Origin of the sequence: Actinocrispum sp. NPDC049592 (assembly GCF_040675465.1) — a bacterium.
GTDB lineage: Bacteria > Actinomycetota > Actinomycetes > Mycobacteriales > Pseudonocardiaceae > Kibdelosporangium.
The window spans coordinates 57,672-113,984 of record NZ_JBFAPA010000008.1; the positions used below are offsets into that span (position 1 = coordinate 57,672).

Genomic DNA, 56,313 nt, shown 5'->3' on the forward strand with positions numbered 1-56,313 from the left:
GGCGTACCAAACCCTGGGCTCGTGCTCCTCGATGCAGATGTTCCAGCCGTTCTTGCTTCCGCAGTACTGGGCGGCGCTCGCCGGTGCGGCGACCGCCACCGAGACAGTGGCCACAACGCCCACCATGGCCGCGAGTTTGGCAACCTTCACCTGAAACTCCGTTCTGGTCTATGCGTTCTGTTCGTGGCCCACTCAACCAAAACGGTCTTTCATCTATATTTCACCGCAGATCAGAGTGGGTGCTGCCCAGTCGGCGCGGTCGTAGCTGTTGGTGTCGCCGCCGTCCGTCTCCACCAGGCGCAGGAACCGGGCTCCGGTGAGGTCCGCCGACAACGCCACGGGGTCGTCCCGCGAAGTGCGCAACCCGTTGTCCGCCTTCGGCACTCCGTCGGCCCAGAGCTGGAAAGTGGCTGAGGCCGCCTGCTTCTCGTCGCGTTCGTCGTCGATGCCCACGAACACCGACACGTGTGAGCACTGCTCGCCGATGTAGTAGATGATCTCGGTCGGCGCGTGCCCGCCCATGCTCTTGGCGTAGTGGACACCGTTGATGGTCAGCGGTTTCCCGTCGTTGCCTTGGGTTCGCCGTTGGACATGTCCCGCTCGATCGGCCGCCGCCGGACACGAGACGCCGGACACCGCCTACACCGCGCTGCGCGACGCGATCGCACTGCGGACACCACCACCGGGATGCGTCATCCACAGCGACCGCGGCTATCAATTCACCTCCGAAGCCTGGCTCACCATCGCCCGACAAGCAGGAATGCGCTGTGCCGACCAAGCACTGGACCACCGCTCACTCACGAGACCGCGGACGAGCAGGACCAACCACCGGAAAGTCCACAATAGACATTCGACTTCCGAGTCGTACCGCACTGCGTCCGTAACCCGACTCGGCTCGCAATGGCCTATGAGCGGTCGGCTGCAGCTGACCGGGGGAGGTGGTTTGCTGCAACAGCTTACGAAACGGCTGCTGGAGTCCGTGCTGGACGGGGAGATCACCGATCACCTCGGCTATGACGAACACGATCCGACTGGTCGCAACACCCGCGACTCCCGCAACGGTACCCGCGCCAAGACAGATGATTCCCACGATCACCGACAAGGCCAGCGCCGGAACAACCCGTACACCGTCTGCGACGGCCCATACGCCGGCAGGACATCCCGCCAGGGCACACCAATCCGGATCCGCCACCGGATCCCGTCGATCAACTGGCGTTTGGTCCACTTCGGAGGGCGGCCCGGCTTACGGCCGACCGGCAGCAACGGTTGCAGTACCGCCCACTGCGCGCCGGTCAGGTCGGCCGCCCGGTCACCGCTAAGGTGCTCACGCAAGGTCTCCGGGGTTCAGGTCTTCTTGGTCGTTGACCGACCCACCGGAGACCTCGTCTATTCGATCAACGGTACGCCGACACGACCCTCACCCGGCATCACACCAGCTCCCCGCTGTGAAGCACGCGCCAGGCCGCGCGTTAAGGACATCTGTTCTTAAGTGTTGTACATTTGTTCTTATGTCTCGGCCTCGGCGGCACGACCCTGCCCGCAAGACACGCATTCTGGACGCTGCTCTCGACGTCATCGCCGAGCTCGGTATCGCAGGCACGACCCATCGAAGCGTCGCAGCTCGTGCCGAGGTCCCGCTCGGGTCGATCACCTACCACTTCAGCAGTCTGCGCGATCTCCAAGCGCAGGCGTTCGCCCGGTACGTCGAGTCGCAGTCCGCGGTGTTCAAAGACCTTTTCGCGGCCGTCGAAACGCGCGCCGACCTGGTCGAGGTCCTGGTCGATCTGGTGGACAGCGGCCCAGCCAGGCACCGCAGCGCGGTTCTCGGATTCGAGCTGCACCTCGCAGCTCTGCGCGATCCCGGGCTACGCGCGCTGACTCAAGCCTGGACCCAGGACAGCCGCGCGGTGCTGGCCCGGTTCACGGGCGAGGAGGAGGCCGCACGCCTTGACGCCTTGCTCGAAGGAATGATCCTGCACGCGTTGCTCGCCGCGACACCTGAACGGCGTGAGATGACGAGAGCCGCGATCGTGAAAACGCTCAACGAAACCGAGCGGTGACAGGGTGACGCCCATGGGCGCTTCCCCTTTCCCCAGCACACAAGGAGCACACCATGATCCTCGCCGTCACCGACGCGGAACTCCAGGACCTTCGCTCACGGCTGCGAAACACGCGTTGGCCGACCCCGTGGCCAGTACGTGGCTGGGACGCCGGCACCGACCTCACCGAGCTGCGCCGGCTCGTGTCCTACTGGGAGTCCGGCTACGACTGGCGCATCCACGAAGCCACCATCAACGCCCTGCCATCCCACTTCGCGGACATTGACGGCACTCCAGTGCACTACCTCCGTTTCGACGGTGAACACCCGGACTCCTTGCCGATCGTGCTGACGAACGGATGGCCCAGCTCGTTCCTCGAACTCACCACCCTCGCCCACCGCCTGGCTTCGCCGTCGCTGTACGGAGGTGACGCGGCCGACGCCTTCACGGTCATCGTCCCATCCTTGCCTGGCTTCGCTTTCTCGCCCCAACGCCCCTCACTGACCAAGCCGCCGCAGACGCACGAGATCTGGCACCGGCTCATGCACGACGAACTCGGCTTCACCCACTACGCCGCCCAAGGTGCCGACCTGGGAGCGGGAATCACCTCCCGGCTCGCCGAAGCCCATCCGGAGGCGGTGGTGGGCATCCACCTGATGTCCGTCGCCAGCCCGGTCTCCTACGACACCGACAGCGTCACACCCGAGGAACGCGGCTACCTCGACGCCGTCGCGGCCTGGTCTACAGAGGAGGGTGGCTACCAGCACGAACAAAGCACGCGGCCGCTCACATTGAGCTATGGACTGGCCGACTCGCCGACCGGTCTGCTGGCCTGGATCCTGGAAAAGTACCGGGCCTGGAGCGACTGCGGTGGCAATGTGTCCTCCCGGTTCAGCGACGACTTCCTGCTGACCCAGGCATCGCTGTACTGGTTCACCCACACCATCTCGACGTCGATGCGGCCCTACTACGAATACGCCCACCACCTGACGAGGAGAGTGGAACGGGTGGAGGTCCCCACGGCGGTCGCGCTCTTCCCCGCCGACATCTCCCAGCCTCCTCGCAGCTGGTGCGAACGCGTTTACAACGTCACGAGGTACCGGATCATGCCGCGCGGAGGACACTTCGCCGCACACGAGGAACCAGAGCTGCTCGCCCAGGACATCACCGAGTTCCTCCGCACCCACCGATGACCAGGTAGGAGATTCTTGATAGCTGTACGTCTGCTGAAACCTCATGTCCACTATGGACAAACACATCAGTGACATTCAGGTGAAGATCCGCGACGGTCAGGTCGCCAACCGGCCGGTCTACGTCGCGCTGGCTGTGACCTGCGACGGGAAGCGGGACAGACGCGATCACCGCCGTGTGGCCGTGCACGATCATCCAGACCTGCATCGTGCACTTGCTGCGCAACAGTTTCCGCTACGCCAGCCGTCAGCACTGGGCCGAGATCGCCACAGCGTTGAAACCGGTCTACACCGCACCGACCGAGGCCGCCGCGAAACAGCGGTTCGCCGAGTTCGCCGAGGCGTGGGGCGAGCGCTATCCGGCGATTGTGCGGTTGTGGGACAACGCCTGGGCTGAGTTCGTGCCGTTCCTGGCGTTCGATCCGGAGATCCGCCGGGTGATCTGCTCCACCAACGGCATCGAGTCGGTGAATGCCCGCATCCGCCGCGCGGTCAAGGCCCGCGGGCATTTGCCGAACGAACAAGCCGCGCTGAAGTGTCTACATGGCTATCATGAGCCTGGACCCGACCGGCACCGGCCGAAAACAATGGACCGCGCGCTGGAAACCCGCCCTCAACACGTTCGACATCGCCTTCGACGGCCGCCTGACCGCAGCACGCAAGTAGTCATCCCTCGACCCTCGTTACACCGCTCGTTTGACAGTCCCGCAACCGGAGGTCGCCCCGGCCCAAGCAGCCGATGCGGATGCTAGGCCACCAGTTCGTTCACGGCCTCGGGCACCGACCCGCGCACATCGAACACCGTGTCCACGCCGCCGATCTGGAGAATCCGCAATACGGCTCGCATACGGTCACGCCTCAGCGGTTTGGGCCTCACGCCGGCGTGAACCACCAGGTTCCGCTGCCGGTGTCGTACCAGCCGAAGGCGGTTTTCCCGGCCGTCATGGACAGCGGCGTGCCGATCTTGCCGGCGCCGGTGCCGTCGGTGGTGGCGTTCCAGGTTCCGGTGGCGTGGAGCACGATCATGCCGCTGAACCCGGCCGGCGGGTTGATGTTCTTGAGCGTGCCGCCCGTTCCCGGCGCTACGGCGTGGAAGGGGTGGGTGATGGTGATCGCAGCCTTGTCGTTGATGGTGAGCGGCCCGCCGGTTGTCTGGACGTGGCTCATCACTCCGCAATCGCGCGATTCGGTGGCGATGCCGCGGCCGGGTTCGATGTGGAATTTCCCGAACCAGGCGTTGGCCCCACCCGCCGCCTCCACCAGGCACGACCGGTCTTTGGGGTCTTCGGGGTTGGTGTGGTTGAGGTAGTTGCGCACGAGGAGGAAGATCGAGTCCACCCCATCAGGGATCTCGAACGAGGTGCGGTGGAGGCCGGCGTTGTAACCGTCGTGGCCGGGCAGCGAGCGGATGTAGTAGTTGTGGCTGCGCAGCGGGCCGGTGTAGTACAGCTGCTTGTAGCGGGAGTCGCCGGAGGAGAACGTTGTGGTGATGAACAGCGTGTAAAGACCGTCACCGCCATCGTCGACCATGGTGCGCGCGGTGAACGTGTACCACTGCCCCGGGGTGACCGCGATCTCCCGGTAGAGGGCGAAGGGCACGTTGACGCCTTGGTCCATGTGCCAGAGTTGCGCTGCCCGGGTTCCCGGGGGCACCTCGGCGGGATGGTCTTTGACGGACCTGATGGAAAAGCCCATCGTGGTCGGCACGGTCCCCTTGAAGGCCCAGCCGTCGGCGATGCCGGGGACCGTCGATTCGACCACGAAGTCGCCGTTGGACACGATGTTGCCGCCGCCGCCGACACCGCTGGGCATGGTGGGATGGCTGGTGGAGTGTGGGCCGGTGTAGAGGTTGTCCCCGTCGGTCTCGTCGAGCACGTAGTCGTTGCTGTCGCTGAGCTCGCACGACTCGATGGTGTTCCGGAGCGAACCTTTGTGACACCGCACGGCGCCGAGCACGACCGGCTGCACCGACGGATCGGTCCACTTGTCGAGATTGCCGTTGCCCTCGAACTTGCTGCCGGAGAGCACGGTGTTGGCGCCGCTTCTGTCACCGAACTCCACACCAACTCCGTTCAGCACGAAGCTGCTGCGGAATCGGTTCGCGTCAGAGGCTTCGACGTAGATTCCGCAGATGTTCGACATGAAGTTGCCGTCGAGGACGGTCCATGCGTCACCGTCGTTGGTCAGCGAGACGCCCCGGAGGCAGTTGGCGATCTCACACTCCACGACGGTGTTGTAGTAGCCGTCGTTTTTGTTGTCGTGGAAGACCTTTGCCCCGACGGGGAGCTGGCTCGGCGTGGGAGGCGGGCTCACGTCCCCGGACCTCAGTGCCCCCACCTCAAGCGCCGGATAGTCCGGATCATCCGGCCCCGCCACCGCCTGGACCGTACCCCGCACCACGACCGGCTTTCCCGCGGACGACCGGTACTCGATGGCGATGGCAACGCCGTCGGCGTACAGCAGGTCGTCGGTCGCGGTGACGCGGAGCCACGAATCGTGTGATCCGGCCCGGACGTACGTCCGGAGCGCGGAGTCACGCCCCTTGATGGCCGTACCGTGCCCGCGCATGCTGACGCGCTCGACGCGGGAGTAGCCCACGCCGGTGAAGTCGATGCCCACGCTGCCGGGCTGCCACGTGTTGCTGTTGTTGATGTTCAGATCACGGATCACGACATCCCTGGTGCCCTCGGGGCACGCGGCCGACTGGAACATGATGACCGGAGGCGGCGGCGGGTCCTGGGGAGTCGTGGATTTCGGCTGGGGCACCACGATTTCGGTGAACCTCGCACCGGACCCCGGGCCGGCCCGGCCGTCACCGAAGACGGTCTGGCCGCTGTGGAAGAACAGCGTGCTGTCGATGGGGTACACCCCCGCGGGCAGATAGACGTTGGCGCCCGTGTCCAAGGCCGCCTGCAGGGTCGCCCTCGTGGTCGCCGGATCCGTTGGACTGACCGGGCCGAAGCTCAACACGTTGACCGTGTTGTCCACGAGCGGGCTCCACCGGGCGCCGTCGTCCAGCCACAGCCGCGGCCGCGCCGTCGTGTCGGTGACCCGCGCCAGCCGCCCCGCGGAGCCAGCCGCGGGCAGCCGGCCGTACGGGAAACTCTCGATGATCGTCGGCGTCGTCGCGGTAGACATGTCGGATACGCGGTAGTCGGTCATTTCGTCCCCCTGATCGCGAAACATGACGGCGTCTGACCGATGCGCCGCCGATTGCTGTCAGGAGTCTGCATGCGGAAGTGGCGCGCAACACCGGGAGAATCCCTAGTCGCTTGGCGTCGCGCGGCCTTTGCGGGCACGCATCTCGATGAGATACCGACGTGAGTTGATGCCGAGCTTCGCGTATACCCGCTGCAGGTGGTATTCGACCGTCTTGGTGGAGATGCACAGCTGCCCGGCGATGTCCTGGTTGCGGAGTCCGCTGCCCGCCAGGTCGGCCACCCGCCGCTCCTGGGCCGTCAGCTGTGGCTGCTCGTCCCGCCGGCGGCGCCTGCCGCCGGCGACCGCGAGCTCCTCGTGCGCCTGCCGGGCCAGCCACCGCGCTCCGATCCGCTCGCTGAGGTCGAGCGCCTCGCGCAACAGCTCCCTGGCCCGCACCGCCCGTCCCGCGCGGCGTACGAAGGCACCGTAGGCGAGCAGGGTCTCCACCCGTTCCAGCGGAAGCCGGACCTGGTCGTGGTGAGCCAGCGCCGCCTCGAAACACGCCTGCGCCCGCCCGTCGTCACCGGCCGCCTCGGCCAGCCAGCCGCGGCCGGTCTCGGCGGCGATGCGGGGCCATCGGCAGGGCAGTCCCTCGGCACTGCGTTCGAGCCATTCGATGACGCGCACCGCGTCGGCCGCGTGCCCACGGCGGATGTGCGCCGCCATCGCGTGGCGCGCCCATGGAAGCAGGCAGGGCTCCCGGATGCCCTGCCGGGCGGTCTCGGCCTCGATGCGAAGGTAGAACTCCGCAGCCTCGTCCAACGCGCCTTCGCGGAGGTGGCGCATTCCCCGCACGTGCCAGCCCCATTGCGTCGGCCACCAGTCGGACCTGGTCTCGGCGAGGGTTTCGCCTCGCCGGCACCAGGCGTCGCTCTCGTCGAGCCGGTCCATCAGCAACAGGACGTACGCGTGGGCGAACACGGCGGGCAGTTCGACCAGCGGCACCACCTCGGCCAGGTCGCTGACCTTGTCGGCGGTGTGGAGCGCCTCCGGCAGCCGGCCGAGGCGCAGCAGGGTCGAGTACACGTACCCCATCTGAAGCGAGGCCATCGCCTCCACCGCGCCGATCCGGTCCGCGACCTCGATGCCGGTGCGGAAGGCCCGCTCGGCCTCGTCGAACCGTTCGGTGAACGCCGCCGCCAGGGCGTGCCCGCTCGCCGCGCTCCAGGTGTAGCTCAGCTCGGCCAGGTCGGCGACCGGACCGCCCTGCGCGGCGCGCGCCGCCGCGGCCAGGTCATCGAGGTGGCTCGGATCGCCGGCGAGCAACCGGACGAACCCGCTGACCGCTCTTGCCCGCCGGGCGGGGCTTCCGCTTGCCGGGGCCCGTGCGCACGCCTCTTCCGCGAGCGGAAGGGCCACCGCGGGGCCATCGGTGATCCAGCAGGCGAGCGCGTGGTCCAGCAGCACCGGAACCTCGGCGGACGCGCCCAAGGCGCCGGCCAGGTCCAGGGCCGCAGTGAACGCCAGCGACGCCTTGTCCGTGGCGCCGAGGCCATAGTGGCAGTGGGCGATGAGCCGCAGCGCCGCGACCCGGGCCTCGGCCGATGCTCGCTCGACCGCGTTGTACCGGCCGGCGTTTTGGTGCGGCTCGAGCCGCTCGAGTACGGCGATCGCGTCGACGAGCCGTCCCGCCGCGAGCAGCACCTCACCGAGCGCCAGCAGCAGGTCGGGCTTCGCCCGCGCGCCCGCGAGGTCGGCGGCCGCGCTCAGATGGGTGACCGCGCTCATGAGGGCACCGACCCGCATGGCCGAACGCCCAGCCCGTTCCAGAACGGCCAGCGCCTGATCGCTCTCGACCAGGTCGCCGCGCGCGGCGTGCTCGGCCGCCTCCGCGTCCCGGCCGCGCCGGACGAGACAACCGAACGCCTCAGTGTGCGCCCGGGCTCGGCGGGCGACGGCAAGGTCTTCGTACAGCGCCTGCTGGAACAACGGATGCACGAACTCGACCCAGCTCCCGGAAAGCTGCCGGAGCAGGCCACTGCGCTGCAGAGCCTCGAGGCTGGCATCGATCTCCGCGTCCTCGAGGCCGGCCATCTCGACGGCGATCTCCATCTGGAACCGGGTGCCCAGCACGCTGCCCGCCCGGATGCAGCGGAGGGCGGCCGCCGGCAGCCCGGCGAACCGAGTCAGCAACAACGACCGGGACACGTCGCCCGCGCTTTTGCCGCCGTCCCCGCCCTCGTCCGCGGCCAACCGTCCGAGGTCCTCGCCGCGCTCGATGCTCGCGGCGACCTGCTCGAGGAGCAACGGATTGCCTGCGCACAACCGCGCCGATCGGCGCACCTCGATTTCGGGCGGCGAATAGCCCAGCCTGGCAGCGAGGAATGATCGTGTCCCCCGATCGGACAGCGGAGCGAGCCGCTCAAGGCGCGCCTGCCCGGCCTGTACGAGGCGTGCGCACACCTCGTCAGCCGCTGATGGCCAGGGGCGCAGCGTCGCCAGTACCGCAACGGGCAGGCGACGGATACGCCGGCACAGGAACAACAACAACGCCAGCGAGTCGGGGTCGGCCCAATGCAAATCGTCCAGGGCGAGCAGCACTGGACCCGAACGGGCCCGATCGAACCAGCGAAGCAACGAGTAGAAACTCCGTGCCCGAACGTCCGAGGCCCCCCGATCCGATTCCTTCAGCTCGAAGATCGCTCGGGCGCCCAGCCCGATCAGCGCTTGATCAAGCAGGCCGAACGGGAGTGATGCCTCCATCGGATCCGCTGTACCCCGGCCGACTCGAAATTCCGGTCCGACACGATGCGAAATGGCGTCCAACAGGCTGGACTTGCCCAGCCCGGGCGCACCGACGACGAACAGAGCACCGCCGATCCCGCCGCGCGCCGAATCGGTAATTGACTTCGCGGTGAGCAACACCCGCTCGCGCTCCAGCAACTGAATCGAATGCCCCGTCTTTCCTCCCCGTGGCTGAGAAAGGATCAACAGCGGATCGATTTTATCGACATACGTCCGGCGCGCTCCACCACCCGCGTCCCGCGGACAGTAACGCCGTGCCCGCGCTCGCCCGGCCCCGCAACGGCGTGTGCACCGCAGGCGTCTCATGCTCGAACGTGCCGCGCGTGGGCACCGATGCAGGAGGCGAGCCCCCACGTGTCCAAGAGATTTCTGCGGTGGGCGTTGTTCGGCGTGTGTGCGGCGGCGGGACCCCGGTGCTGCTCTGGATCGCGGTCAGCCGTGGGCTTCTGATCCCGCTCGCCGACGGACTCGTCAGGGCCTTCGACCGCGACCGCCCGCCGGCACTGCGTACGGCGCTCGCGAACACGATGTCCATTGTGGATACCGACGCCGACCTGACCCTCGTGGTTCGCACGACATCTACGTGGCAGGACGTGACCGTGGCCGCGGCCCGATTCGACCGGGCGCACCTGTTGAGGCTGTGGCGCCGCCGGACACGGATCTCCAGTGGCCCCTCGACTCGTTCACCCTGCACAGCGCGCGGCAACAGGCCAGGGCCGATTTCCGTTACGCCGCCGGATATCGCGACGTTCGCTACGCCCGGGCCTGGACACTGCCGGGCAACCAGCCGGTGTGGGTGCCCGGCCGGGCTCGTCGGGCTGGCCGCGACGTACGGCCTGCCGGCGACCTCGTCCGGTCTGGCGGCCGGCTCCTCGCCGACCAGAGCACTGCTGCGAGCGTCGCGGGAACTCATCGAGCGGGACGCGTTCACCGTGACCTGGCTGCACGGCATACCGGCCCGCCAGGTCCCGCTGCCCGCCGAACTGTCCGATCCGGTCGCCGACCTGGGCGGCCGTGTCACGGCGTTCGACCTGCCCCCCGCTTACAGCCCGCATCCGGTCGCCGCGGTCGCCGGCACCCTCCCACTGCAGGTCGGCAGCGACCGACGCTCGGGCTTGCCTGCCGCGCGAGTTAGGCGGACGCGGTGCGCAAGGCATGGCTGGAATGATGCCAGGGCACGGTGTTCGTGTCGGTGTGGTTGGCCAACAACCCGGACCGCAGGCTGACCCCGGCGCTGGTGACCGACTTCGACACCCACGCCGCGTACCTGAAGGACTGGTACCGGTTGCCCCTGTGGTCCGGGCATACCACCCGGCCGAGCCAGGACTCGACCTGCCACGGCCCCGCGGCCGAACTCACCGAACTGGTGTCAGCGCTGCACCGCAACGGCGTGCGGCTCGCCTACCGGGAACTGACCACCCCTGAACCACGCGCCGTGGGCCTGCATGTCATGCGGGTCCTCAGCCCGGACCTGGTTGCCGATCCTCGCCACCGTCATGAACGGCCCGCCACGCACGTGGCCCAGTTGCCCAGCCAGTAGATCAGGTGATCGTAGGTGGGAGTCGTCAGCTGTCTGGCGCCGACCGTCACGGTCAGGTCCCGGTGCACGGCCGGCGCCTCAGCGGGCAGGGTATCGGGCCGGGGTTCCTCGTCAATCTTCATCGGGGTAACCCCAGTCGAAGCCGACTTCGGCGTGCGGCACGAGAGCGGCGACTCTGCGGGTGAGCACCTGTTCGAAGTCCTCCGACCAGCGATAGAACCCGCTGAAGACGACCGGATAGGCGGAATCCGCCCGGACGAACAGCTTCTCGCCCACTTCTCCCAACGTGACGAACACCTCGTCGCTCAAGCCTCGCCCTCGAGCACATCCCTCAGCAGCGCGGTCATGCCCGCGCGTTCACGCTCGTCTCTCAAGTTCCCGACTGTGAAGGAAACATCGATGTTCACTGACACAAACTGCCTGTAGCGGCAGGGAGTCGACGGGGTTGGCCGCCGCTCCTCTCGGTGCATTCCTTTATCGCCAGTCAGGCAGCCGCGAGCTCGCGGCGGGCTTCACAGGCCGCGATCCCGCCGTGGATCCGGCCCAGGAACCGGCGGCAGGCGTCGTAGTCCAGCTCGTCCATCCGCCAGGCGACGTGCCCGTCCGGCCGGATCACGTACAGCGCCTGCGAATCGGACTCGGACAGTCCATAGTGGTCGAACACCTGCACCGACTCCACCGGCTCGACCCGGTCGTCGCGGCGGCACTCCACCCTGCCGATCAAGTGGGTCTCGACGTTCCCGCCGAACGCGGCGAAGCCGCGCAGCCGCTCGCCATGGTGGGCGATCTCGTCCTCGGTGAGATGTTTGCGAGACAAAGCGATCACGTGCAGGCGGTAGCCTTGCAGCACGTCGAACATCTGCCTGCCGCAGCTGATACGCGCGTCCGGGGCGCGTTGCCCGGCGAGCGGTCCCTTGAGGGAATACAGCAGTTCGTTGACGTTGTACTCGCTTGGCCGGTACGCCAGGCCGAGCTGCGACAACCGCTGGAATGCCTTGCGGTGCGGGATCGGCACCGCGGACATCCGGCCGATCAGGAACGGGCCCACGGTGTCCCGCAGCCAGGCACGCCACCCGCGCAGATCCGCAGCCACCCGGTAAAGCCGGTCGGTGAACCGCAACAGCTGCACACCAACGGGATGCCGCTCGGCGGAATAGCTGTCCAAAAGGGACTCTGATGCACCCGTGCGCAGCACGGCGGCCAGCTTCCAGGCCAGGTTGGCCGCGTCGTGCAGACCGGTGCTCATCCCTTGGCCGCCAGCCGGTGAGTGGATGTGCGCCGCGTCGCCGACCAGGAAACCCCGCCCTGCTCGATAATTCCCCGCTTGTCGCAAGTGGACCTGGTATCGGCTCGTCCACACTGGATCGCTGAGCGTCACCGGCAGGCAGACGGCCTTGCGGAGTTCTTCCTGCAGTTCGCCCAGGGACACCGGTGCACGGTCCGACGCGGGGTCGGTGACCATCACCCGTGATACAGCCGATCCGCGCAGCGGCAGGAACAACCCGATGCGGGTACCGTTCATGAACACCCGGAACTGGGTATGGTCGAGCGGCCAGTCCACCCGGCAGTCCGCGAGCAGATAGCGTTGCGTGTACTCGTCACCATCAAACGACACACCAAGCTGCTCGCGTACCGTGCTGTGCGCGCCATCCGCGCCAACAATGTAGCGGCAGGTCAGGACATGGTGGTCGAAGCTCGCAGTCACCGAAGTGCTGTTCTGGGACAGCGACACCAGCCGGTTGTCGCGTTCGACGGTCACGCCGTGGCGGGCGAGATCCCGAAGCAGCACCCCCTCCACTTCGGACTGTGGCGCCATCAGGATGAACTGGTAGTCCGTAGTCGACGCCCGCGACCGGTCGAAGTCGAGGCCGCCCACGTGCTTCCCCTTGATGTGGAACCGGATCCCGGTCGTCACCACCCCGAGGCGCAGCAGCTCATCGGCCAGACCGAGGTTCCGGAACAGCTCAACCGTCCGAGCCTGCACAGCGAACGCACGGGACTCGGTGGCCGGGCCGGTGTTCGCGTCCACCACGCGGACGCGAACACCTTGGCGCACCAGCAAAGCGGCCATCATCAGGCCGCTCGGCCCGGCACCGACCACCAGCACCTCGCAGTCAACCGGGTCCACATCGTCCCGCGGCTGAACGGCTTCTGCCGCCGCCCGCCAGCAGTCCACGTCCGCCGCGGATGGCTTGGACACAGGCCGAACCCGTGCCTTGCCGAGCCCGTCAAGCAACCGGCGCACGCCGGTAGTGCCTGGACGCGCGGCGACCAGCGGCAACGGGATGCCGGTGCGCCAGGCGCGGAAACGCCTGGCGAGCAACACAAGCAGGGTTACGAGGGCGATGACCACGAGTCCCATGGCGTCACTCCGTTCCGGGCAGTGCGCTGCACATCCGCAGGAACTGCTGCCGCAGCGGCCCTTCGACGTGCGGCCGGATCGCCCGGATGAACTCCTGCGTGTACGGCTGGGCGATGTGCTTCTCCAGCGCGGTTTTCGAGCGGAACATCTCGTAGATCACGAACTGCCGCCGGTCGGCCCGGTCGCGGTGCACGTGGAACTCGATCGCGCCCTCCTCGGCCCGCAGCGGCGCGACCAGCGCGAGGATCAGCTCCTCGACCTTGTCCTCGCTGCCCGGTCTCGCCGTGGCGAAGCCGAGGTGGGTGTACGGGCCGGTCTCGCCGGCGTCCGGTTCGGGCAGGACGACAGGACCGTCGTTCATGCGTTTCTCCCAAGGGCGAGGGAACCTAGACCGCGATGGGGCCTTCCGGTTCCGGGGCCAGGCGGACCACCGGCGCGGGCGCGTTCTCGGCGACGCCGATGCGGCGCACGAGTTTGGCGGCGACACGGCGGTAGGCGGCCGGGTTGACCGGGTTGAGCCAGTGCGCGGCCCGGACCGGTTTCGGGATGTTCAGGCCGAGGTCGTCGAGGACCTCGTCGACGTTGTGCATCGAGAACGGGATGATCTTGGTGCCGCGGCAGTGGTGGGTGTTGGTGGCCTCGTCCATGAAGGCCAGCTGGTCGACGACGGCTTGGCGCATCTGGGTCTCGTCGGGCAACGGCACCGCGTCGGCGAGGTCGGCGGCGATCCACACCGCGGCCATCTCGGCGTTGAGCGGGCTGAAGAACGACGAGTTGTAGCCGTTGAAGTACAGTCCCGGCACGCCGAGGGGCCGGATCTGGCGGTACAACATGAAGTTCCCGCGTTCGTCCAGCAGGCGCGCCTGGATGTCCGCTGGCAGGAACGGAACTCCTTGGGTGAAGCCGGTCGCGCACACCACGAGGTCGGCGGGCAACACGGTGCCGTCGCTCAGCTCGGCGTGCGGCTTCCCGGAGCGGGCGAGCAGCCGGGTGATGGTGCGGTCGCGGCGGACGGTGATCGTGCCCGCGGCGACCCCTTCGAAGAATCCCTCGGTGGCCAGGCCGATCGCGCCGCGGACGATGTCCTCCATGTGACCGGCGGGCACCAGGTCCAGTTTGGCCAGCCCGTACTGGCGCACCGAGACACCGCCGATGGAGTTGATCATGTTGCGGCGCACCGGGTTGCCGGGTCCGTGCAGGAACTTCTCCAGGCCGCGCAGCCGGATGTAGCGGAACAGCGCCTCGCCCATCCGGGTCAGCAGCAGCAGCTTGAAGTTCAGCACGCCGCCGATCCGGCGTGGCACCTTCCACAGCATCTGCCGGGCGATCACGTCCGTGCTGGCGGCGACCTCGCTGATCGGCACGGTCACATCGCAGGCCGACTTTCCGTAGCCGACAACGAGTACGTGCTTGCCACGCGCGTCCGAAGCGTCGTGGAAGTCCGTGCCCGCGCACAGCAACCCGCCCGCGGCGGTGAACTCGTCGAGTCCCGGATAGCTGGGCACGGCCGGTTCGCAGAACACGCCGTTGGCAGCCACGACCCGGTCGAAGGTCTCCGTGCCACTGGAAGTCTGCACGACCCACCCGCCACCGGCAGGCCGCACAGCGGTCACCTCGGTGCTCAGCCGCAGCGGCAGCTCGTACTCATCCGCGTACGCGGCCAGGTACTTCTGCACCTGGGCGCCGGTCGGCCACTGCGGAAAGTCGCGCGGCATCCGGAAGTCGGAGAACGAGTACTGCGCCTTCGGGCTCTGCGTCGTCAGGCCCGGATAGCGCCGGGTCCGGCTCCAGACCCCGCCGACGTCCGGGGTCCGGTCGTACCCAAGCACCTCGTGACCGGCCTGTTTGAGCACCTTGGCGGTGGCGAGACCGGCGACCCCGGCCCCGATGATCGCGACGCGCATGGTCAGGACACCCCGGGCGGCAGCTGGAGCACGATGCCGAAGTCGGCCATGATCTCCTTGATCTTCGAGATGTCCTTCGGACCGGGTGGCAGGTCACCGAGGGCCTGGTAGTAGCGCTCCAGCCCGGCCGGGGAGACCACCGAGATCACCCGCGACTCCTCCTGGTACGGGTTGCGGAACGCGTGCACGACGTCCCGCGGCAGGTACATGTAGTCCCCGTACTCCATGGTGAAGTCCTCGCCGCCGAGGTGGACGTCGAGCCGCCCGGACAGGCAGATGAACGACTCGTCCTCACGCGTGTGCACGTGCGGCGGAGGGCCGTCGGTCTCCGGTGGGATCGCGTACTCGAACAGCGAGTAGGCGTCGCGTGTGGACTTGCCGTCGGTCTTCATCGTGATGCCGAGCCCGATGGCCGGTATGGACCGGCCCTCCCGTGTGGGGAGCAGGTAGCCGCCGCCGAGAGTCACCGTCGTCTCCTTCTCGCCTCGCCACACCGTCACGTCATCGGTGTGTCAGCGACGACAGCGTCTCGGCTCCGCGGCTCCGGCCGCAACGCCGAGTCCCGCTCACTGAGACTCGGCGCACGATCAACGGCGTGTCGAATATGCGCGGGACGCTGCCGCCGCGGCGAGCCGGACCGCGGGCCCGACCCGGTCGGCGCGCACCAGTTTGGTCGCCCCGGTGACCGACACGGCGGCGACCACCTCGCCGAGCGGGCCGAAGATCGGCGCGGCCACGCAGCTGATCCCGATGTTGCCCTCCTCGCGGTCGACGGCCCAGCCGCGGTCCGGGATCGCGTGCAGCTCCCGTACGACCGCCGTCGCGCTGGTGAGCGTCCGGGGCGTGCGGGCGGGCAGCTCGCCGGTCAGGGCGGCCTCGACCGTCGCGGGTTCGGAGTAGGCCAGGATCGCCCGGCCCAGTGCCGAGCAGTAGGCCGGGATCGTGCCACCGACCTGCGACAACATCGGCATCGGCAGGTGCCCGGTGATCTTCTCGACGACCAGGACCTGCTTGCCGTCCAGCACCCCGAGCTGCACCGTCGTCTTGGCCGCGGCGTAGAGGTCCTGCAGGAACGGCAGGACGGCCTCGCGCAGCTCGTGCCGGATCGGCGCCAGGCTGGAGATCTCGAACAGCCGGTTGCCGATCCGGTAGCGGCCCTGGGTCTTGTCCAGCCAGCCGAGCCGGATCATCTTGTCCGCGGTGCGGTGCGTGGTCGAGCGGGGCAGACCACACCGGGCCACCAGCGCGGCCAGGGTCAGCTCGCGGTGCCCGCTGTCGAACGCGCCCAGAATCGCCGCCGCCCGGTCAAGACCGCCGTTCGAGTCTCGCTCACTGGGACTCATCGTTGGCTTCCACTGCACATGCGGGCAAGGCTAGATCTCGTCGGGCAGGACGACCAAGGAGGCAGCCATCTCCCCACGAACCGCGCTCGTCGGTGGCGGGGCCACCGGTATCGGGTACGCAACCGCGTTGCAGCTGGCGTTCGCCGGGCACCAGGTCGTCATCGCCGGCCGCACCCCGCAACGGCTCGCCGCGGCGGCCGAGCGGCTGCAGGCGCAGACCGGCACCTCGGTCGGCACGCTGGTGCACGACATCGCCGACCCCGACGCCGCCGAGGGGGCGGTGCGCGTGGTCGAGAGCCGCCACGGCCAGGTGGATGTGCTCATCCTCAACGCGGGCGGGCCGCCGCCCGGCCGGATCCTCGCCATCGACGACAAGCGGTGGCTGGAGGGGTTCCAGCTGCTGCTGCTCGGGCCGTTGCGGCTGGCCAGGGCGCTGCTGCCGGGCATGGCCGAGCGCGGCTACGGCCGGGTGGTGTTCGTGACGTCCAACGCGGTCCGCCAGCCTCAGCCGGATCTGGCCGTGTCGGTCGTACTGCGGGCGGCGGTCACCGCGGCCGCGAAGCTGCTGTCGCGGGAGTTCGCGGCCGAGGGCGTGACGGTGAACTGTGTCGCGCCCGGCGCCACGGCGACCGACCGGCGGCACGAGGTGCTGGCGAGCCGGGCTCAGGCGTCTGGGACGAGCCTGGCCGCGGTGGCGGACGCGGACGCGGCCGGGATCCCCGCCGCGCGGGCCGGGTGGCCGGAGGAGATCGTTGCCGCGGTGGCGTTTCTCGCCTCCCCCGCGGCGAGCTATGTGAACGGGACCGTGCTCACGGTCGACGGCGGCAGGACGGAGACGATCTGATGGCCCAGTCCGGACCGGGTTTCGAGATGGCCGACTTCCTCGGCGCGATATCGGACACCGTGCGGCCGAGCACCGCGCGCCCGATCGTCGTGCACGCGGCCGAGCTGGAACGGCTGCCCGTCGACCAGGTGCACAACCCGACCACCCTGTCCATCGCCGGGCGGCTGCCGACCGCGACGTTCGAGATCTTCCGCCAGGCCATCCCGCCCGGCCAGAGCTCCGACATGCAGCGCCACCACCACGAGACCGTCCACTTCGTCATCTCCGGTGACGGGCACAGCGAGGTCGAGGACGAGACGGAGACGTGGTCTGCCGGGGACTTCGTCTACACGCCGCCGTGGACCTGGCACCGCCACTACAACGACTCGGCCGAGCACCCGGTCGAGTTCCTGACCATCGAGAACTCGCGGCTGCTCGGCCTGCTGGGCGTGGGGCGGCGGCAGAGCGCCGGCCTGGTGACCGTCGAGCAGGCGCGCGCCATGTTCAAGGAGGAGACCTCATGACCGCGCTGCCGGAGCACATCAGCATCTGGGGCGAACTGGCCGATGTGGACCACGGACTGTCCCATGTGGACGTCGACGGGGTGCGGACCCGTGTGCTGCGGGCCGGTTCCGGGCCGGACCTGATTCTGTTGCACGGCACCGGCGGGCACTTGGAGGCCTACGCCCGGGACATCGCCGGGCTGGCCGCCGACTTCCGGGTGACCGCCTACGACATGGTGGGCCACGGCTGGTCGGACCTGCCGGACAAGCCATACACGATCGACGTGCTCACCGAGCACCTGCGCGGGCTGATGGACGTGCTGGACATCCAGAGCGCGCACCTGTCCGGCGAGTCACTCGGCGGCTGGGTCGCGGCGTGGATGGCCGCGCACCACCCGGATCGCGTGCAACGGCTCGTGCTCAACACCCCCGGCAACATCGCCAACAAACCGGAGGTCATGGAGCGGCTGAAGGAGAGCACAATGGCCGCGGTCCTCGATCCCAGTGACCTGACGGTGCGCCGCCGCGTCGAGTTCCTGTTCCGCCACAAGGAAATGGTCACCGACGAGCTGGTGAACCTGCGCCGCGCGGTCTACAGCAGGCCGGGTTTCGTGCAGGCCATCACGAACACCCTCGTGCTACAGGACCCCATTGTGCGCAAGGACTTCGCGTGGGCTCCCGGCTGGGTCGCCAAGATCGTCGCGCCGACCTTGCTGCTGTGGACCGAACATGACCCGACCGGCGGGCTCGACGAGGCCGGCATGCTGCTGGACTGGTTGCCGGACGCCCGGCTGCACGTGATCGCCGACGCCGGGCACTGGCCGCAATGGGAGAAACGCGCGGAATACCTCGCCGTGCACCACGACTTCCTGGTGCTGGAGAAAGACCCGTCATGACGGATATCGTCGGTCTCGTCGCGATGTCCCACTCCCCCTTCGCGACCCTGTTACCCCCGTCCGGCCCGACTGAGCCCGGCGGACGGTTCCTGGCCGACACCGCCAGAGTTGCGCGGGCGGTCGCCGGGCTGGCCCCCGACGCGATGGTCGTGATCGGGCCGGACCACTTCCACGCCAACTTCTACGACGTGATGCCGCCGTTCGTGCTCGGCGTCGAGGAGGCGATCGGGTTCGGCGACTTCGGCAGCCGCGCCGGGCCGCTGTCGGTGGCCGCGCCGCTGGCGTGGTCCATTCGCGACGGTCTGGCGGGCGCGGGGTTCGATGTGTCGTTGTCGTACTCGCTCACCGTCGACCACGGTGTCGTGCAGAGCTACGAAATGGTGTGCGCGGGTACTGATATCCCACTCGTTCCGTTGGTGGTCAACACCGCCGCTCCCCCACTACCGAGCATGGAACGTTGTGTCCGGTTGGGACGGTCGCTCGGCGACGCGATCCGCGCCTCCGCATACCCTGGGAGGGTACTGCTGGTCGCGAGCGGAGGGCTGTCACACTGGCTGCCTTCCAACGATCCCCGCGATCCGTCGGTGCCGGGCGACCGACGCACGGCGGTGATCCACGGGCGCAAGGACGTGCGGGCGTTCGCCGCCGCTCGCGAACCGCGGGTGCGTGCCATGGGCGGCGACCCCAATGGGCGGGTGAACGCCGTGTGGGATGGCTGGTTCCTCAAACAGCTGTCCGCGCCCGACCTCGCCCCGGTCACCGCCCTCGGCGACGACGGCCTCGAGGAACAGGCCGGCAGCGGCGGCCACGAGATCCGGACGTGGCTGATCGGTCAGGCGGCCGCGGCGCTGCCGTTGGTGTGGACCAGCTACGAACCGGTCCCCGAATGGATCACCGGTATGGGCATCGGCACCACGTTCGGCGTGGCCTGATCGTCAGACGAAGCATCGGACGGTGACCGTGACGGCGTAGTGTCCGCGGATGACCGGTGAGTCGTCGGGTTCGAAGCAGCCGACGCCGTTTCCCAGCGAGGCCTTGAACCAGGCGTCGTCCTCGGCCTTGCTGAGCGCCTGGTCAAAGTTCGGCGACGCACCGTTGCCGATGTAGTCGACGGCGGTGCGCGCAGCAGCCGTCACGGCTCCGCCGAGCAGCAGTGTGGGGACGGCGGTGAGACCGATGATCGCCCGGCGGATGGTAGCGGTGGTCATGCGCGATTCCCTTCTCGTTGGGGTGTCAGCAGTCAGAGCCGGTCGGGTTGGTAGCGGCCGATGTTTTGGTGGGTGGCGGGCAGGTCACAAGACCCATCGGCGTGACGTAGTCGCGTGCCGCGAGGACAGTGCCGACGAAGCCGGGTTCCGGCGGCTGCTGGGGCACTGGATGGCCCAGCGCGATGGAGAACGCGGACGCGGCGAAGGCCGTCACCGCGACGCGGGCAGCGATCTCGCGCATGGCTGTTTTCCCCCTCTGTGCTTTGGTTCGGTGGTCCGCACACTCTGCCCGGCACCGCTGGAATGCCGCTGGAACGGGAATTCCAGCGGCTACCGGTGGCGGCGCAGCCGGTCGCTGACCGAGGCTGCGTCGGCGTGGCCGAGTTCGGTGAGCAACCGCAACGACTTCGTCCACGCCTGCCGCGCCCGTGCCGGATCGCCCGCCGCCAGGTGGGTGTCGCCGAGGCGGGTGAGGGTCTCGGCCTTGTGGTACCGGTTGCCGAACCCTTGGTACAGGTCGATCGCGCTGGTGTAGTGGTCGATGGCCAGGTCGTGCTCGCCCACCAGCTGGTGGGCGTAGCCGAGGCTGTCGAGGGCCGCGGCCTGGCCGGGGCGGTCTCCGGCGGCACGGAACAGCTCCAGCGCGTCCGCACAGCGGGCGGGAGCCAGCTCCGGCCGGCCGAGCACGCAGTGGCACCAACCGATGTTGTTCAACGCGTACGCCTGGCCGTTGAGGTCGCCCGCACGGCGGAAGCTCTCCAACGAGTGCTCGTAGTGGCCGAGCGCCTCGCGGTGGTTCTCGGCCAGGATGCCCAGTTCGTTGTCCGTCTGGCCGAGCCCGGCCGGGTCGTCGAGGTACGCGAAGTCCTGCCACGCGGCCGTGGTCTCGGCGGCGGCGCCGGGCAGGTCGCCAAGCCAGCGGAGGGCGCGCCCGAGACCAAGCCGCGCGTAGGCCTGCCCACGCCGGTCACCGGTCCGGATCGCCGCGGTCAACGCCGCTCGCTGCCGGGCCGCCCACTCCGGCCAGTGCTGGGCGTACCGGAGATAACCGGACAAGGCCACGGCCATCCGCCACGCCTGCTCCTCGCATCCGGGTGTGGAGGCCGCCCGTTCGGCCACAGCCAGCAGCACGGAGTGCTCGGTGACCAGCCAGCGCCTGGCCGCTTGGCCGTTGGCGTGCTCCTCCGGCCTGACGCCGTCCCGGGCCGGACGCGGCGACACCGGCGGCGGGGCGTACGCGATCTCGACGGCGGCGTGCGCGGAGTGCAAGTAGTGGTCGATGAGCCGCTGGATGGCATCCTGCCGGTCGCTGTCCGAATCCTGGGCGTGGACCTGGTCGTGCGCATAGGCACGCAGCAAGTCGTGGAACGTGTAGCGGCCGGGACGATGCTCGGTCACCAGCTGCGCCCGGACGAGCCCAGCCAGCGCGGTCCGGCAGCGCGCGCCCGGCATCCCACTGAGGCTGGCCGCGGCCGCCACGGTGATGTCCAGACCCGGATGCAGGCCCAGCAGCCGGAACAACCGGTTCGCATCCGGATCCAGCGCCTCGACGGACCACGAGAACACCGCACGCGGATCGGTCGCCGCGTCACCGGCCCGCAGCGCGTCCAGGACGTTGTTCCGCAACTCCTCGGCCAGAGCGGCCAACGGCAGTCCACGGCCGGCCAGAGCCCGAGCGGCGGTGATCGTCAGGGCGAGCGGCAACCCGGCGCAGCGGGCGATCAGGTCGGCGACCGCGCCGGGCTCGGCCGTGACCCGGCCGGCGCCGATGCGCGCGCCCAACAGGTCGTTCGCCTCGCATGGGTCCAGCAGGTCCAGGTAGACGGCGACGGCACCTTCGGTCACGATCAACGGCACCGACTGGTCGCGGCTGGTGACGACGGCAAGGCAGCTCGCGGAGCCGGGCAGCAGCGGCCGGACCTGTTCGGCGTCCCGCGCGTTGTCCAGCACGACCAGGATCCGCCTGCCGGCCACCAGGCTCCGGTACAGCCCGGTCTGAGCGTCCATTGTGGAGGGTATGTGCTCCGGCGGTACTTCCAGTGCGTCCAGGAAACCGCGGACGGCGTCAACGGGCGGTACCGGCGGCCGGGCCGGGTCGAAGCCGCGCAGGTTCACGTACAGCTGCCCGTCCGGGAAGCGATCGCGAACCCGGTGCGCCCAGTGCATCGCGAGAGCGGTCTTGCCGATCCCGGCAGTACCCGAGATCACGACGCAGTTCGACACCAAAGCGTCCAATGTGGCCAGCTCGCGCTCGCGGCCGGTGAACCCGTCGGCCGCGGACGGCAGCTGCGCGGGCACGACTCGCCGCACCGTGACCACGGCAGGCAGCGACAGGGCGGGGTCCTGCCGCAGGATCGCGGCCTGCAGGTCACGCAGCGACTGGGCAGGCGTCAGCCCGAGGTCCTCCTCGAGGGTGTGCCGCAGCCGCCGGTAGGTCTCCAGTGCTTCGACCTGCTGCCCGGACCGGTACTGGGCCAGCATCAGCCTGTCCCCGCCACAACGCCACGGCGTCCGCGAGCAGCTTCTCCCGCCCGGCCGGGTCCGCCCGCAGGCTGCTCTCGCCGATCAGCCGCTCGGCGGTCGCCACGTCGGTGGCCTGGCCGTCGAGGTCGAGCAGGTAACCGGGCGGACATGCGCGGACCGCGGACCGGTCACCGAGCGCCCGGCGCAGGTGGGACACGTGGGACTGCAACGTGGCCGCCCCGGTCGCCGGAACCGCGTTGCCCCACACGATGTCCATCAGCTGGTCGACGCTGACGACCCGGCCCGGCTGCAGGGCCAGCGCCGCCAGGACCGCTTTCAACCGCTTACCGGCCACCGCGCGAGGCTGCCCGGCGGCGTCCAGCACGTCGATCGGCCCGAGCAGCCTGACCGACAGGGCTTCGCGCATCCCGCGCTCCCCACACGCTCGTCATCCGGTTGGGCGACGCACGCTAGGGCGGTCTGCGGACCTGGACAAGACAGCCGGGCCGCACGCCGGTGAACCCGCCCGTCGGGGCGCCCGCGGCTGCCTCATCGGACCGGCCGTGCGCACCGGACGGCCAACTGGCACAACGACGAAAAGCCCGTCGCTCCCGTGCGGCGGGCCATCCGTCCACAGTGGCCTAACGAGTCACGGTTCGAGCCGTTCGGCGGCCGGCCGGGCGACGGCGGCCGGAGTGGTCTGCTGCTGCTCCGCCGAACGGGTGTCCACGGTCTCGCGCATCTTCGGGATCTCGTGCTCGGCGCGGTCCAGCCAGGTGGCCCAGCGTTGCTGCATCGGGCGGATCAGGCCACCGCCGACACCGACGATCGCGATCCCGCCGACCGTGGCCAGCACGGTGATCAGCACCGGTGTCGTCACGGTCGTCGCCACGCCGATCTGGTTGAGCGCGGCGATGATCCCGAGCGCCAGGATGAAGACCGAGGCGATGTTGGCCAGCACCCGGCCGTAGGACAGGCCGCTCATCGCGCCGGAGATCAGGTCCTTGACCGCGTTGGCGATCGCCGCCGCCACGACCACGATGACGATCGCGACCGCCGCGCGCGGCAGCCAGGTGACGATGTCGGTCAGCAGGCCGGACACCGGGTTGGGACCCCACACGCCGAACGCGATCTGCAGCGTGATCAGCAGGATGAAGTAGTAGACGAGTTTCGCCACGATGTCCGAGGCGTCGTACTTCGACCTGGCCATCGCCCGCTGCAGGCCGCCGCGTTCGGCGACGCGGTCGAACCCGACCCGTTCCAGCACCTTGTCCACGGCCTTGGCCAGGATCTTGCCGATGATCACCCCGATCACCAGGATGACCAGGAACGCCAACAGCTTGGGCACGAACGCCGCCACCGCGCGCCACGCATCGGTGATGCCCGCGCCGATGTCGACGGCCGCCAGGTTCGAGGCCTGCATGGGTCAACTCCCTTCCACAGAGGTACCGGTCACTCGTACCCCACGGTGGCAGCTGACTATCCACGATGGACACTCATTCACCGGAACGAGTGCATCCCGCACTGTCCACAGCAGACGGATCAGCGGTCCAGAAGCACCCGGACGGTGACCCGGCCCTTGCCGTCACGCTGGGCGACGGCGTGCCCGGTGCGCTGGACGTCGTCCAGTTCCAGGGAGAGCGGGCCGCCCTCGCCGAGGAAGTTGCGCCACCAGTTCTTGGCGTCCGGGAGCATGACGGAGATCGTCACCTCGTCGCCCTTGCGCCGGAACCCGACCGGCGTGCTGAAGGTGCGCCCGGACCGGCGGCCGGTGTACGTGACCACGGTGAGGCCGCGGCGCAGCAGCCGGCCGATCGGGCCGGGCCTGGACCGCAACCTGGTCATCAGGCCGTTGACCCGGCCGACAGTGCGCTCCACCCGGGGTCCGCTTTTCATCGGATCTCCTTTTCGTTGCCCCTGGAGACCACGCTAGCGGCGTAAGTGGAGCATGCCATCCACATAGCCTAAAGTGAGAACCATGAGCACCGATGCGTCTCACATGCGGGCCGACGCTCGGCAGAACCGCGACCGGATCCTCGAAGTGGCGCAGCGCCTGTTCGCCGAGCGCGGGCTGGACGTGCCGATGGCCGCGATCGCCCGGCGCGCCGGGGTCGGGATCGCCACGCTCTACCGCCGCTTCCCCACCCGCGAGGCGCTGGTCACCGAGGCGTTCGCCGAGCAGATTGGGCACTGTCTGTCCGTTTTGGACGACGCGTTGGCCGATCCGGACCCGTGGCACGGCTTCTGCACTGCCATCGAGACGGTCTGCGCCATGCTTTCGGGTGATCGCGGCCTCAGCGCCGCCTTCATCGGGGCGTACCCGCACGCCGTGGACGTCACCGGCGCACAGGAACGCGCCCTGCGCGAGTTCGCCGCCGTGATCGAACGCGCCAAGCGGGCCGGCGAGCTGCGCGCCGACTTCGCCATCGAGGACGTCGCCATGGTGATCATGGCCAACAACGGGATCACCAGCGACAGCCCGGAAACCGCGCTCGCCGCGTCCCGCCGCCTGGTCGCCTACCTGATCAACAGCTTCCGTGCCGGCCACGCCGATCCGTCCCGGCCGCTGCCGCCGCCCGCCCCGCTGCAGCTACGGGATGCCTTCGATCAGGCGGGCACCTGACGTGCGGCCGAGATGAACCCCCGGTACCAGTGATAGCTGGCGCGCGGTGTGCGGCGTTGGGTCGGATAGTCGATGTGGACCAGGCCGAACCGGTGTTTGTAGCCGTGCGCCCATTCGAAGTTGTCCAGCAGGGACCAGCAGAAGTAGCCCCGCAGTGGCACTCCGGCGGTCGCGGCGGCTTCGGCCGCGGCGATGTGCTCCTGCAGGTAGGTAATGCGGTCCACGTCTGCGAATGCGCTCGAATCCGGGTACACACAGCCGTTTTCGGTGACATAGATCGGCGGCAGGCGTGGGTAGCGTGCTTTGAGGTCGGTAAGCGCCGTGGTGAGACCGGCAGGTTCGACCGGCCAGCCCATGCCGGTTCGGGGAACGTCGGGCAATTGTGTGGTGTCCACGCCGATGTCGTGGGCGGTTCGCTTGGCCGGATCGGGTTCCCGGTGGGGCGCATCGGCGACGTGCAGCTGGTAGTAGTAGTTGATGCCGACGTAGTCCAAGGGCGCGCTGATGATCGCCAGGTCCTCGGCGTGGCGGAACGAGAAGTCGGTGATCGCGCCGAACATCGAGGTCAGTTCCCCGGGATATGCCGACCCGAACAAGGGATCGGTGAACTGCCTGCGCAGCAAGCAGTCCTGCCGATCGGCGGCGGCGATGTCCGCGGGGTCATCGGTCACCGGCACAACCGGCGACTGGTTGAGCACGATGCCGAATTCCTGTCCGGGCCGGGCGTTGGCGCGCATGGCCCGCACGGCCAGGCCGTGACCGAGCAGGAGATGGTGCGCGGCCGCCAAAGCGCCATGTCCTTCCCGGGCTCCCGGCGCGTGGCGGCCTTCGGCATAGCCGACGATCGAGGAACAGTACGGCTCGTTCAGGGTGGTCCACTTGCTCACGACATCGCCGAGGGCCTCGTGCACGATTGTCGCGTACTCGGCGAATCGGCTCGCGGTGTCGCGGTTGCGCCACCCACCGTGGTCCTCCAGTGCCTGCGGGAGATCCCAGTGGTACAACGTGACGAACGGTTCGATCCCCTTGTCCAGCAAGGCGTCGACCAGCCGCCGGTAAAAGTCGAGGCCACGCTGCTCGACTCGGCCATACCCATTCGGCAGGATCCTGGACCAGGACACGGAGAACCGGTATGCGTCGACGCGCAGGCCGGCGAGCAGCTCGATGTCCTCGGTCCAGCGGTTGTAGTGATCGGCGGCCACGTCACCGGTGTCGCCCGAGGCAACAGCGCCGGGAACAGTGGAGAAAGTGTCCCAGATGGACGGTCCGCGGCCGTCCTGCCGTGCGGCCCCTTCGATCTGGTACGCCGACGTCGCCACACCCCAGCGGAACCCTGCCGGAAAGCCAGTGGTCACAACTGTCTCCTCGAGAAACTCAGCCCTTGACGGCGCCCGACATGATGCCGCCGACGATCTGGCGGCCGAACAGCAGGAAGACCGCGAGCACCGGCACCGTGCCGATCGTGGCCGCGGTCAGCACCAGGGTGTAGTCGGTGGTGTAGCCGCTGGCCAAAGTGGACAGTGCCGTCTGCACGGTCGGGTTCTCCGGGACCAGCACCACGAGCGGCCAGAAGAAGTCGTTCCACGCCTGCATGAACGTGAACAACCCGAGCACCGCCGCCGCGGGACGGGCCGCGGGCAACGCGATGTGCCAGAACAGCAGCAGAGATCCGCAACCGTCCATCCGGCCCGCCTCCAGCAGCTCGTCCGGGATCGCCCGCTCGAAGTACTGCCGCATGAAGAACACGCCGAACGCGGTCACCAGCCCGGGCACGATTACCGCGGGGAGCCGGCCGGTCCAGCCGAACTCGCTCATCATCATGTACAGCGGGATGACGCCGAGCTCGGTCGGGATCGCCTGGGTCGCGATGATCACCAGCAGCAGCACGTTGCGGCCACGGAACTTCAATTTGGCGAAGGCGAACCCTGCCAATGTGGAGAACAACACCACCGACACGGTGACCGTGCCCGCCACCACGATGGAGTTGGTCAACGCCAACGCGAAGTCGGTGGTGCCGAAGACCCGGGCGATGTTCTCGAACAGGTGGCCGCCCGGGACCAGGACCGGCGGCACGGTGCCGATCGCGTCCGGTGTCTGCGAGGACACCACGAACGACCAGTACACCGGGAACGCCGAGCCGGCCAGCACCGCGACCAGCGCGGCGTACGTCCACGGGCCGGCCACCCGCCTGACCGCCCGGCGCGTCCGAGCGCCCGGCCCGGCCGGGCGCACCGGCGCGGGCGGGTCCAGCACAGCAGTCATGGTCGCCTCACTCCGTCTGGATCCGTTTGGTCACCAGGTAGCCCAGACCTGCCACGATGATCGTGGCGATGGCCAGCACGACCGCGATCGCCGAGCTGTAACCGAACTCGTAGTTGGTGAAGCCCTGCTCGTACAGGTACAGGGCGGCGGTCTGGAACTGCCGGTCCGAGCCGCCGGTCGCGGCCGCGGTGCCGGGGTTGAACAGCAGCGGTTCGGCCAGCAGCCGCATGTTGCCGGTGGTCGCGATGATGGTGGAGAAGATGATCTGCGGCCGCAGCAGCGGAACCGTGATCCGCAGGAACTGCTGGCCGCCCCTGGCACCGTCCAAAGTGGCCGCTTCGTACAGGCTGGCCGGGATCGCCTGCATCGAGGCCAGGAAGATCAGCGCGTGGTAGCCGGTCCAGCGCCACACCACCATCGAGGCGATCGCGATGTGCGAGGTGGCGGTGCCGGCCTGCCAGTCGATGTGCCCGGCGCCGAACAGCTCCAGCACCCAGTTGATCAGGCCGAAGTCCCGGCCGAACAGCTGGGCGAAGATGATCGTCACCGCGGCCACCGAGGTGACGTTCGGCAGGATCACGCCCATCCGGAACAGCGTGCGGGTGCGCACCTTCCGGTTGAGCAGCTGCGCGATGCCCAGTGCCAGCACGATCTGCGGGACGGTTGTCAGCAGCCACAGGCTCAGCGTGTTGCCCATGGCGTTCCAGAAGTACGGATCGCCGAACAGCTGCTGGTAGTTGCCCAGCCCGACGAAGGACGCCCCGGCCGCGTCGATCAGGTTGCGGTGCTGCAGCGACACCCAGACCGTGTACAGCAGGGGGAACAGCCCGAAGACACCGAAGATCAGGAAGTACGGCGCCACGTAGGCGTAGGGCGCGAACTTGGTGTCCCACCGGTGTCTTCTGGCCGTTCGGTCCGCAACGGTCATGTCAGCTGTTCAGTTTCTGGACGTCGCCGACGAACTGGTTCCACGAGTCCTCGCCGCTCTGCTTGCCCTGTTCGACGCGTTGCATCGCGTTGCCGATGGCGGTCTGCACGTCACCGGCCTTCGGGCCCTGGTACTGCGGCTGGAGTTTCTTGGCCGCGTCGGTGAACAGCTTGCCCACCGGAGCGTTGTTGAAGAACGGGTTCTGGTAGTTCACGATCGCCGGGTCGTCGTACAGCTTGGGCGTCGAGGGCAGCAGCCCGGCGCTGGTGAACACCCTGGCCTGCTGTTCGGGCGCGGTCAGCCACGCCGCCAGCTCGACGGCCTTGTCGATGTTCTTGCCCTGCTTGGGAACCGTGAGGTACGAGCCGCCCCAGTTGCCGCCACCGCCGGGCACGGACGTGACGTCCCACTTGCCCGCGGTGTCCGGCGCCTGATCCTTGATCTTGGCCATCTGCCAGGCCGGGCAGGTGACGGTGGCGAACTGGCCCTGCTTGAACCCCGTGTTCCAGACCGGTGTCGAGTAGAGCAGCTTCGCCGACAGGTCGTCCTTCACGCCCTGCACCACGAGATCCCAGCCCTGCTTGATCTCCTGGTTGCCGCTGACGGTGATCCGGTCGGACTTGTCGTAGTAGCCGGAGGAGGCCTGGCCGACGATCGCGTTGAGCACGGTCGGGCCGCCGTCGAACCACTTCACCCCCGCGGGTGCCTTGGCCTGGAACCGTTTGCCCGCGTTCATGAACTCCTGCCAGGTCGGCCACAGCGCCGCGACCTGCTCGCGGTCCGACGGGAGCCCGGCGTTCTCCAGCAGGTCGCGGCGGTAGCAGATGGCCAGGCCGCCGACGTCGGTGCCGTAGCCGATCTGCTTGCCGTCCTTGCTCAGCGAGGACTCCCACTTCCAGCTCAGCCAGCGGTCCTTGAGCTGGTCGCCGCCCTTGGTGTTCAGGTCGACGAACTTGTCCGGCGTGGCCTTGAACTGGGCGATGTAGCCGGTGTCGACGGCCTCGATGTCCGCGGCGCCGTTGCCGGTCGCCAGGTGGGCGGCGAGGTTCTTGTGGTGGTCGGAGTAGGAGGCGGTGCGGTCCTGGATCTCGATGTCCGGGTGGCTGCTCGCATACTCCTTGAGCAGCTCGCTGTAGCCGAAATTGCCGAACAAACCGATGGTCAGCTTGGTCTTGCCACCGGCTCCGGACTCACCGCCGCAGCCGCTGAGCACTGTGCTGGTGACCAGCGCGGCGCACATGACGGCCATTGCTTTGGGGCGCATCGAAGGCCTCCGTTGTTTTTGGGCGCGCTCAAGGGCGAAATGCGCCTCGAACGAATGGACCGGCGGTGCGATACGCGGTTCTCACGTCAGCCGGCCCGAGATGTGTGGCGTCCATGACAGCGGGACGAACCGAGATCCGTCAAGTAACAAAACGGTAACTAGCCGAATCGGGCCACCCGGTTTGACTTGGGCGAGCGCGGCTGCGTAGGTTGATGTAACCGCTTACGGTGGGACGGAGGCCCGATGGCGACCGGGCGTGAGATCGCCGAGCTCTGCGGCGTGTCCATCGCGACGGTGTCGCGCGTGTTCAACCAGCCGGAAACGGTGAACGAGGAGACCCGGGAACGCGTTCTGCGGGTCGCCCGGGAACTGGACTACCGGCCCAATGAATCCGCGCGGACATTGTCGACGCGGCAATCCACGATGATCGGCCTGGTCTGGGACACCGATCACCGCAGACCGGGCTGGCGGCACCCGTATCTGCAGGATCTGCTGATCGGGTTGAAATCCGCGCTCAGCGCGCACGGATACCACCTGCTGATGCTGGCCACCAGCGGCGATTCCCGTGAGGTCGGCGCGTCGCTGGCCGATCCGGTCGGCTACGTGAACATGACCCGCCGCCACCACCTCGGCGGGCTGGTCCTGATCGACAGCGGGTCCGACGCGGAGGCGTTCGAAACCTTCGCGCAGTCCGGTGTTCCGTGTGTGGCGGTGGATGTCGCCGTCGACGGCCCGAGGGCCACGTACGTCACGTCGGACAACGTGGGCGGCGCGGTGTCGGCCGTCCGCCACCTGACCCGGCTGGGCCACACCCGGATCGCCACGATCACCGGCCCGCCGGGCAACCAGCCCTCCGAGGCACGGATCTCGGGCTACCGCACGGGATTGCGTGAGGCCGGCCTGCCGGTGCGGGACGACTACGTTGTGGCCGGGGACTTCTACCGGACGAGCGGGACCACCGCGATGCACCGGCTGCTGTCCTTGGCCGAGCCGCCGACGGCGGTCTTCGCGGCGAGCGACGAGATGGCGGTGGGCGCGTTGCTGGCCGCCCGGGCCGCCGGGCTGCGCGTTCCGGAAGACCTTGCCCTCGTTGGTTTCGACGACATCGAGATCGCGTCCGTGGTCGATCCGGCACTGACCACAGTGGCCCAGGACAAGCCGGGTTTCGGGGTGGCCGCGGCCAAGGCGATCATGGCCATGATCACCGGCGCAGGCCGCGAGGCCCCGGTGATCCTGCCGACCCAGCTGGTCGTCCGGGACTCCTGCGGATCCCGATCCGCGGAAGGGACTGTGGCCCGCGGGCCGGAAGCGTCCGCGGGCCACAGTCCATTGTGAACCTACTGGCCCAAAGCGGCCCGGATGTTGGGGAGCGGGCCGATGTGGTGGGGGTCGCCGGTAGGTTGCGGTGAGCCGGTCTGGATGAGCAGGGTGCGGATCTGGGCGGGTGTGTAGGGTGTCGTGGTCTGCTTGCGGATGCCTTGGATGGCGCCGATCGCGCCCACGACCATCGGTGTGGCGCCTGAGGTTCCGTTCATGTTCGACCAGTACATCTTGTTCGGGTCGGTCTCGGACGGCGTCAGGTCGTGCCGCTCGGCGTTGCCCAGCGAGGTGATGCAGTTCGCCCAGCCCTGGACGACCACCCGGCTGCCGTACGTGCTGAAGTCGCGAGCGGTCCGGGGCGCCGGGTGGGAGTTCGCCGGGTTGCACTCCTCGGTCCACGGCATGTTCGACGACGGCTCACCGGCGCCCACGATCAACGCACCGGAGTCCGGCCGGTCCATGATCATCCGCGCCTGCGGGTCGTTGGGGTCGTCGAGGTTGTTGCCGCCGTTGCCCGCGGGCTCGAGGACGGTGATCCCGGCCGCGGTGGCGGTGACGATCTCGTCGTAGATCTCCGGCGCCCACTCCCACGGGTACGAGCCGGTGCTGAACCCGAGCTCCACCTCGAACCAGATCACATCGCCCGGCTGCGAGTGCGTGCGGGCCAACGCGACCGAACCCTGCCAGTCCGCGCCACTGACCAGCTGCAGCCGAGCCTTGGGCAGCAACCCGTCGATGCCGAGCCCGTTGTCGTCCTGGGCCGCGACGAACCCGACCGCCGCGGTGCCGTGCAGACCCGGCGGCGTGCACGGCGAGCCCGTGGTGATCTGCAACCGGACCGGCGGACCCGCGGGAGCCGGCCGGTTGGCGAGGTCCTCGTGGCAGGTGTTCCACAGGTTGCGGATGTACACCGCCTGCACCGGGCTGGTGCTGGCCGTGGTCGTGCCGGTGCCGAGCTGGCCGCTGCCGTTGGCGCCCCAGCCCCAGATGAAAGTCTGCGCGTTCGGGTTGCTGATCAGGTCCGTGGTGTAGTCCACCGCGATGGTCTGGGTGGCACCCATCGCGACCTGCGACGCGCCCTGCGCCAGCGGCACCGCGGTGGGAACGCTGGCATTGGCCGTGGTGCCCGTGCCGAGCTGGCCGCTGGAGTTCAGGCCCCACGCCCGGATCGTGTGATCGGTCCGGGTGGCGATCGCCGATGAACCTCCAGCGGCGACGGTGTCCACCGATGTCAGGCCGGAGATCGTCGCCGGGGTGAACCGGTTGGTGGTGTTGCCGCTGCCGAGCTGGCCGGAACCGTTGCCACCCCAGGAAGACACCGCGCCACTGGACAACCGGGCGTAGCTGGACGTGGCTCCGGCCGCGAGCTGCGTGGCTCCGCTGACACCCGAGACGGTCAACGCGGTCGTGCTGCTGGTGGTCGTGGACGGGTTGCGGCCGAGCTGACCGACCGAGTTGGCCCCCCAGGCCAGCACCGCACCGGTGGTCTTGAGTGCCAGCGTGTGGCTGGTCCCCGCGGCCACCGAACCCTGCACTGTCGAGATCCCCGTGGCACCGCTGACGGTCACCGGGGTGAGCCGCTGGGTCGTGGTGCCGTCGCCGAGCTGACCCGTGTTGTTGGCGCCCCACGCCCGCACAGTGCCGTTGGCCAGCACCGCGACCGCGTAGTTGCTGCCCGCGGCGATGCTGCGAGCCGTCGTCAACCCGCTGACCTGGACCGGGACCGCACTGTTGGTGGTGGAGTTGTTGCCCAGCTGGCCGTTGCTGTTCGCGCCCCACGTCCACACCGTGCCGTCGGACTTCAGCGCCATCGAGAAGTTCCCGCCCGCGGCCACCGCGATGACGTTGGTCAGGCCGGTCACCTGCATGAACACGCTGGCGTTGGTGGTGGTGCCGATACCGAGCTGGCCGCTGGAGTTCAGCCCGAACGCCCGGACCGTGCCGAAGTCGCCGTTGTCCTTGAACAACATCAGCGAGTGCGCGGTGCCGGAGGCCACTGAACCGAACACGTGGTCGGCCGAGTCCCGGCCGCCTGCCTCGACGTCGGTGACCGTGATGCCTTCGCCCTTGCCACCGGCGAGGCCGTGCGCGAAGTCGGCGTCGATACCCGAGCCCGCGGTGGCGCTGGTCCGGTAGACCTGTTTGTCCCGCAACGGGTCCACCGTGGTCGGCTGCGCCTTCGCCCGGGCGATCGCGATCTCGACCGACGGCAGCGCGTTCAGCTCGGCCAGCAACGACTCGATGCCGTCCGGCACGTCGATGGTGTACCAGGAGTTCATGTCCGGCAATGAACGGCCGGTGCGGGCCTGCAGAGCCGCCCGCTCCTCGTCGATGGCCTGTTCGGGCCGCGGCGAGGAGCGGGCGATCCGCGCTCCGGGATATCTGGCCAGCACCGCCTGCAGTGCCGCGGTGTCGGTGGAGCTCCGGGCGGTCGCCCGGCCCTCGCGCAGGCGAACCGCCCGGTCGTTGTGGAACTTCACCGACACCTGGGTGTGCGAGAACCCAGCGGGCAGCGGGCCGTGGGTCCCCGGCATGCCCTTCTCCACGCTGTGGTCGTAGCCACCCCCGAGGGCAGGCACTGCAGCGGATGCGTTGAGCGGCACCGTGATCGCCGCCGAGACCGCGGACAGCACACAGACCGTCGCGAGTCTGCGCCGCAATGTCCGGAGAACGCGCATCATCGACCCCTCATCACCAGAAGACCACCCCAGAACCCCATGAACGCTGCCCTACCTCCGGCCCCGGCGGCCACCCTTTGCACCTGGGCGCAAACGCGGACCGGTCATCCGCCGAACAGGGCTGGTGTTAACGCTAACTCCCGGCCTAACATGAGCCGCCCTCACGTTCGAGCCCGCGGCGTCATCGACGGAAAGGTCCACCATGCGGACGATTGCTGGAGTTCTGGCGGCCATCACGGTCGCTTCCGTCACGCTCACGGGGTCCGCAGCCGCGGCCGGCCCCGAGTCCGGGACCCTCAACGTGCTCACCTACAACGTGGCGGGCCTGCCAGAAGGGATCTCCAGCGCGCCGACGCCGAGGGCGTCGAGCACGACGGCGATCGGGCAGCGGCTGGGTCCCTACGACCTGGTCAACGTGCAGGAGGACTTCAACTACCACGCCAATCTCTACGCGGCGGACACCCATCCGTACCGGACGCCCACCAGCGGCGGCGCGGGGATCGGCAGCGGCCTCAACACGCTCTCGTCGCTGCCCTACGACACCGACGACTTCGAACGCACCCGCTGGAAGTCCTGCCAGTTCGACTCCGGCGACTGCCTGACGCCCAAGGGCTTCACGTTCATGCGCCTGCGGCTGGCCGAGGGTGTCTACGTCGACGTCTACAACCTGCACACCAACGCCGGTACCAACCCCGGCGACCAGTCGTCGCGCGCGGACAACCTCCGCCAGCTGACCGCGTTCATCGGCACCCATTCGGCGGGCAACGCCGTGATCGTCATGGGCGACACCAACACCCGCTACACCCGCGCCGCCGACACCATCAGGACGTTCGCCGCCGACAACGGCCTCACCGACGCCTGGGTCCAGCTGCAGCGCGGTGGCATCCCGCCCGCCGCGGGCAGCGATCCGTCGATCTGCCCGGAGAGCACCTGTGAGGTGGTCGACAAGGTGCTTTACCGCGGCAACAAGCTGATCTCCCTCACCGCCACCGCGTACGACAACGAGCACGCCGCTTTCCTCGACCCCAGTGGGAAGATGCTGTCCGACCACGACCCGGTCGCCGTCCGGTTCAGCTGGAGCCGCGCCGCCGAATTCCAGCTCAGCGACCAGTTCGGCGGTCCGCACGGCGACTACTTCACCGACCTCGACCGCGTTGCGGCCGGTGCCCAGGCCACCGCGTTCGGGTTGCGGGCGGGTTCCCGCCTCGACCAGATGAGCCTGACACTGGCCAATGGCACCACGCTCGGCCACGGCGGAACCGGTGGAACGGCCCAGTCCTACCAGTTGCGCACCGGCGAGTACCTGGCCTCCGCCAGGCTGTGCCGGGGCAGCTATCAAGGTCACACCAGGATCTTCTCCGCCCGTCTCACCACCAACCTCGGCTCCACAGTGGACGGCGGCACCACCACAACCGACTGCACCACCTACACCGCCCCAGCCGGCTGGCAGATCGCCGGGTTCCACGGCCGCGCCGGCGACGAGGTCGACAAGATCGGCGTCATCTACACCCGCCGGTGAACAGACCTGACGTCAACCGAACTGTCCACTTTCGACATACGTCAGGTCAGGCCCCCGGGAGCGCCAGCTGGATCTCGGCCAGCCGGGGTTCGCCGAACAACCAGAAGGCGTATGACGGGGCCGGATGCAGGACGTAGCTGGTGACCAGTGCCGCCAGCCGGTCCGACGAGATGTTGGCCACGATGTCCTGGCGAGCCTGGACGACCAGCTCGTGGGCCGAGGGCAGTTCCGGGACAGGCAACGAAACGCGCTCGTCCATCGCGGCGAGCGCGGCCGTGCGCACCTGGATCTCGTGGCCGAGTTCCGGCAGGTCCCCGAGATCGCACCGGGCCGCGTCCGTGAGAGCGGATTCGGCCCGGTCCGGCAGGCCGAGGCGGCACTTCGCGAAGCAGCGCCGCGAACGTCTCGGGTGAGCGCGCCGACGCCGGGTCGGGACCGTCGACCATGGGCTCGTTCACCGGATCGTCGTCCACGTCGCGCCAGTCCGTTCGGTACGGGGAATGCTGTGTGGTGGATGTCGCCGCATCACCGTCCGTGTTACGGGCGCCGTCCCGATTCGCCCGTCCCGGTTCGTTCCGTTTCGTGCCAGGTCGTCCGGGGGCGTTCCGGGCACTGGATCCCCGGTCCGGGAGCTGGCTTCATGGCCACATGAACAGGCTTTCGCTCCCAGAACTGATCCAGTGGACCCTCCAGTCCGCCCAACGCACCCGCAATGGCCTTCGGCTCATCGGGGCCGCCGCGCTTGGGATCACGCTCGTCGGGAGCGTGGTCGCCGTGGTGGTGTGGTCCGTCCCGGCCAGCGCCCTCGTCACGCTCACCGGCGCGATCGCGGTCAGCCGCCGAGGACCTCGGCGCCGCCGGACTGTCCAATTAGGTCATCAGCCGGTCGCGACAGCGGATCGGTGGGGCCATTGAACTGGCGAAGCTCCACAGAACATACTGATCGATATCCGCCCCGCCACGAACGTGGCGCCGTTACACCTTCTCGATTCGCCAGAGCAGGTTCGGGCTGCCGACCGCGGTCCACTGCTTGGCACGAGCGCCGTACTCGACGCCCGGACCGCCGCCGTCGAGCACCATTCCAGTGGCCCGGTTGGTCAACGTGAACAGCCCGTTCCCGGTGTCGGTGGGCAGCCACTGCATGGCCGCGCTCGAATCCCATGGGCGTTGGCCCACATAGGACCCGTCGGTGGTCGCTCCCCTGCCGTCGACGGTGAGACCGTTGGTGCGGTTGACGAGCCGGTAGTAGCCGCCGCCGGTTTCGAGCAACTGGAACCGCAGGTTCGTGCTCGGGCTGCCCGGTTCCCACAGCTTCATCGGCGACCCGGGCTCGACCCGGCCGCCGCTGTCGAGCACCAGTGAGTTGACGTAGTTGACGATCCGGAACGTCCCCGCCGGGTCGAACCGGGGCGGCGCGGGTGGCGGCGGCGGTGGCGGCGCCGAGGTCGTGGTGCGCGTGGGTTTCGGCTTGGTCGTGGTCACGGCCGGAGGCGTGGTGGTGGTGGTGGTAGTGGTCGATGTGGGTGCTGCTGTCGTGGCCGACTCCGCCGCGGCGGCACGCACAGTGGCCTGCGGTACCGACAGTTCAGCGGTCTCCGGCTGCGGGACGACAATGCCCGCCACCTGTTGCTCGGTCCCGCTCGTCACCATGACCAGCACGGCGACCACGACCGCCGCCACGACACCGGCAACTACCCTGCGCCACAATGGATCTCCCCAGTGTGTCCGACCTCGTCCGCTCCCGCCAGAACAGGTATTCCGCGAATCCGGCGGAGTCAAGCCAACATGCGCCCTTGACATCACGGCGGACGCGGTGGGCGATCTTCCACTGTAGACAATAGGCCGCCCCGGAGGACCGACGGAAGTCTTGATTATCCGGACAAACATGACGTGAACGGTCAGCCGACTCGGTGTCCGGCGATAGTTTCGGGGGCGAGTGGGCCCAGGTCCACTCCCTACGGACAGGAGCGTTCATGAGGGGACAGAAACCGGTCGTGGTGGTGGCTGCCGTGGTGTGCAGCCTCTGCCTGGGCACCGGCGTCGCCGTCGCGGGTGATGGCTGGGGGCCGGCTAGACCGGGCAGTGATGGCGCTGGTGACAGCTACTACCCGCAGGACGGCAACGGTGGGTACGACGTCGCCGACTACAACCTGAAAGTCACCTACGACCCGGCCTCGCACCAGCTCACCGGCAAGCAGGACATCTCCGCGCGGGCGACCCAGTCGCTCAGCTCGTTCAACCTGGACCTGCACGGCCTGACGGTCGACTCCGTGCGGGTCGACCGGCGCGATGCCACGTTCACCCGGACCGGCGACCACGAGCTGGTCATCACGCCGTCGCGGTCCTTGCACCGCGGCCAGCCGTTCCAGGTCGAGATCGACTACCACGGTGTGCCCGAGCCGATCCAGGACCCGTTGCTGGGCCCGAACGGCTGGCAGTACGCCAAGGCGGGCGGCGCGTTCGTGGCCGGTGAGCCGAAGTCGGCCACCACCTGGTACCCGGTCAACGACACCCCGCTGGACAAGGCCACGTTCCACCTCGCGATCACCGTGCCGGACGAGTGGGGCGTCATCTCCAACGGCCGCGAACGCGGCTCGGTCAAGGCGCCGGGCGGCACCACGCACCTGTGGGCCGAGGAAACGCCGATCGTGCCGTACATGACGACGATCGCGATCGACAAGTGGACGTTCGACCGGCAGAAGCGCAAGGACGGCACGCCGATCGTCAGCGCGTTCGCGCCGGGCACGCCGGACTCGGCCAAGCAGGCCGAGGCGCGGCTGCCGGAGATCCTGGACTTCCTGGAGTCCAAGTTCGGCAGGTACCCGATCGACGCGGCCGGCGGCATCTTCCTCAACGAGCAGATCGGGTTCTCGCTGGAGACGATGAGCCGCCCGCTGTACTCGGCGGGCTGGGCCGGGACCGTGCCGGTGATCATCCACGAGAACGCCCACCAGTGGTACGGCGACTCGGTGGCGGTCGAGCACTGGAAGGACGTGTGCCTCAACGAGTGCTTCGCGTCCTACGCCCCGTGGCTGTGGGACGAGGCGAAGTCCGGCGTCGACCTCAACACCCAGTACGCCAACCAGGTCAAGGCCGCGCCGCAACGGCTGTGGGATGCCAAGCTGTACGACATGGGGCCGGGCAAGGAGTTCACCGCCGTGTACTCCAAGGGCCCGCTGATGCTGCACGCCCTGCGCAACTACATCGGCCGGCGCGCGTTCGACTTCGTGCTCAAGACGTGGCCCTCGCTGCACCGCGGCGGCAACGCGTCCATGCGGGACTTCCAGCGCTACACCGAGTTCATCGCGCACCGGAACCTGCAGGGCTTCTTCGACGCCTGGGTGTACGGGTCCGGCAAACCGGCCGACCAGTACCTGTACCCCGGCGATCTCAAGCCCGCGCCGTAGGACCAAATTCGCTCGATGGTGTCGCGCCTGCGCAGCAGACTGTGACCATGAGCGACGTTCGGATCGAGCTGTACAGCGGCCGCAGGGAAACGCTGCGGCCGCTGTTCGAACTCGCCGAGGACTCCCCCGCCCAGCTAGATGCGTACCTGCACGAGGGCCGGGTCCTGGTGGCCACAGCCGACGGCGAGATCGTCGGCCATCTGCAGCTGGTCGGCGGAGTCGTCGGCGAGATCAAGAACATGGCGGTTCGCGAGGACCGCCAGGGGCAGGGAATCGGCGCGCGGCTGGTCGCCGCGGCCGTCGAGTTGCTCACCACGGAGGCGGCGCCGCTGCTGCGGGTGGCCACCGCCGCCGCTGATATCGGCAATCTCCGGTTCTACCAACGGCAAGGGTTCCGGATGTCAGCCGTCGAGCGCGATGCCTTCACCCCCGCCACCGGCTACCCGGAGCGCGTCCTGATCAACGGCATCGAGCTGCGCGACCGCGTCTGGCTCGACATTCAGCTGTCGTAGTACGACTGGGGCGGCTGGTTCCATTCGCGGGTCGGCGCCTGGGGGTCGGTGGTCCGGTCTCGCTGGATGGTGCGCGACGCGTTGGCGACGCTGTTCAGGATGATCGTGATGGCCAGGCCGATCACCAGGTTGATCACCGCCGTGGCGATCTTGGCGCCGACATCCACCGTCAGGGTCAGCGGCAGGACCACCGCGATCGCGGTCGCCAGCACCATGATCCAGCTGAAGAACTGGTTCGGGGTGGCCACCGCGACGATCAGCAGGTGCATCAACCCGGTCGCGAGCAGCGCCGCCGCCCCGGACACCAGCGCGTAGGTGAAGGTGTTCGCGTTGCCCCAGACGCCTTCGCCCTTGGGGGCGAGCACCGCGACGTCGAGCACACCACGCGCGACCAGGATGCCCACCACGGCCAGCAACGCGGCCACCACCGCCGTGGCCAGCCCGCTTGCCCACAGCCGACCGGCGTTGACACCCAGCCGGGTCTCGCGGTTGTTCCCGCCGTAGTCGGCCATGACGATCCCTCCGGTTCGGCAGAACGGCTCCCCCGATTGTCCCGCTGTTCGCCGCCGATCGCCCGTTCAGCCGGGAGGAAGCCGGATCGACACGACAAGACCGCCGGTGGACCGGGGTGTGAGCAGCAGCGTCCCGTCGTGGGCCCGGACGATGCTGTGCACGATGGCCAGCCCGAGGCCGACGCCCGCGTGCTCACCGGTGCGGATGCGTTCGGTCCCGCGCTGAAAAGGTTCGGTGAGGGTCGGGACCAGGTCCGGCGGAAGCGGCGGCCCGGTGTTCTCGACCCGCAGAACGCTCGCATCCGGCCACGACTCCGTGTGAACCGTGACGGTGCCACCGGTCGGGAGGTTGTGCACGATCGCGTTCTGCACGAGGTTGGTCACCATTCGCAGGATCAGCGCCGGGGAGCCGGTGGTCCGGGTCATCCCGCCGGTGACCTCGAGTTTGATCTCGCGTTGTTCGGCGAAGGGCAGCAGCGTCTCGGCGGCCTCCTCGGCGATCAGGGACAGGTCGACCGGTTCACGGGTGAAGCTGCCGCGGTCGCTGCGGCTGAGCAACAGAAGGGCCTCGGTGAGGTCGATCGCGCGCGTGTTGACGGTACGCAGGCGTTCGATGATCTCGCCCTGGTCGTGCGTGGGGTCGTTCTCCGCCAGGTCCAGGAGGGACTGCGAGATCGCCAGTGGGGTGCGCAGCTCGTGGGAGGCGTTCGCGGCGAACCGCCGCTGTTCGGCGACGTGGGACTCGAGCTGTTCGAGCATGGCGTCGAACACGTCGGCCAGCTCGCGGAACTCGTCCTTGCGGCCCGGCAGCCCGATCCGGTGCGACAGGGAGCCTTTGGCGGCCAGCCGGGCCGCGTCGGCGATCCGGGTGAGCGGCGCGAGCATCCGGCCGGCCAGGATCCACCCGCCCAGCAGGCCCACCACCAGCAGCAACGCCATCGCCACGGCGGCGGCACGGCCGAAGATGCGCGACAGCAGGAACCGGTTGGGCGAGATCCCGAGCAGGCCCTGCGCGTTGTCCGGGACATAACGCAGCAGGAACAGCCACACCACGGCCAGCAGGACCGCGCCCGCCAGCAGGAGCAACACGGCGTAGCTGATGGTGAGTTTGAGGCGGGCGCTGAGCCCCGGGCGTCTAGTCATCCGTGCTGGTGTCGATCCGGTAGCCGACGCCGGGCACGGTGGCGATCAGCCACGGCTCGCCGAGCCGTTTGCGCAGGGCCGAGACGGTGATGCGCACGGCGTTGGTGAACGGGTCGGCGTTCTCGTCCCAGGCGCGTTCCAGCAGCTCCTCGGCGCTGACTACGCCGCCTTCCGCGGCGACGAGCACCTCGAGCACGGCGAACTGCTTACGGGTGAGCGCGACGTACTGCCCGTCGCGGAAGACCTCCCGGCGGAAGGGGTCGACCCGCAGGCCCGCGATCTCGCGGACCGGGGGCCGGGCGTAGGCGCGCCTGCGGTCCAGCGCCCGCAGCCGGAGAACCAGTTCCCGCAGCTCGAACGGTTTGGTGAGGTAGTCGTCGGCGCCCAGCCCGAACCCGGAGGCCTTGTCGTCGATCCGGTCGGCGGCGGTGAGCATCAGGATCGGGATGCCGCTGCCGGAGGCGACGATCCGCCGGGCGACCTCGTCACCGGAGGGGCCCGGGATGTCCCGGTCGAGCACCGCGAGGTCGTAGGAGTTGATGCTGAGCAGCTCCAGCGCGGAGTCGCCGTCCCCGGCGATGTCGGCGGCGATCGCTTCCAGCCGCAGCCCGTCACGGACGGCTTCGGCCAGGTAGGGCTCGTCCTCCACGATCAACACGCGCATGCCTCAACCCTAGGCAACCAGGCATATCGCGAATATATGCGCCCGGTTACACCCCGGCCTGGTGACCATTCAACGCGGACTCCTGGACCCGGGCCGGCCGCGGAGCTCGCCACCAGTGGCGGGAAGCGAGCGCGGCCAGCCCCGCGCCCACGGTGTTGACCAGGACGTCGTCCACGGAGGACACCCGGTCCAGCTGCAGGACGTACTGCGCGGTCTCGATCAGGGTCGAACAGGCGGCCACGAGCGCGAGGACGCGTGGCAGCGATGCCAGCGCCGCGAACCGTATCGGGGCGAAGAACCCCAGCGCCGCGAACATCAGCAGGTTGCCGACGACCCCCGGGACGGACATCGTGACCAGGTCGGCCAGCGGGATCAGGCTGACCCGGCCGGGAACCAGGCCGGCCCGTGAGCCCGGCATCATCGCAATCCACACCCCCGGCACCGTCCCGTACACCATGCCGACCTCGGCCAGGGACATCCGCCATGCGAACCTGCCGCCGCGGACACGCGCCAGAACCCATACCACCAGAAACGCCAACGGCAGCGCCACCACCGTCAGCGCCACGACCCCGGTGAACGTACCCACCCAGTCGTGCCACCTCTTGAGCACCCGATCTCCTCGACAGCTCGGCAGACCATCCCCCGAACTGAAGACGCCCGAGTGTTGCCGCGGTGTATGGATTTTTCGATACGCCCGCGATAGGCCACATCCGGTACCGGTTTCGTCAAGGGACTCAACGAATCGCTGAACCGGTCGCCGGACCTGCCCGTATCCGTGGTTGAAGGCTCAAATAGGTGTCACGCCCGGCTCCAGCACGGAGCTCACCGTGGGGGCAGCACCGACGACCCGAGTGAGGATCGCGGATGTCTCACAAACGCAAGTACCCGTCCCGCAGGCGCACGGTCATCATCGTGGCCGCCAGCGCGGGACTGCTGACCTCGGCCGCTGCCGCGTTCGCCCTCGCGCAGGGCAATACCCCGGCGGCGGCCCAGCAGGTCATCGTCTGCCCGTCGCCCCAGATCGGCGCAGTGCCCGCGGCCGCGCAGGACGGGGTGTCACGCGAGCTGGCGAACCTCGACAAGCAGCTGGCGGAGGCCAACAAGCGGCTCGTCGACACGACCGGCCAGGGCGGGCCCAACTTCGTCCAGAACGCCATCCTCGGACCGTTGGCGGACAAGCGAAAGGCGTCGCTGGACCGGATCGCCATCGACATCGGCCGGGTCGGCACCAAACCCCAGGGGCTGGACCGGTTCGCGAAGTGCCAGCTGGGCAATGGCGGGCAACCGGCTCCGGCTCCGGTGATCACCGACCCGTCGTCCAGCGCAGCAGCACCGGCACCGGCGCAGGGAAAGCGGATCGTCTGCCCGAACCCGCAGATCGGCGCCGTGCCCGCGGCCGCGCAAGAAGGCGTGTCACGCGAACTGGCGAACCTCGACAAGCAACTCGCCGAGGCCAACAAACGCCTGGTGGACACCGCCGGCCAGGGCGGGCCCAACTTCGTCCAGAACGCCATCCTCGGACCACTGGCCGACAAGCGTAAGTCCACTTTGGACCGGATCGCCATCGACATCGGCCGGGTCGGCAGCAAACCCCAGGGCCTCGACCGGTTCGCCACCTGCGCCCTGCAGTAACCCGTCCCACGAACCGAAATCCGCCACGGCGTCCGGCCGGGGATGGTGAGTGCCGTGCCCGCACCACGAGATGCGGAACGGCAGCACGTCCCCGGTCGGCGTCATGGACAAGGGCCGGCAAGCCGGTGCGGGGCGGGTAGGCGGATGATCGTCACAGGCCCAGGGCACTCACGAGCAACGCGGCCACGGCATCGCGGTGATCGGCGCTGTCCTGCCACCGGAGACTGCGGCCGGCCTCGACCACCACACCGAACCCGGCGTGCACCAGGACCCGGGCTTGCCGTGAGTCGAGTTCTGGGCGTGCCAGCCGCAGTTGCTGCTCCCACAAGGCGATGTGCTCGCGTTGTGCGATGACGAGGGGGCGTTGCAGGTTGTCCGGCAGGCCGGCGAGTTCGGCGTTGGCGACGCTGGTGAGTGCGGTGTGTTCGAAGCTGTAGGCCACGTAGGTTGCCGCGAGGGCGGCCACGGCGTTGTGTGGGTCGGTCACGCCGCGGAGGTTTTGTTCCACGGCGTGGGTCAGGAGTCCTGCGGCTTGGAGACAGGCGGCCGCGAGGATGTCCGCTTTGCCGGGGAAGTAACGGTAGAGCGCGGATGGGACCAGGCCTACGGCTTCGGCGATCCTGCCGTTCGTGACGTTGGTGAACCCGTCCTGCTCGAACAGGGGGATGGCGGCCGCGAGGATCTCCGCGCGCCGGGTGCGTGGCACGGGTGGGGTGGGCAGTTCGACGACGCGTGCGCATCCGGTGGCGGCCGTCGGATCGGTTGCGGCCACGCGCATGGCGGACGCCACGAGCAGCTGTTCGGCGCGGCGTTGCGCGATCGAGGTGCGGTGCATCGTGATGGACCCGATCACGCCCAGCGCCGCGGCGGCGCGTAGCTGTTCGTCGGGGAGTGGGTGCTCGCGCCGCACGACGTGGGCCACCCGACCGACGACGTGCGCGAACTTCTTCCTGAGCACGCCGCGATCCTCGCGGTTGAGGTAGCGGGCCTCCCAGCGGTACACGCCGCCCGACGCGCGATGTGCGACGGTGACCCCGGTGATGGCGGCGAACACGTCCACCAGGGCCGCTTCGGCGGGCACCTCGTCAAGGGCGGTGACGAGCCGGTCGGCCATGACGTTCGCGCACTCGGCGAACAGCGCGTACTTGTTCGGGAAGTGCCGGTACAGGGCCGCCGCGGTGATGCCGACGGCGGCCGCGATCTCCTCCATGGACGCCGCGTGGTAGCCGTGCGCACTGAACGCGCGACTGGCCGCTTCGACGATGAGCTGCTTGCGGTTGCGCGGCCGGATGGCCGCGGCCGGTTCCGCGGTCACAGCGGCGCCCGGGCAGACGTACGCGGAAGCAAGGCCATACGCGCCAGTGAACCACGAACCGGCCCGAGGCCTCCTGATCAACCCGGTGTCAGCGCCCACGCACGTGTGTCAGCAGTATCTCCGTTCTCACGCCGATCGGGACAAGTACGGGGTCAGTGTGGTCCGTAGCTGGGGCGGAGTGAGTTGCGCATACAGGGGTTCCGCGGACTTATCGTTGCTGCCAATGGATATACGTTCGTATGGCGGACAGGAATTGTCGGTGCCTGGCACGGTCAGCTTGCCGACTTCATGGTGGGTACGAAGTTCGTAGACCGTGACCTGGTAGTCGGCTGCCCGCATGGTCAGGACGGTCGGTGGTGCGGTGCTGCCCGGCGCGATGACGGACTTGTAGGGACACGACGCGACGACGGCGCCGGTCGCCGTCCGCTGCACGCAAGCGACCAACTGCACCTCGGCGACCTGCAGGGAGTCCCAGCTTTCGGCACCGGCGGAACCGCGCAGGCCGCCCAGAGACCACCAGTTCGCTCCGGAGTCGTCGAGGCTCTCCAGCACCACGATGGGATGGGGCGCCGGCCCCGTGTACGCCGCCGCCGTCGAGTAAGCGGTGCCGGCATGCTTGCACGCGGGCAGCAAGTCGCTCGAGTACCGCGGTAGTTCGTCCTCGTCGTGCGTGATCGACCGCGAGATGGTGGTCCACACGATGATGACGGCCGGAAGCCCTACAGCCACCGCGAGGACGATGATGATCAGACGTCGACCGGAACGCGGTATGGCGGACCAACCCATGGTCGTGTCATCGGCAGTCCAGTGGATTTCCCCGATACGCCAACAAGCCGTCGAAGATGACCCGGCCGGAGCAAGTCCCCGCGAACACGCCACTACCCGTAGGCGTACCGCTACTCGAACACGCCGTAACCCGCGACGGCGTGTGCCCGGACGCCGTCCATGTCGAGCTCCACGCCGATGCCGGGAGTGTCGGGCAGGGTGATGTAGCCGTCCTTGACGATCGAGCCGCTGCCGTCGGGAGCGTGGACGTAGCTGTCCCACACCGCGCGCTCCTCGAGGGCGTGCCACTCCTGGACGAAGAAGTTGGGGATCGCCGCACACTGGTGTGACGTCGCCATCGTGCCCAGCGGCGTCGACACCAGGTGCGGCGCGAACGGGATGTAGTGCAGCTCCGCGAGGTTGGCGATCTTCTTGGCCTCGGCGAGGCCACCGCACTTCGGCACGTCCGGCTCGATGACGTCCACCGCGCCGCGTTCGAGCAGCTCGCGGAATCCCCACCGCAGGTAGAGGTTCTCGCCCGCGCAGATCGGCGTGCGGGTCTGCGCGCGCACCCGCACCAGCGCGTCGACGTTCTCCGCCGGCAGCGGCTCCTCGAGCCACATCAGGTGGAACGGCTCGAGCTCCCACGAGATCCGGCACGCGCTCGGCACGTCATAGCGAGCGTGCAGGTCGATGGCCAGGTCGATGTCCGGCCCGATCGCCTCCCGGACGGCAGCCACGCGCCGCACCATCGATCGCAGCTCGGCCGCGTTGACGGTGTGGTTGAAGGCGTCGAACTTGGCGGGGTGGTGCAGGTCGTCGATGTCGAACTTGATGGCGGTGAAGCCTTCTGCGACCATCCGCTGCGCCCGGTCGACGCACCCGGCGACCGAGCCCGCCGGGTCGTCGCCGTCGCCGCAGTCGGCGTAGAGGCGGATCCGGTCGCGGAACTTCCCGCCGAGCAGCCGGTGGACCGGCTGGCCCGCGGCCTTGCCGGCGAGGTCCCACAGCGCGAGCTCGATCCCGGACAGCGCGATCACGAACACCCCGCCCTGCGCGCCCGCGAAAACCTTGCTGCGGCGCAGTTTCTCCCAGCACCGCTCGACGTTGCGCGGGTCCTCGCCGATCAGCAGCGAGGCCAGCGACTCGATCATCCCGACGACGGCGCCCGCGCCGGCGTCGGGATTGGCCTCGCCGAACCCGCTGAGGCCCTCGTCGGTGTCGATCCGCACCAGCGTGGCCTCACCGTGGTAGGCCACCACCGCCGTCGTTACGTTCACGATCCGCATTGCTCTCCCGCCGCCGGGTGGTGCAGCTGAACGGACTGTCGCGAGATTCAACTTGTCATATAAGCTGATGACATGCAAAGGGGACAGGAGTCTCCGGACGATGTCCGGATCCGGACCCTCCCGGTGCAGGTGGCGGCCCACCTGACCCGGCGCATCGTCAGGGGCGGGATCGAGGACGGCCGGGCCCCGTCCGAGCTCGACATCTCCCAGGAGTTCGGGGTGTCCCGCGTGGTGGCGCGCGAGACGCTCAAGATCCTCGCCTCGCTCGACATCGTCGACGTCGCGCAGGGCCGCCGCGTGGTGGTGCGCCCGCGCGCGGAGTGGGACTACCTGAGCCCGTTGCTGATCGAGTGGCTGCCCGAGGAAATCGTCGGCGAGCTGCTGCAGGAGCTGCACCAGATGCGCGCGCTGCTCGAGCCCGAGCTCGCCGCCATGGCCGCGGCCAGCATCACCGGCGAGACGCTGGAGCGGCTCGCCGACGGGATCGGCCGCATGTCGGCGCTCGAGGCCGATCCCGACGCTTACCTCGAGGTCGACCACGAGTTCCACATGGAGATCTGCCGGGCCGCCGACAACCGCATCCTCGACCGGATCATGTACTCCGCCCGCTGGCTGGGCACGGCCAGCCGGCGCGTCACCAACGAGGCGCCGTCCGGGCTGCGCCGCGCCACCGCCGAGCACACCGAGATCTACGAGGCGCTCGTCGCACGCGACCCGGCGGCTGCGCGCGCGGCGATGCGCAGGCACCTGAGCAACAACTACTCCACGCTCCTCGCGGAGAAGGGGAAGCACGCCAAGCGGGGCGCCCGGCGGCGCTAGCGCACTGCACGACCGAGATCCGCCTACCGATGACGAGGACGGACGAGGCATGGCAGCACCTACGATCCCGGTGATCCGGTTGGGGCTGATCGGCACCGGACTTGCCGTCGGGAAGCCGCGCCGGCCCGCGTTGTGCGGGCTCACCGACCGGTACGTGATCACCGCGTTCACCGGCTCCTCCGCCGAGATCCCGCTGCCGCCCGAACCCAACGACATGCGGCTGTACGGCACCGAGGGCGTGCTGGCCGGATCCGAGTCGGAGCGTCGCGTGACGTACCCGATGGTCGTCCAGCGGGCGCTCGACTCCACGCAACGGGCGGCCGTACTGGCGCTCGACCCCGTGCCCGCCGCGGGCGCGGTGCCGCTGTGGCGGCCCCGCGGTTCGGCCGGGCTGTTCGACGGACTCCCAGGACAACGCATCAGCAGTTCGGCGTCTTTCGCCGCATGAACGACCCGCAGCGCGGCGCACGCCTCGCTGCCCCGCCGGTCGCAACGTCGCCCCGTCGGTACGCGTCCGCCCGGCCGGACGCGAGAGGAGTGGTCATGGCAGAGAAAACGGACTTATCGCGGCGCACCTTCCTCGGGATGAGCACGTTGGGCGTGCTCGGCCTCGCCGCGTGCGGGGGCGGCCCAGCCGCGCCACAAGTCGACGTCCAGGTGCCCAAGGCGCTGCTCGACCAGGCGGCCGGGCTGCGCGGCGGGTCGGTGGGCATGCTTTCGCAGAAGCTGTACTCGGAGGCCGCCAACAAGGCGCTGGACAAGTCGCTGCAGGCGTTCGCGCAGGCCACCGGCACCACCGTCCGCAACGACCTGGTCTCCGGCGACGCCGGCGACATGGTCGCCAAGATGGACGCCGAGGTGAAGGCGGGCACCAACCGCGATCTGGCCTTCGTGAGCGACCGGCGGTTCGTCGGACAGTTGCACAACCTCGGCAACCTCACCGACGTCACCGACGTGGTCGAGGAGATGCGCGCGCTCTACGGGGAGCCCGCGACGGAAGCCACCAACTACTGCGTGTTCGACGGGCGCTGGTTCGCCATCCCCTACCACTTCATCGCGACCGGGATGTACCTGCGCAAGGACTGGTACCAGGAGAAGGGCCTGCCGCTCAAGCCGTACTACACGTGGCAGGAGCTGCGCGACAACGCGTTGGAGGTCTCCGACCCGGGCAAGAAGCGCTTCGGCTGGGGGCTCACGGTGAACCGCTCGGGTGATGCCAACGGCTTCATCGCGAACGTCATCAACACCTACGGCGGGGCGATCGCGGACAACACCGGCCGCAAGGTGGTGTTCAACTCGCCGGAGACCGTCGCCGCGGTGGAGTTCATCGGCGACATCTACACCAACCCGAAGTACACGCCGATGCTGCCACCCGGGGTCGGCAGCTGGACCGACTCGAGCAACAACGAGAACTGGCTGGCCCAGATCCTGGGGCTGACGCTCAACCAGTTCAGCGTCTACGCCGACTCGAAGACCAAGAAGAACCCGGTCTACGCCAACACGCACCCGTTCAACGGCGCCACCGGACCGGCGCTCGACCGGCCGCTGGCCTACGGCGAGTCCAACTCGTTCGTCGTGTTCAAGGGGGCGAAGAACCCCGATCTGGCCAAGCTGGTGGCCAAGTTCATGGTCAGCGGGAGCGCACTGCTCGGTGTCGCGAAGGAAGCCCCGTGCCTGGTCAACCCCTCGTGGGACAAAGTGTGGGATTCCGACCCGTACTACACCAGCGGTGACCCGGCCTTCGCCGCGCTGCGGGAGCAGACCCGCGCGCAGCTCCCGATCACCACCAAGACCGGCTACTCGTTCCCGCAGACCCCGAGCCCCGGCGAACAGGCCGCCACCGCCGCCTACCTGCTGACCGACATGATGCAGTCGGTCATCCAGGGCACCCGGCCGGCCGACGCCGTTGCCTCGACCCACGCCCGGATCGTCCAGGTCTTCGAGCAGCAGGGCTACAAGCAGTGACCGTCCTGCGTCCGAAGACGGCACAGCCAACGCGGTCGGCGCCGGCCCGTCCGGCGCCGGGCGCGTCGTCCTCGCTCAGCAGGTCGCAGCGGCTGCTCGGCCGCGACTGGCGCCTCGCCGCGCTGTTCATCGGGCCGACGCTGGTGCTGGTCGCGGGCCTGATCCTGTACCCGATCGTCACCTCCATCCTGACCAGCGCCACGGAGCGGCACGGCGCGGAGACGGTCTTCGTCGGGCTGGACAACTACACCGCCCTGATCAACGACACCTTGTTCCACAAGGGCGTGCTCAACTCGTTCGTCTTCACCGCGTACGCCGAGATCTTCAAAGTGACCCTCGGCCTCATCGCGGCGATGATGCTGCACCACATGCGTCGCGGCCGGGCGATCCTCGCCGGGGTGATCCTGCTGCCGTGGGTGGTGCCGACAGTCGTCACGGCCTTCACCTGGCGGTCCCTGTTCGACCCGATCTTCGGCAGTGTCAACACCCTGCTCACCGGCTCCGGGATCGGGCCCGCCCTCGCCGGCATCGGGCTCGTCGACAAGTGGCCCGCGGAGTGGCTGTCGGATCCCGCGCTCGCGCTGCCGACGGTCATCCTGGTCAACGTCTGGAAGGGCGTCCCCTTCTTCACGGTGACGTTCCTGGCCGGGCTCAAGGCCATCGACAGCGGTCTCTACGAGGCGGCGATGGTGGACGGCGCCTCGCAGTGGCAGCGCTTCGTGCACATCACGCTGCCGGGGCTGCGCAACGTCATGATCGTGACGGTGCTGCTGTCGTCGATCTGGACGTTCAACAACTTCGACCTGATCTGGCTGATGACCCAGGGCGGACCTGGGGACGCCACCGCCCCGTACGTGATGGTGGCGTACTCGAAGGCCATCCAGCAGCTGCAGCTGGGCGCGGGCGCCGCGGTCACGCTGGTGATGCTGCCGGTCATCGGCGTCCTCGTGGCGATCCTCGTGCGGATGATGCGGCGCGGCGACCTGCCCCGCGCGGGCGACCTGGGTCGCAGGCGGTTGACCCCCGCCCAGCGCAGGGCACTGCCGTGGGTGATCGTCGTGGTCTCGGTGCTCGTGCTGGTCTGGGCGTCGCCGCACATCGTGTGGAAGGCCGCGCTCGTGCTGGGCGTGTTCGTGTTGCTCGCGGCCGCCGTTGGACGGGTCGTCTCCGTGCTCGCCGCGCGGGGCAACCGGCTGGCCGCACGCCTGGTCAGCGGCGCAGGCACCGGGGTCGCGCTCGTTGGTCTGCTGGGCTTCGTGCTCGCCCCGCTCTACTGGATGACGGTCACGGCCTTCAAGTCCGACGACCAGATCGTCGCGCGCACCAACGACCTCTGGCCGACCCCGTGGACCACCGAGCAGTTCACCAACCTGTTCTCGGGCAAGGAGTTCGGCACCTGGTACCTCAACACGGTCGTGGTGTCGGTGGCGTCCACCGTGATCGCTCTGATCTGCGCGGCACTGGCCGGCTATGCGTTGGCGCGGCTGAGGTTCCGGGGTTCGGAGAGCTTCACGGTGACGATCCTGCTCACCTACGTGATGCCGGGCGCGCTGCTGTTCATCCCGCTGTACCAGATGGTCAGCGGGATCGGGCTCAACGACTCGTTGTGGTCGCTCGTGCTGGCCTATCCCACGTTCACCCTGCCGTTCGCGACGTGGCTGCTCGTCGGCTACTTCAAGTCGATCCCGGCCGACCTCGAGGAGTCCGCGCTGGTCGATGGCTGCACGCGGTTCGGGGCGTTCCTCCGGATCGTGCTGCCGCTGGCCAAACCGGGCCTGCTCGCGGTCGCCCTGTTCACGCTCACCAACGCGTGGAACGAGTTCCTGTTCGCCTTCGTGTTCATCACCAAGGACGACTACAAGACGCTGCCGGTCGGCATGCAGTCGATGATCTTCGGTGACGTCGTGCCGCAGGGGCAGCTGGCCGCGGCCTCGCTGCTGATCAGCATCCCGGTGGTGCTCATGTACGGGTTCGGGCAACGGTTCCTGACCGAGGGTCTCACCGCCGGGGCCGTGAAGGGATGAGCGTGCCCAGCGAGACCCGGCTGCTGGAGCCATTCACCCGGGCGTGGATCGAGGACCCGATCCCGTGGCAGCTGAACGACCCGTGGCGTCAGCTGACGGCAGCGGCTCGACGACTACGCGCGGGAGCGCGGGATCGCGATGGCGCCGCACCTGGCGGCGTCGCCGATCGCGGCGATGGCGTGCGTGCACCTGGCCGCTACGACCGGCTGTGGAGTCAGGCCTTTTCCTGCTCAGCGCGCCACCGCTCGTACTCGGGCCGGGCCTCGTCCGACAGCGGGTAGTACAGCCGCAGGTCGCCGCCCTCGGCAAGCCGGATCCGGGAGAACTCCTCCCATTCCGCGTGTTCCTGAGCGACGGCCACCAGGGCGGGCGCGAGCTTGACCGGCACCACGACCGCCCCATCGTCGTCGGCCACGACGATGTCGCCCGGTTCGACGAGGGTGCCACCGCATGCCACCGGCACGTTGACGGCGGCCGGGACGATACCGGTCTGGGCGTGGAAGTTCGGTGTGGCGCCCCGGATCCACAGCCCGAGGCCGAGCTTCTTGGCCTCGCCGATGTCGCGCAGGCACCCGTCGACCACCACGCCGGCGCCGCCGCGGCCCTTGAAGTAGGTCAGCATCATCTCGCCGAACACACCGCTGCTCATGTCACCCCGCGCGTCGACGACGATCATGTCGCCCGGTTGGGTGTGGTACATGACGTGCCGGTGCAGCTGCTTTTCCGGCTCGGCGTACTCGTCGACGGGATAGAGGTCCTCCCGCTTCGGCAGGAACTGCAGCGTCAGCGCCGGCCCGGCCACGCGCACACCCGGGGTCACCGAAACCGGGCCGCGGATGAACGCGCTGCGGATACCCATGCGGCTGAGCTCGGCGCTGGCCGTTGCGCTGCCGATGGCCGCGAGGGCCACACTGAGCTCGGCTGGCGGGCGAACGATGTCGTGCGTCTCGACCACGTCGGTGGCTCCCTCGGGTCCGCGCTGACCGTGTAACCATCGGAGAGTTTCGTTGAGACCTCAAGCAGAGCCTAGCCGGGCGAACCCGCGTTCGCGATCGACCACACCTTCGGCCATCGTCGCCGGCACGAGCCGGCGGACCGATTCAGCTGCGAGGTTCCCTTGCCGACCATCGGTCCGGCTCGCTATGTTAATCAGAAATCTCGCGCCGGATGAGACCCGATCAGGCTGGTTTGCTGCTGATACCGACACATTTCGGCCACGCGCCGACCAAGAAAGTCAGGTAAGTGAATGAGCGATCTCAGCAGGAGGAATCTACTGTCGCTCGGCGTCGCGCTGGGCTTGGTGGGCGTGGCGGACACCGTCCCGGCCTGGGCATCGGCGGGAGCCAACCCGTGGTGGGTCTGGGATGACGACGTGGACCGGCTGGTGGCCGGACTGCTTGACAGCGGCCAGATCCCGGCGGTGAACACCGCGTTGCGATCGTGGGTGAACAACAACGACTCACTGCCCAGCGGCCTGCCGGCCAACCTCGCCAGTTATCTCAGTGGTGTCAACACATTGCCGTCCTGGGCCGATCGCGCGAAGCTGCGTCTGGCCGCGGACTTCAACCGGCGCAAGGACACCTACCTGTTCATGCTCTACGGCCTCGGCAGCGGGATCATGAGCACGGTGATCCCGCGCGAGTCCAAGTCGGTCTACTGGTCCGCGGGTGGCGCCAACATGCAGGACCGCGCGGCGAAGACGTTCACCTTCGGCTACGACCTGAGCGAGGCGGCCGCCTTCGAACCCACGGGCCAGTTCCTGGTCACCGCCAACAAAACCCGCCTCGTGCACGCCGCCGTACGCCACCTGCTGCCGCAGTCGCCGCACTGGCAGGCGGTCGCCGAGGAGCCGAACAAGATCCCGATCAGCAACGGCGACATCCTCGTCACGTTCCACAGCCTGGGCACCTACGTGCACCGGAAGCTCAAGGAATGGCGTGTCCCGATGACCGCCGCCGAAGAAGCCGCGTTCCTGCACATGTGGCAGGTCGCCATCCACATGCTCGGCGTGCGCGACGAGTTCATCCCCCAGACCTGGGCCGCCGCGGACACCCAGTCCGCGCAGGTGCTCACCCCCATCCTCGCGCCCACCTTCGAGGGCAGGGAGCTCGCCGAGGACCTGCTCGGCCTGACCGCGCAGGTCGACCTGGGCGTCACCCGCGGGTTCCTCAACGAGTTCGTCCGGTACGTGCTGAGCGACCAGGTGGGCGACTGGCTCAACCTGCGGCGCGACTACGCCGCCGCCGGGCTCATCCGCGTCGGCTGGCCCGCCTACATCGCGTTCCGGGAGGGACTGCTGCCCATCATGCCGGCCGGGTTCTACATGTTCGACCAGTTCATCCGCGCCCTCGCAATGCTGTTCCTCAACAAAGGCTCCTCCCCCACCACCACGCCGATCACCATCCCCACCGGAAACCGGCCCGGCGCCTGACCCGAAGTCCTCACCGTCCACACAGGACTGAGTGCTCCCTGCGTGATCTTCACTTCCGCAGGATGAAGCCCCATTGGAGGTTGATCACCGCGCAGCATGACGGGCTCCACCCACACCGTGTAGTCGCTGACCGGGTACGGCGTGCCACGTCCGGAACCCGCGTTCCGCGGGTCTGCACTCCATTCTGCATCACGTCGAGGGCTTTTGGCCGGTCAGATCGGTCACCCGGGCACGACCGGCAGGGACAGCGGGCCGTAGGTCAGAAACGATGGGCTGTAAGGGATGTCGTCGAGGGGGACGGCGGGCTTCAGGGCGGGCATGCGGGTGAACAGGGCCGCGAGGGCGATCCGGCCTTCGAGCCGGGCCAGTGGGGCGCCGACGCAGAAGTGGGCGCCGTGGCCGAACGCGAGGTGGCCGTTGAGCGGGCGGGTGCTGTCGAACCTGGTGATGTCGAACTCGGCGGCGTCGGGGCCGTGGTGGGACGGATCCGTTGCGGCGCCGCCGATGCACAACAGGAGGGCGTCGCCCGCCGCGATCGGTACCCCGGCGACGTCGGTGGTGGACAGGGCGTAGCGGAACATGTCGCCATAAACCGGCGGGGTGCGGCGGAGGGCCTCCTCGACAACGTCGCCCCACCGGTTGCCCTCGGCCGCCAGGACAAGCTGGGCGGGGTTGGCGAGCAGGCCGATGATGGCGTGGCCGAGCATGTGCACGGTGGTCTCGTGGCAGGCGATGATCAGCAGGAACAGGCAGTCCACCAGTTCCCGCGCGGTGAGCCGCTCGGCGTCCTGGCCGCGGACCATCGCGGAGGTCAGGTCGGTGCGGGGCGCGAGACGTTTGTGGTCGGCGAGAATGCTCAGGTAGGCAAGCATTTCCTGACGTGCGTCGTGGGTCTGCGCCGCGGTGCTGAGGTGGGAGAACAGGATCTCGGTCCACGCTCGCAGCCTGGGCAGGTCGGTCTCCGGGATGCCCAGCAGCTCGCAGACGACCGCGAGCGGCAGCTGCTCGGTGAACTCCGGCACGAGGTCGACCTCACCGGGATTCGCCTCAAGCGCATCGAGCAGGTTGCCGACGATCTCGACGATGCGGGGACGAAGGGCCGAGACGCGCGCTGGTGTGAACTCCCGGGACACCAACGCGCGCAACCGGAGGTGGTCCCGGCCGTCTTGGACAAGCATGTGTTCGCCGGACACCAACGGCAGGAACGGCCAGTCGCTGGGTACCTCGCCGTCACGCAACGCGGCCCAGTGCGAGGGGTGTTTGCCGAACCGGGTGTCGTCCCCGGCGAGCACTTCCCGCACCGCGGCGTGGGTGGTCACCGCCCACACCCGCACTCCCCCGGGTAACTCGACGGGCACAACCGGTCCGGCTGCGCGGAACCGTGCGTAGGTGTCGGGCAGGGACTCGTCGGCGGCGGGTAGACGGAAGACTGCAGTGCTGGCGGTCACGTCCTTATCCCACTCTCCACTCGGGACTCGTGATGAGACAACGGTAACCGAGTGGCCGCGCGCCCTGCAGTGATCGCGCTGGCAATGGCGTATTCAGGCCGTGAGCTCGCCCAGCAGCGATTCCTTGATCTGCGGCCGGCTGCCGGCGACCAGGGTGAACATCGCCTCGCGCACCAGCCGTTGCCCGTGCCCTCCAGTGAGAACGCCCGAGGCGCCCTCGGCGGCCACCAGCGCCCCGGCCGCGCGGTAGGCCAGCGCGGATGCCTCGGCCCTGGCGGGGTACAACGCTTCCAGGTCAGGCAAAGCGGCATCGAGCCGGACACGGATTCCATCGGCCTGAGCGGCAATCGCCTCAGCAGCCGCCGATTTACCGAGCGAGTCAATAAGGTTCGCGCAGCGCAACGCGAGCCCGATCGGCAGGCAGCCGTTCATCCGGGACCCGATCGCGCGGGACTGCCGGAACTCCTCGACCGGCACAGCGCTGACGATCCGCTCGTCGGGGACGAAGAGGCCGTCCAGGCGCAGGTGGACGGTCCGCGTTGCTTGTGCCGCAACGAGGTGGTACATGGAAGCGGTCAGTTCCGGCACGGTTCTGGTGTCCACCAGAGCGTTCACGATGACCTCACCGGTGTGCCCGGACAACTGGAGCACCTCGGTGATGCCCCAGCCGGACACGAACGGCCCGTCGCCGTCGAAAACCCAGCCGCCATCGGTCTTCCGGGCCCGCAGCCGCGGCGGATCAGTGAGCACACCGGCGAACGCCACACCCGCGCGGACCTTTCCGGATACCACGTCGTCGAAGAAACGTTCCCGCAACGGCAGATTCTCAGTGCCAGCGAGCCCCACCGCCACAGCGTGGTGCTGCATCCACACGAACGTCGTGGACAGGCACGCCCCGCCGAGGACTTCCAGCACCTGCACGGCCGCTTGCAGGTCCACGCCCGAGGTCAGCAGCCCGTAGAACCCGCTGTCGGCCAGGACCCGGAAGTGGCTCTCCGGCACCACGCCGCCGGTGTCGACCAGGCCGGCGTCCGGGAACAGCACCGTGTCGGCGATCCACTTCGCCCGTTCCACCACATCAGTCACCCGGCCAAGCATACTGGCGCAAGTAAGGCACGCCTAAGTCATTACCCGGGGCCGAGGCACGGAACCGGGCCAGCTGACCGGTCTACGGGTGGATGCCGAAGGGGCCGAGGACGCCCAGGTCGATGCGGGTGGACTCGACCATGGCGTGGGCGTTGTCGATCGTGAACACGTCCGCGCCTGCCAGCTTTCCGGTGTAGGCGGCGATCACCGGGGCGGCCGCGAGCCGGGCCGCTTCGTCCAGATAGGACTTGAAGACCGCCCAGGAGTTGCCCGCCGGCCCGTACTTCTGGAAGAACGGGGTGGGATCGAGCGTTTCGATCGCGGTTCTGGCGTGCGCCGCCAGGTCGTCCACGTAGTTCTTCTGCAGTGCGGCGTCCGCCCGGGTGCCGAGCCTGCCCAGGTGGCCGCCGACGAACGTCGTCCACGGGTAGCTCATGATCCGCTCGTGCGCCCGCACCCAGTTCTGGATCTCCTGCGACACCGCGAGACC

Annotated in this window: 54 protein-coding genes, 1 pseudogene and 1 riboswitch (2 of these 56 running past the window's edge); of the genes and pseudogenes, 20 read left to right on the top strand and 35 right to left on the bottom strand. The window is 68.8% G+C overall.

Annotated features, from left to right (window positions below; all coding sequences use genetic code 11):
* From AB0J95_RS21235 to AB0J95_RS21245, 3 genes are all read right to left on the bottom strand, one after another.
* Positions 1-150, bottom strand: partial view of a hypothetical protein gene (locus AB0J95_RS21235; protein WP_364760144.1) — the 5' portion only. The gene continues 186 nt to the left of window position 1, outside the view; only the first 150 of its 336 coding nucleotides appear in the window; its start codon is at positions 148-150; its stop codon lies beyond the left edge, outside the window.
* 63 nt (positions 151-213) lie between these two features.
* Positions 214-636 carry an NPCBM/NEW2 domain-containing protein gene (locus AB0J95_RS21240; protein ID WP_364760147.1) on the bottom strand — a complete coding sequence of 141 codons (423 nt, stop codon included), beginning with the start codon at positions 634-636 and terminating at the stop codon, positions 214-216.
* 456 nt (positions 637-1,092) lie between these two features.
* Positions 1,093-1,332: a transposase gene (locus AB0J95_RS21245; protein ID WP_364760150.1), complete on the bottom strand. Its 240-nt coding sequence runs from the start codon at positions 1,330-1,332 to the stop codon at positions 1,093-1,095.
* Between the two features lie 176 nt (positions 1,333-1,508).
* Here AB0J95_RS21245 and AB0J95_RS21250 point away from each other — a divergent pair, with 176 nt between their 5' ends.
* The 3 genes and pseudogenes from AB0J95_RS21250 to AB0J95_RS21260 form a co-directional block, all read left to right on the top strand.
* Positions 1,509-2,060: a TetR family transcriptional regulator gene (locus AB0J95_RS21250; protein ID WP_364760153.1), complete on the top strand. Its 552-nt coding sequence runs from the start codon at positions 1,509-1,511 to the stop codon at positions 2,058-2,060.
* A gap of 53 nt (positions 2,061-2,113) precedes the next feature.
* Complete coding sequence (locus AB0J95_RS21255; RefSeq protein ID WP_364760156.1) at positions 2,114-3,232, top strand: epoxide hydrolase family protein; 1,119 nt, start codon at positions 2,114-2,116, stop codon at positions 3,230-3,232.
* A 73-nt stretch (positions 3,233-3,305) separates the two neighbouring features.
* Positions 3,306-3,895: pseudogene (locus AB0J95_RS21260) on the top strand (transposase); the annotation flags it as partial.
* Positions 3,896-4,102: 207 nt separating this feature from the next.
* Here the strand turns inward: AB0J95_RS21260 and AB0J95_RS21265 are convergent.
* Together AB0J95_RS21265 and AB0J95_RS21270 are read right to left on the bottom strand one after the other, a co-directional pair.
* On the bottom strand, positions 4,103-6,391 hold the full coding sequence (locus tag AB0J95_RS21265) for a hypothetical protein (protein WP_364760159.1): 2,289 nt from the start codon (positions 6,389-6,391) through the stop codon (positions 4,103-4,105).
* Between the two features lie 102 nt (positions 6,392-6,493).
* A complete protein-coding gene (locus AB0J95_RS21270; protein WP_364760162.1) occupies positions 6,494-9,481 on the bottom strand; it encodes an AAA family ATPase in 2,988 nt (995 codons plus the stop codon).
* A gap of 68 nt (positions 9,482-9,549) precedes the next feature.
* On the opposite strand from AB0J95_RS21270, the gene AB0J95_RS21275 reads away from it, so the two are divergent.
* Positions 9,550-10,401 (top strand): YcaO-like family protein, encoded by an 852-nt coding sequence (locus AB0J95_RS21275; protein ID WP_364760165.1) that lies wholly within the window; start codon positions 9,550-9,552, stop codon positions 10,399-10,401.
* Entirely contained in the window at positions 10,362-10,715 is a 354-nt protein-coding gene (locus AB0J95_RS21280) for a YcaO-like family protein (RefSeq protein WP_364760168.1), read from the top strand. Before AB0J95_RS21275 ends, AB0J95_RS21280 begins: the two co-directional genes overlap by 40 nt.
* Before the next feature lie 111 nt (positions 10,716-10,826).
* Here the strand turns inward: AB0J95_RS21280 and AB0J95_RS21285 are convergent, their stop codons facing one another.
* The 6 genes from AB0J95_RS21285 to AB0J95_RS21310 all read right to left on the bottom strand — a co-directional run bounded on the left by AB0J95_RS21285 (position 10,827) and on the right by AB0J95_RS21310 (position 16,324).
* Positions 10,827-11,024 carry a hypothetical protein gene (locus AB0J95_RS21285; protein WP_364760171.1) on the bottom strand — a complete coding sequence of 66 codons (198 nt, stop codon included), beginning with the start codon at positions 11,022-11,024 and terminating at the stop codon, positions 10,827-10,829.
* Between the two features lie 175 nt (positions 11,025-11,199).
* Positions 11,200-13,077, bottom strand: a complete 1,878-nt coding sequence (locus AB0J95_RS21290) for an FAD-dependent monooxygenase (RefSeq protein WP_364760174.1) — start codon at positions 13,075-13,077, stop codon at positions 11,200-11,202.
* Positions 13,078-13,081: 4 nt separating this feature from the next.
* Entirely contained in the window at positions 13,082-13,438 is a 357-nt protein-coding gene (locus tag AB0J95_RS21295) for a putative quinol monooxygenase (RefSeq protein WP_364760177.1), read from the bottom strand.
* A gap of 25 nt (positions 13,439-13,463) precedes the next feature.
* A complete protein-coding gene (locus AB0J95_RS21300; RefSeq protein ID WP_364760180.1) occupies positions 13,464-14,981 on the bottom strand; it encodes an NAD(P)/FAD-dependent oxidoreductase in 1,518 nt (505 codons plus the stop codon).
* 2 nt (positions 14,982-14,983) lie between these two features.
* On the bottom strand, positions 14,984-15,481 hold the full coding sequence (locus AB0J95_RS21305; RefSeq protein ID WP_364760183.1) for a cupin domain-containing protein: 498 nt from the start codon (positions 15,479-15,481) through the stop codon (positions 14,984-14,986).
* A gap of 87 nt (positions 15,482-15,568) precedes the next feature.
* A complete protein-coding gene (locus tag AB0J95_RS21310; RefSeq protein ID WP_364760186.1) occupies positions 15,569-16,324 on the bottom strand; it encodes an IclR family transcriptional regulator in 756 nt (251 codons plus the stop codon).
* Positions 16,325-16,391: 67 nt separating this feature from the next.
* On the opposite strand from AB0J95_RS21310, the gene AB0J95_RS21315 reads away from it, so the two are divergent.
* Genes AB0J95_RS21315 through AB0J95_RS21330 form a run of 4 tightly spaced genes read left to right on the top strand, consistent with a single transcriptional unit; the run spans position 16,392 to position 19,478 of the window.
* Positions 16,392-17,168: an SDR family oxidoreductase gene (locus AB0J95_RS21315; RefSeq protein ID WP_364761111.1), complete on the top strand. Its 777-nt coding sequence runs from the start codon at positions 16,392-16,394 to the stop codon at positions 17,166-17,168.
* Positions 17,168-17,671 (top strand): cupin domain-containing protein, encoded by a 504-nt coding sequence (locus AB0J95_RS21320; RefSeq protein WP_364760189.1) that lies wholly within the window; start codon positions 17,168-17,170, stop codon positions 17,669-17,671. Before AB0J95_RS21315 ends, AB0J95_RS21320 begins: the two co-directional genes overlap by 1 nt.
* Positions 17,668-18,546: an alpha/beta fold hydrolase gene (locus tag AB0J95_RS21325; RefSeq protein ID WP_364760191.1), complete on the top strand. Its 879-nt coding sequence runs from the start codon at positions 17,668-17,670 to the stop codon at positions 18,544-18,546. Before AB0J95_RS21320 ends, AB0J95_RS21325 begins: the two co-directional genes overlap by 4 nt.
* The gene (locus AB0J95_RS21330) at positions 18,543-19,478 is read left to right on the top strand and encodes a 2,3-dihydroxyphenylpropionate 1,2-dioxygenase (protein ID WP_364760194.1); all 936 of its coding nucleotides are present in this window, start codon (positions 18,543-18,545) and stop codon (positions 19,476-19,478) included. The genes AB0J95_RS21325 and AB0J95_RS21330 overlap by 4 nt, the downstream gene beginning before the upstream one ends.
* A gap of 3 nt (positions 19,479-19,481) precedes the next feature.
* Here the strand turns inward: AB0J95_RS21330 and AB0J95_RS21335 are convergent, their stop codons facing one another.
* From AB0J95_RS21335 to AB0J95_RS21360, 6 genes are all read right to left on the bottom strand, one after another.
* Positions 19,482-19,754: a hypothetical protein gene (locus AB0J95_RS21335; protein ID WP_364760197.1), complete on the bottom strand. Its 273-nt coding sequence runs from the start codon at positions 19,752-19,754 to the stop codon at positions 19,482-19,484.
* A gap of 25 nt (positions 19,755-19,779) precedes the next feature.
* Positions 19,780-19,995 (bottom strand): hypothetical protein, encoded by a 216-nt coding sequence (locus AB0J95_RS21340; protein WP_364760200.1) that lies wholly within the window; start codon positions 19,993-19,995, stop codon positions 19,780-19,782.
* Positions 19,996-20,084: 89 nt separating this feature from the next.
* Entirely contained in the window at positions 20,085-22,235 is a 2,151-nt protein-coding gene (locus tag AB0J95_RS21345; RefSeq protein ID WP_364760203.1) for a tetratricopeptide repeat protein, read from the bottom strand.
* Positions 22,123-22,644, bottom strand: coding sequence for a winged helix-turn-helix domain-containing protein (locus tag AB0J95_RS21350; RefSeq protein ID WP_364760206.1), 522 nt, complete (start codon positions 22,642-22,644; stop codon positions 22,123-22,125). The genes AB0J95_RS21345 and AB0J95_RS21350 overlap by 113 nt, the downstream gene beginning before the upstream one ends.
* Before the next feature lie 222 nt (positions 22,645-22,866).
* On the bottom strand, positions 22,867-23,640 hold the full coding sequence (locus AB0J95_RS21355; RefSeq protein ID WP_364760209.1) for a hypothetical protein: 774 nt from the start codon (positions 23,638-23,640) through the stop codon (positions 22,867-22,869).
* A 119-nt stretch (positions 23,641-23,759) separates the two neighbouring features.
* Positions 23,760-24,113, bottom strand: a complete 354-nt coding sequence (locus AB0J95_RS21360) for a nitroreductase/quinone reductase family protein (RefSeq protein ID WP_364760212.1) — start codon at positions 24,111-24,113, stop codon at positions 23,760-23,762.
* 82 nt (positions 24,114-24,195) lie between these two features.
* Here AB0J95_RS21360 and AB0J95_RS21365 point away from each other — a divergent pair, with 82 nt between their 5' ends.
* Positions 24,196-24,840, top strand: a complete 645-nt coding sequence (locus tag AB0J95_RS21365; protein WP_364760215.1) for a helix-turn-helix domain-containing protein — start codon at positions 24,196-24,198, stop codon at positions 24,838-24,840.
* On the opposite strand, the gene AB0J95_RS21370 is transcribed toward AB0J95_RS21365, so the two are convergent.
* Genes AB0J95_RS21370 through AB0J95_RS21385 form a run of 4 tightly spaced genes read right to left on the bottom strand, consistent with a single transcriptional unit; the run spans position 24,825 to position 29,294 of the window.
* Complete coding sequence (locus AB0J95_RS21370) at positions 24,825-26,195, bottom strand: GH1 family beta-glucosidase (RefSeq protein ID WP_364760218.1); 1,371 nt, start codon at positions 26,193-26,195, stop codon at positions 24,825-24,827. The two genes, AB0J95_RS21365 and AB0J95_RS21370, sit on opposite strands and share 16 nt — an antisense overlap.
* Positions 26,196-26,214: 19 nt before the next feature.
* Positions 26,215-27,102 carry a carbohydrate ABC transporter permease gene (locus tag AB0J95_RS21375; RefSeq protein WP_364760221.1) on the bottom strand — a complete coding sequence of 296 codons (888 nt, stop codon included), beginning with the start codon at positions 27,100-27,102 and terminating at the stop codon, positions 26,215-26,217.
* A 7-nt stretch (positions 27,103-27,109) separates the two neighbouring features.
* The gene (locus AB0J95_RS21380) at positions 27,110-28,030 is read right to left on the bottom strand and encodes a sugar ABC transporter permease (RefSeq protein ID WP_364760224.1); all 921 of its coding nucleotides are present in this window, start codon (positions 28,028-28,030) and stop codon (positions 27,110-27,112) included.
* A gap of 1 nt (position 28,031) precedes the next feature.
* Positions 28,032-29,294: an extracellular solute-binding protein gene (locus AB0J95_RS21385; protein ID WP_364760227.1), complete on the bottom strand. Its 1,263-nt coding sequence runs from the start codon at positions 29,292-29,294 to the stop codon at positions 28,032-28,034.
* Between the two features lie 243 nt (positions 29,295-29,537).
* Here AB0J95_RS21385 and AB0J95_RS21390 point away from each other — a divergent pair, with 243 nt between their 5' ends.
* Positions 29,538-30,629 (top strand): LacI family DNA-binding transcriptional regulator, encoded by a 1,092-nt coding sequence (locus AB0J95_RS21390; RefSeq protein ID WP_364760229.1) that lies wholly within the window; start codon positions 29,538-29,540, stop codon positions 30,627-30,629.
* Positions 30,630-30,631: 2 nt separating this feature from the next.
* Here the strand turns inward: AB0J95_RS21390 and AB0J95_RS21395 are convergent, their stop codons facing one another.
* The gene (locus AB0J95_RS21395; RefSeq protein WP_364760232.1) at positions 30,632-33,295 is read right to left on the bottom strand and encodes a S8 family serine peptidase; all 2,664 of its coding nucleotides are present in this window, start codon (positions 33,293-33,295) and stop codon (positions 30,632-30,634) included.
* A 199-nt stretch (positions 33,296-33,494) separates the two neighbouring features.
* Between AB0J95_RS21395 and AB0J95_RS21400 the strand changes: the two genes are divergently transcribed.
* Positions 33,495-34,811 (top strand): endonuclease/exonuclease/phosphatase family protein, encoded by a 1,317-nt coding sequence (locus AB0J95_RS21400; RefSeq protein ID WP_364760235.1) that lies wholly within the window; start codon positions 33,495-33,497, stop codon positions 34,809-34,811.
* A 46-nt stretch (positions 34,812-34,857) separates the two neighbouring features.
* On the opposite strand, the gene AB0J95_RS21405 is transcribed toward AB0J95_RS21400, so the two are convergent.
* A complete protein-coding gene (locus AB0J95_RS21405; protein WP_364760238.1) occupies positions 34,858-35,094 on the bottom strand; it encodes a hypothetical protein in 237 nt (78 codons plus the stop codon).
* Between the two features lie 692 nt (positions 35,095-35,786).
* Positions 35,787-36,518, bottom strand: a complete 732-nt coding sequence (locus AB0J95_RS21410) for an RICIN domain-containing protein (protein ID WP_364760241.1) — start codon at positions 36,516-36,518, stop codon at positions 35,787-35,789.
* Between the two features lie 266 nt (positions 36,519-36,784).
* Between AB0J95_RS21410 and AB0J95_RS21415 the strand changes: the two genes are divergently transcribed.
* A complete protein-coding gene (locus AB0J95_RS21415) occupies positions 36,785-38,218 on the top strand; it encodes a M1 family metallopeptidase (protein WP_364760244.1) in 1,434 nt (477 codons plus the stop codon).
* A gap of 47 nt (positions 38,219-38,265) precedes the next feature.
* Positions 38,266-38,730: a GNAT family N-acetyltransferase gene (locus AB0J95_RS21420; RefSeq protein WP_364760247.1), complete on the top strand. Its 465-nt coding sequence runs from the start codon at positions 38,266-38,268 to the stop codon at positions 38,728-38,730.
* Here AB0J95_RS21420 and AB0J95_RS21425 read toward each other — a convergent pair.
* From AB0J95_RS21425 to AB0J95_RS21440, 4 genes are all read right to left on the bottom strand, one after another.
* Positions 38,718-39,242, bottom strand: coding sequence for a DUF6069 family protein (locus AB0J95_RS21425; RefSeq protein WP_364760250.1), 525 nt, complete (start codon positions 39,240-39,242; stop codon positions 38,718-38,720). The genes AB0J95_RS21420 and AB0J95_RS21425 overlap by 13 nt on opposite strands.
* Positions 39,243-39,308: 66 nt before the next feature.
* Positions 39,309-40,385 (bottom strand): HAMP domain-containing sensor histidine kinase, encoded by a 1,077-nt coding sequence (locus tag AB0J95_RS21430; RefSeq protein WP_364760253.1) that lies wholly within the window; start codon positions 40,383-40,385, stop codon positions 39,309-39,311.
* Positions 40,378-41,049: a response regulator transcription factor gene (locus AB0J95_RS21435; protein WP_364760256.1), complete on the bottom strand. Its 672-nt coding sequence runs from the start codon at positions 41,047-41,049 to the stop codon at positions 40,378-40,380. Before AB0J95_RS21435 ends, AB0J95_RS21430 begins: the two co-directional genes overlap by 8 nt.
* Before the next feature lie 46 nt (positions 41,050-41,095).
* The gene (locus tag AB0J95_RS21440; protein ID WP_364760259.1) at positions 41,096-41,659 is read right to left on the bottom strand and encodes a VanZ family protein; all 564 of its coding nucleotides are present in this window, start codon (positions 41,657-41,659) and stop codon (positions 41,096-41,098) included.
* 254 nt (positions 41,660-41,913) lie between these two features.
* On the opposite strand from AB0J95_RS21440, the gene AB0J95_RS21445 reads away from it, so the two are divergent.
* Complete coding sequence (locus AB0J95_RS21445; RefSeq protein ID WP_364760262.1) at positions 41,914-42,681, top strand: hypothetical protein; 768 nt, start codon at positions 41,914-41,916, stop codon at positions 42,679-42,681.
* Positions 42,682-42,832: 151 nt separating this feature from the next.
* Here AB0J95_RS21445 and AB0J95_RS21450 read toward each other — a convergent pair whose 3' ends face one another.
* The 3 genes from AB0J95_RS21450 to AB0J95_RS21460 form a co-directional block, all read right to left on the bottom strand.
* Complete coding sequence (locus AB0J95_RS21450) at positions 42,833-43,996, bottom strand: TetR/AcrR family transcriptional regulator (RefSeq protein ID WP_364760265.1); 1,164 nt, start codon at positions 43,994-43,996, stop codon at positions 42,833-42,835.
* 126 nt (positions 43,997-44,122) lie between these two features.
* Positions 44,123-44,725, bottom strand: a complete 603-nt coding sequence (locus AB0J95_RS21455; protein WP_364760268.1) for a hypothetical protein — start codon at positions 44,723-44,725, stop codon at positions 44,123-44,125.
* Positions 44,726-44,892: 167 nt separating this feature from the next.
* A complete protein-coding gene (locus AB0J95_RS21460) occupies positions 44,893-46,050 on the bottom strand; it encodes a mandelate racemase/muconate lactonizing enzyme family protein (RefSeq protein ID WP_364760271.1) in 1,158 nt (385 codons plus the stop codon).
* Between the two features lie 72 nt (positions 46,051-46,122).
* Between AB0J95_RS21460 and AB0J95_RS21465 the strand changes: the two genes are divergently transcribed.
* From AB0J95_RS21465 to AB0J95_RS21480, 4 genes are all read left to right on the top strand, one after another.
* Positions 46,123-46,869, top strand: coding sequence for an FCD domain-containing protein (locus AB0J95_RS21465; RefSeq protein ID WP_364760274.1), 747 nt, complete (start codon positions 46,123-46,125; stop codon positions 46,867-46,869).
* A 49-nt stretch (positions 46,870-46,918) separates the two neighbouring features.
* Positions 46,919-47,317 carry a hypothetical protein gene (locus tag AB0J95_RS21470; protein ID WP_364760277.1) on the top strand — a complete coding sequence of 133 codons (399 nt, stop codon included), beginning with the start codon at positions 46,919-46,921 and terminating at the stop codon, positions 47,315-47,317.
* Positions 47,318-47,412: 95 nt separating this feature from the next.
* Positions 47,413-48,834: an extracellular solute-binding protein gene (locus AB0J95_RS21475; RefSeq protein ID WP_364760280.1), complete on the top strand. Its 1,422-nt coding sequence runs from the start codon at positions 47,413-47,415 to the stop codon at positions 48,832-48,834.
* Complete coding sequence (locus tag AB0J95_RS21480) at positions 48,831-50,858, top strand: ABC transporter permease subunit (RefSeq protein WP_364760283.1); 2,028 nt, start codon at positions 48,831-48,833, stop codon at positions 50,856-50,858. Before AB0J95_RS21475 ends, AB0J95_RS21480 begins: the two co-directional genes overlap by 4 nt.
* A 214-nt stretch (positions 50,859-51,072) precedes the next feature.
* Here the strand turns inward: AB0J95_RS21480 and AB0J95_RS21485 are convergent, their stop codons facing one another.
* Complete coding sequence (locus AB0J95_RS21485; RefSeq protein ID WP_364760286.1) at positions 51,073-51,813, bottom strand: ribonuclease activity regulator RraA; 741 nt, start codon at positions 51,811-51,813, stop codon at positions 51,073-51,075.
* A gap of 291 nt (positions 51,814-52,104) precedes the next feature.
* On the opposite strand from AB0J95_RS21485, the gene AB0J95_RS21490 reads away from it, so the two are divergent.
* Entirely contained in the window at positions 52,105-53,289 is a 1,185-nt protein-coding gene (locus AB0J95_RS21490; protein ID WP_364760288.1) for an oxygenase MpaB family protein, read from the top strand.
* Positions 53,290-53,398: 109 nt separating this feature from the next.
* Positions 53,399-53,465, bottom strand: a riboswitch (guanidine-III (ykkC-III) riboswitch).
* Between the two features lie 45 nt (positions 53,466-53,510).
* On the opposite strand, the gene AB0J95_RS21495 is transcribed toward AB0J95_RS21490, so the two are convergent.
* The 3 genes from AB0J95_RS21495 to AB0J95_RS21505 form a co-directional block, all read right to left on the bottom strand.
* Entirely contained in the window at positions 53,511-54,737 is a 1,227-nt protein-coding gene (locus AB0J95_RS21495) for a cytochrome P450 (protein ID WP_364760291.1), read from the bottom strand.
* 93 nt (positions 54,738-54,830) lie between these two features.
* On the bottom strand, positions 54,831-55,823 hold the full coding sequence (locus AB0J95_RS21500) for an acyl-CoA dehydrogenase family protein (RefSeq protein ID WP_364760294.1): 993 nt from the start codon (positions 55,821-55,823) through the stop codon (positions 54,831-54,833).
* Between the two features lie 82 nt (positions 55,824-55,905).
* A protein-coding gene (locus tag AB0J95_RS21505; protein ID WP_364760297.1) for an MBL fold metallo-hydrolase crosses the window boundary here: on the bottom strand, positions 55,906-56,313 show its end. Its footprint extends 633 nt past the window's final position; the window shows 408 of its 1,041 coding nt (coding positions 634-1,041); its start codon lies off the right edge, out of view; its stop codon occupies positions 55,906-55,908.

Excerpts from the sequence above, each read along its gene's own strand:
- AB0J95_RS21465 (WP_364760274.1), top strand. The coding sequence starts at position 46,123 with ATGCAAAGGGGACAGGAGTCTCCGGACGATGTCCGGATCCGGACCCTC.
- AB0J95_RS21425 (WP_364760250.1), bottom strand. The coding sequence starts at position 39,242 with ATGGCCGACTACGGCGGGAACAACCGCGAGACCCGGCTGGGTGTCAAC.
- AB0J95_RS21345 (WP_364760203.1), bottom strand. The coding sequence starts at position 22,235 with ATGCTGGCCCAGTACCGGTCCGGGCAGCAGGTCGAAGCACTGGAGACC.
- AB0J95_RS21330 (WP_364760194.1), top strand. The coding sequence starts at position 18,543 with ATGACGGATATCGTCGGTCTCGTCGCGATGTCCCACTCCCCCTTCGCG.
- AB0J95_RS21255 (WP_364760156.1), top strand. The coding sequence starts at position 2,114 with ATGATCCTCGCCGTCACCGACGCGGAACTCCAGGACCTTCGCTCACGG.
- AB0J95_RS21295 (WP_364760177.1), bottom strand. The coding sequence starts at position 13,438 with ATGAACGACGGTCCTGTCGTCCTGCCCGAACCGGACGCCGGCGAGACC.
- AB0J95_RS21385 (WP_364760227.1), bottom strand. The coding sequence starts at position 29,294 with ATGCGCCCCAAAGCAATGGCCGTCATGTGCGCCGCGCTGGTCACCAGC.
- AB0J95_RS21460 (WP_364760271.1), bottom strand. The coding sequence starts at position 46,050 with ATGCGGATCGTGAACGTAACGACGGCGGTGGTGGCCTACCACGGTGAG.
- AB0J95_RS21290 (WP_364760174.1), bottom strand. The coding sequence starts at position 13,077 with ATGGGACTCGTGGTCATCGCCCTCGTAACCCTGCTTGTGTTGCTCGCC.
- AB0J95_RS21355 (WP_364760209.1), bottom strand. The coding sequence starts at position 23,640 with ATGCAGGCCTCGAACCTGGCGGCCGTCGACATCGGCGCGGGCATCACC.
- AB0J95_RS21400 (WP_364760235.1), top strand. The coding sequence starts at position 33,495 with ATGCGGACGATTGCTGGAGTTCTGGCGGCCATCACGGTCGCTTCCGTC.
- AB0J95_RS21340 (WP_364760200.1), bottom strand. The coding sequence starts at position 19,995 with ATGCGCGAGATCGCTGCCCGCGTCGCGGTGACGGCCTTCGCCGCGTCC.
- AB0J95_RS21265 (WP_364760159.1), bottom strand. The coding sequence starts at position 6,391 with ATGACCGACTACCGCGTATCCGACATGTCTACCGCGACGACGCCGACG.
- AB0J95_RS21420 (WP_364760247.1), top strand. The coding sequence starts at position 38,266 with ATGAGCGACGTTCGGATCGAGCTGTACAGCGGCCGCAGGGAAACGCTG.
- AB0J95_RS21320 (WP_364760189.1), top strand. The coding sequence starts at position 17,168 with ATGGCCCAGTCCGGACCGGGTTTCGAGATGGCCGACTTCCTCGGCGCG.
- AB0J95_RS21375 (WP_364760221.1), bottom strand. The coding sequence starts at position 27,102 with ATGACTGCTGTGCTGGACCCGCCCGCGCCGGTGCGCCCGGCCGGGCCG.
- AB0J95_RS21250 (WP_364760153.1), top strand. The coding sequence starts at position 1,509 with ATGTCTCGGCCTCGGCGGCACGACCCTGCCCGCAAGACACGCATTCTG.
- AB0J95_RS21300 (WP_364760180.1), bottom strand. The coding sequence starts at position 14,981 with ATGCGCGTCGCGATCATCGGGGCCGGGGTCGCCGGTCTCGCCACCGCC.
- AB0J95_RS21365 (WP_364760215.1), top strand. The coding sequence starts at position 24,196 with ATGAGCACCGATGCGTCTCACATGCGGGCCGACGCTCGGCAGAACCGC.
- AB0J95_RS21430 (WP_364760253.1), bottom strand. The coding sequence starts at position 40,385 with ATGACTAGACGCCCGGGGCTCAGCGCCCGCCTCAAACTCACCATCAGC.
- AB0J95_RS21470 (WP_364760277.1), top strand. The coding sequence starts at position 46,919 with ATGGCAGCACCTACGATCCCGGTGATCCGGTTGGGGCTGATCGGCACC.
- AB0J95_RS21490 (WP_364760288.1), top strand. The coding sequence starts at position 52,105 with ATGAGCGATCTCAGCAGGAGGAATCTACTGTCGCTCGGCGTCGCGCTG.
- AB0J95_RS21335 (WP_364760197.1), bottom strand. The coding sequence starts at position 19,754 with ATGACCACCGCTACCATCCGCCGGGCGATCATCGGTCTCACCGCCGTC.
- AB0J95_RS21415 (WP_364760244.1), top strand. The coding sequence starts at position 36,785 with ATGAGGGGACAGAAACCGGTCGTGGTGGTGGCTGCCGTGGTGTGCAGC.
- AB0J95_RS21325 (WP_364760191.1), top strand. The coding sequence starts at position 17,668 with ATGACCGCGCTGCCGGAGCACATCAGCATCTGGGGCGAACTGGCCGAT.
- AB0J95_RS21360 (WP_364760212.1), bottom strand. The coding sequence starts at position 24,113 with ATGAAAAGCGGACCCCGGGTGGAGCGCACTGTCGGCCGGGTCAACGGC.
- AB0J95_RS21475 (WP_364760280.1), top strand. The coding sequence starts at position 47,413 with ATGGCAGAGAAAACGGACTTATCGCGGCGCACCTTCCTCGGGATGAGC.
- AB0J95_RS21445 (WP_364760262.1), top strand. The coding sequence starts at position 41,914 with ATGTCTCACAAACGCAAGTACCCGTCCCGCAGGCGCACGGTCATCATC.
- AB0J95_RS21310 (WP_364760186.1), bottom strand. The coding sequence starts at position 16,324 with ATGAGTCCCAGTGAGCGAGACTCGAACGGCGGTCTTGACCGGGCGGCG.
- AB0J95_RS21380 (WP_364760224.1), bottom strand. The coding sequence starts at position 28,030 with ATGACCGTTGCGGACCGAACGGCCAGAAGACACCGGTGGGACACCAAG.
- AB0J95_RS21395 (WP_364760232.1), bottom strand. The coding sequence starts at position 33,295 with ATGATGCGCGTTCTCCGGACATTGCGGCGCAGACTCGCGACGGTCTGT.
- AB0J95_RS21270 (WP_364760162.1), bottom strand. The coding sequence starts at position 9,481 with ATGAGACGCCTGCGGTGCACACGCCGTTGCGGGGCCGGGCGAGCGCGG.
- AB0J95_RS21350 (WP_364760206.1), bottom strand. The coding sequence starts at position 22,644 with ATGCGCGAAGCCCTGTCGGTCAGGCTGCTCGGGCCGATCGACGTGCTG.
- AB0J95_RS21435 (WP_364760256.1), bottom strand. The coding sequence starts at position 41,049 with ATGCGCGTGTTGATCGTGGAGGACGAGCCCTACCTGGCCGAAGCCGTC.
- AB0J95_RS21390 (WP_364760229.1), top strand. The coding sequence starts at position 29,538 with ATGGCGACCGGGCGTGAGATCGCCGAGCTCTGCGGCGTGTCCATCGCG.